Origin of the sequence: Nocardioides sp., assembly GCF_964229035.1 — a bacterium.
Classification (GTDB): Bacteria; Actinomycetota; Actinomycetes; order Propionibacteriales; family Nocardioidaceae; genus Nocardioides.
This window is the reverse complement of the sequence record NZ_CAXRAZ010000048.1, coordinates 1-56,542: the sequence shown is the minus strand read 5'-3', so window position 1 is coordinate 56,542 and position 56,542 is coordinate 1. Positions and strand designations below refer to the sequence as shown.

The window sequence follows — 56,542 nt, the reverse complement described above, 5'->3', positions numbered from 1 at the left end:
GGTACGTCAACCCCGACGGTGTCGAGGTGTTCCAGAAGTACGCCGAGGAGTGCAGCACGGAGCGCTACGACCTCGCGGTGCAGCAGCTGCCGACCTCCGCCACCGACCAGCGCACCCAGCTCGCGCGTCGCCTGGCGGCGAAGGACTCCACTACCGACCTGATGAACCTCGACCCCGTCTTCGTGGCGGAGTTCGCCAACGCGAAGTGGCTGCGCAAGGTCGACGGCGACCTCGCCGAGTCGATCGCCGCCAGCGCCTCGGGCCAGGGCGACGGCGACTACCTCAAGGGCGCCGCCGAGACCGTCACCTGGGACGACGCCGTCTACGCGATCCCGCTGTGGGCCAACACCCAGGTGCTCTGGTACCGCAAGTCGCTCGCGGAGGCGGCCGGGCTCGACATGACCAAGCCGGTCACGTGGGACCAGGTGATCGACGCCGCGGCCTCGCAGAAGGCCACCGTGGGCGTGCAGGCCAACAAGTACGAGGCGTACGTCGTGTGGATCAACGCCCTCATCCAAGGGGCCGGCGGCGACATCGTCTCCGACACCGAGGCCGGTCGTGACGCCGAGGTCGACCTTGACTCCGACGCCGGACGCAAGGCCGCGCAGGTCATCCAGCGCCTCGCCGACCGCGCGGCCCAGCCGGACCTCTCGGTCTCCAACGAGGGCACGAGCCTCGGACAGATGTTCCCGGCGAAGGGCCCCGGGGAGTTCATGACGAACTGGACCTTCGTCTACAAGAACTACGAGGGCCTGGTCGGGAAGTCAGGCGGTCCGACCAAGGACCAGCTCGCCGATCTCGGCTGGGCGCGCTACCCGCAGACCGTCGCCGGTGAGGCCTCCAAGCCTCCAGTGGGCGGCATCGACATCGGGGTGGGCGCTTACACCGAGCACCCCGACTGGGCGGCCGAGGCGGCTCGCTGCATCACCTCCGAGAAGGCGCAGGTCGACCTGGCGCTCGAGGCGGGCCTGATGCCCTCCACGAACGCCGCCTACGACGAGGTGGCCGCCAGCGGCGACTACCCCAAGGACCTCCTCGAGCTCTACCGCACCAGCGTGGACGAGGGCGGTCCGCGCCCGAAGAGCGCCTTCTACGCGCTGATCTCCAGCGCCGTCCAGGCCACCTGGCACTCGCCGCGCGCGGTCGACCCCGATCGCACGCCCGAGAAGTCCGCGCGCTACCTGCGCGACGTCCTCGAAGGGAAGTCGCTGCTGTGAGCACCACGACCGCACCGTCGCGAGCCACGCGCTCGCCCGCCAAGGACGACCGGCCCGAGGTCAGCGACCGCGCCCGCGCCGAGAACCGGCTCGGACGACGCCTGGTCGCGCCGGCCGTCGTCCTGATGCTCATCGTGACGGCCTTCCCGATGCTGCGCGCGATCTACCTCTCCACCTTCGACTACGCCCTCACTGCGCCGGAGGAGAAGGATTTCGTCGGGATCGGGAACTACGTCACGGCCCTCACCGACCCGCTCTTCTGGCAGACCACCGGAGTCACCGTGCTCTACATGGTTGTGACGGTGGCCGTCGAGTTGGTGATCGGCTTCGTGTTCGCGATGGTGATGCACCGGGTGGTCTTCGCGCGCGGCATCATCCGCACCTCGATCCTGATCCCCTACGGCATCATCACGGTGGTCTCAGGCTTCGCCTGGCAGTTCGCGTTCTCGTTCCAGAACGGCTTCGTCAACGACTGGCTGCCCTTCATCTCCAGCGACTTCAACTGGTTCGGCGACACCACCCCGGCGGTGATCGCGATCATGATCTCGGAGATCTGGAAGACCACGCCGTTCATGTCGCTGCTGCTCCTGGCCGGACTGGCCCAGGTGAGCGAGGACATGATCGAGGCGGCCAAGGTGGACGGCGCCACCTGGTGGCAGCGGCTCACCAAGGTGATCCTGCCGAACATGCGCGCGGCGATCATGGTCGCCGTCCTGTTCCGGGCGCTCGACGCCTACCGGATCTTCGACAACATCTTCGTGATGACGGCCGGGGCGGTGAAGACCGAGTCGATCAGCTTCCTGACCTACCGCCAGACCATCGAGCAGTTCCAGCTCGGCATGGGCTCGGCGCTGTCGGTGCTGCTGTTCGCCTCGGTGCTGCTGGTGGCCTTCATCATCGTCAAGCTCTTCCGCGTCGACCTGGCGCAGGCCCGGCAGGAGGCGTGATGGGAACCGAGCTGCGCAACCGCATCGGCACCGTCGTCGGGTGCCTGCTGATCCTCGTGTGGTGCCTGCTGCCCGTGGTGTGGATCGTCTCGCTGTCGTTCAAGTCCGAGGCCTCGATCACCAACGGCAACCCCGGGTTCTTCCCCGCCTCCGGCACCGGTGCGGGATGGGACAACTACCGGGCGGTGTGGGAGAACGAGCAGTTCCGTCGGGCGATCCTCAACTCCATCGGCATCTCGCTCATCGCGACGCTGCTGTCGGTCGTCTTCGCCACGCTCGCCGCCTACGCCATCGCGCGGCTGGAGTTCCGCGGCAAGAAGGCGGTGCTCACCATCGCGCTGGCGATCGCGATGTTCCCGGTGGTCTCCCTGGTCGGCCCGCTGTTCGACCTGTGGCGCGCGACCGGGCTCTACGACACCTGGCCCGGCCTGATCATCCCCTACATGTCGTTCACGCTGCCGCTGGCGATCTGGACCCTGTCGGCCTTCTTCCGCGAGATCCCATGGGAGATGGAGCAGGCGGCGCAGGTCGACGGCGCCACGTCGTGGCAGGCGTTCCGCAAGGTCATCGTGCCGCTGGCCGCGCCGGGCGTCTTCACCGCGGCGATCCTGACGTTCTTCTTCGCCTGGAACGACTTCGTCTTCGGTATCTCCCTGACCTCCACCGAGAACGCCCGGCCGATCCCGGCCTCCCTGTCGTTCTTCGTCGGCGCCGACCCGTTCAACCGGCCGGCGTCGCTGCTCGCGGCGGGAGCGGTCATCGCGACCATCCCGATCATCGTCATCGTGCTGATCTTCCAGCGCAAGATCGTCGCCGGCCTCACCTCCGGCGCAGTGAAGGGTTGAGTGAGTAGCCATGGCCGCCATCACCATGAAGAACATTGTCAAGAAGTACGGCGACGGCTTCCCGGCCGTCAACGACGTCTCGATCGAGGTCGCCGACGGGGAGTTCATGATCCTGGTCGGACCCTCGGGGTGCGGCAAATCGACCCTGCTGCGCATGATCGTGGGGCTGGAGGACATCACCTCCGGCGACATGGTCATCGGCGAGCGCCGGGTCAACGACCTCGCCCCTCGCGAGCGCAACCTGGCGATGGTCTTCCAGAACTACGCGCTCTACCCGCACCTCACCGTCTACGAGAACATCGCCTTCCCGCTGCGCCTGGCCAAGACGCCGGACGCCGAGGTCGACCGTCTCGTGCGGGAGGCCGCCGACACCCTGGAGCTCGCCGAGCACCTCGAGCGCAAGCCCGGCAACCTCTCGGGTGGTCAGCGCCAGCGCGTCGCGATGGGGCGCGCGATCGTGCGTCAGGCCGACGCCTTCCTCTTCGACGAGCCGCTGTCGAACCTCGACGCCAAGCTCCGCGGCCAGATGCGCACCGAGATCGCCCGGCTGCAGAAGCGCCTCGGCATCACCACGGTGTACGTGACCCACGACCAGACCGAGGCGATGACCCTCGGCGACCGGGTGGCAGTGCTCAAGCGCGGCGTGCTGCAGCAGCTCGCCACCCCCCGCGAGCTCTACGAGAACCCCGGCAACCTCTTCGTGGCCGGCTTCATCGGCTCGCCGCCGATGAACTTCCTGCCCGCCACCGTCGAGGGCACCACGCTGAAGCTGCCCTTCGGCGACGTCGAGATCCCCGCCGAGCGCGCGGAGCGCGCCAGCGGACGAGGCGTTCTCATCGCGGGCCTCCGCCCCGAGCACTTCGAGGACGCCTCGCTCGCCTCCGCCGAGGGTCGCTCCGGCTCCACGTTCACCGCCCCCGTGGACTTCGTGGAGTGGCTCGGCAACGAGACCTACGCCTACCTGCCCTTCGAGAGCACCCCCGAGGTCGCCGAGCAGCTGCAGCAGCTCGAGAAGGACCTCGACGGCGAGTCGCTGCGCAGCCAGCTCGTGGTCTCCCTCGACGGCGCCAGCCGCATCGCCGAGGGCCAGAGCGCCGAGATCTGGGTCGACGCGGCCAAGGTGCACCTCTTCGACCCCGCCACCGGCGAGAACCTCACCGTCGACCGCGAGCGTGCCGGGCGCATCGCCGGCACCGAGGCGCTCGCGGCCGGCTGAGGCCGGCGGCGAGGCTCAGCGGGCGGCGTCGTAGCGCGCCCATTCGATGGCGGCCTGGGTGGCGGCGAGGTCGCGGAACCAGGTGCGCGTCTCGGCCTCGCAGACGGCGACCTGCACCTCGGTGTCGTACTCGCCGCACTCGGCGATGCTCTCCGACATGGTCGGCGGGTAGAGCGACGTCCCGTCGTAGTGGCGGATCTCGAAACCGCTCTCGGCATCCCCGTCGACCCCCACGATCGTGTCGGGTGCGGGCTCCCACGCGGGCGCGGCCGTCGCCGTCGACGACGGTCGCGTCGGCGGCCCAGGCAGGTGCGGCGGTGCACCCGCGGTGGCGCTGCCAGCCGGCAGGAGGGCGGCCGCGACCAGCCCGGCGCAGGTGGCAGCCGAGGCGGCGCCGATCACGATGGCGGGGCGTCGGCGAGGTGGGTGGGGCGATCGCGTCATGGTGGGACTCCCGGGTCTCGAGCGCCGGAGGGTCCGACGCGGGAGGCCCGACGCTAGGCGCGGTTCCCATGCCCACCCCGGCCCGCCGCCCGCCCCTGTGGACGACGCCCGGCCGGACGTCGTCCTGGGGAGGGCGGACGCGCCGGAGTGGTGCCGGTGTGGCTCGTGGTGCGGCTGGCCGGCTCAGTGGGCGCGGTCGGCGTTCGCGCGGATCTCCTCGACGAACGTGGCGAAGAGCTCCTCGGGCAGGTCGTGCCCCCACCCCTCGATGAACACCGAGCGGGCGCCCGGCACGGCGGCGGCGGTGGCGCGCCCGCCCGAGACGTGCACCATCTTGTCGGCGAGGCCGTGCATGACGAGGGTGGGCACGTCGAGCCCGGTGAGAGCGTGCGTGCGGTCGGGCTGGGTGACGATCGCCTGCATCTGGCGCAGCACGCCGGCCTCGTCGATGCCGCGCTCCCACGTGTCGCGGGCCTTCGCCCGCAGCTCGTCCTCGTCGGTGGGGAAGCCCGGCGAGCCGATCAGCCGCCACACGCCGAGGCTGCGACGGGTGTAGGCCTCTACGCCGCCGGTGCGCGGCTGCAGCAGGAGGGGGAGGAGCGCTGGGCTCTGCCAGCCCACCTTGCGTCGTCCGGTGGTGGACATGATGCTCGCCATGCTCCGCACCCGCTCGGGTGCCTGCAGCGCCATCGTCTGCACGACCATGCCGCCCATGGAGATGCCCGCCAGGTGGGCCGAGGTGATGCCGAGGTGGTCGAGCAGCCCGAAGGCGTCAGCCGCGAGGTCGTCGAGCGAGTAGGGCGCCGGAGCACGTCCGCCGACGAAGCCGCGGACGAGGTGCGCGGTGCTCACGCGGCCGGTGGCCCGGGTCGAACGTCCCGTGTCGCGGTTGTCGAAGCGCAGGACGTAGAACCCGGCCGCGGCGAGATCGCGACACAGCTGCTCCGGCCACCAGGTCATCGGGCCGCCCAGGCCCATGACCAGCAACAACGGCTCCGCCTCGGGGTCGCCGAAGGTCTGGTAGCACAGCTCCATGCCGGTCGTCACCGGCGCGACCAGCTCATCGGAGGTAGTCACTTCGGGTGGTGTGGGCGGAGTCGGAGGGGTGGACATACCGCCAGTCTGCCGAACACCGTGTAGTGCACGTTTCAACTGGGTAACGTCTGTGACGTGAGCAACACACTGGCACCCTGGTTGCTGCCCGACGGCTACGCCGCACCGGCCCTGGCCGCCCTGCTGCGCGAGGGCAGCATCGTCACCGAGGCCGGCCGCTACGCGGCCCGCCGCGGGGTGCAGGGCGCGGCCCGTCGCCGCACGCCGTACGCCTCGCGTGCCGCCGTCGGCACCAACGAGCCCGTGCTGCTCATCCCCGGCTTCCTCGCCGGCGACTGGACCCTGCGGGCCATGGCCGCCGACCTCCGTGCCCGCGGCTTCCGCACCTACCGCTCCCACATCGCCGCCAACATCGGCTGCACGCTGGGGTCGGCCACCACCCTCGAGAACCGCATCGAGCAGCTCGTCGAGCGACGCGGCGAGCGAGTGCAGATCGTCGGCCACAGCCTCGGCGGCATGATCGCGCGGGGGCTGGCGGCGCGTCGTCCGGACCTCGTGGCGGGCATCGTCACCATGGGCAGCCCCATGCGCGCGCCCGCGGCCCACCACGCGGCGCTCACCCGCGGCGTGCGCGCCCTCACCCGCCTCGCGGACGTCGGCGTCCCGGGCGTCATGTCGGCCGACTGCGTGGCCGGCGAGTGCGCCCACCTCAGCTTCACCGAGTCGCAGGAGCCCCTGCGCCACGACGTCGCGATGACCAACATCTACTCGCGTCGCGACGGCATCGTCGACTGGCGCGCCTGCATCGACCCGGCCGGTCAGGCGATCGAGGTGCGCGCCTCGCACATCGGCATGGCCGTCGACCCCCGCGTCATCGAGCACGTCACCGCCGCGCTCGTCCGCCACCGCGCGGCCGACACCGCCCCGTCGCTCACGGTCGTCGAGTCCGCCTGACGGACCAGGTCACGTCCCCGCTGCGCTTACGGCACCTCGGGACGGCGCTGGCGCGCCTCCCCGGTGACCGAGGCGTTGGGGCTGCGCAGCGCGGTGAGTTGCGCACGCGGTGGACGGAGGACGCCGAGCGAGGAGGCGCAGGGAGCGGAGCGACCGGAGCCGACGAATCGGCGTCCGCAGTCGAGCGCCTGCGTCTGGCCGCCAGCGGTGCAGGACCACCGCGAAAGGCGACCGCGAGCGCGGCAGCGCGACCGAGCGTAGCGAGGGCGCGCTCGCGCCAACCAACTCAGTCGAAGTCGATGGCCGAGTAGCCGCGCAGCTTCGAGAGCTGGTGCTCGGAGGTGATGGTGCGGATCGTGCCGGAGCGCGAGCGCATCACCAGCGACTGGGTGATCGCGCCGCCGCCGCGGTAGCGCACGCCGCGCACGAGCTCGCCGTCGGTGATGCCGGTGGCGACGAAGAAGCAGTCGTCGCCGGTGACGAGGGTGTCGGTGTCGAGCACGTGGGCCGGGTCGAGGTTGTGGCCGGCGTCGAGGGCGCGCTGGCGCTCCTCGTCGTCCTTGGGCCACAGGCGGCCCTGGATGACGCCGCCCATGGCCTTCATCGCGCAGGCGGCGATGATGCCCTCGGGGGTGCCGCCGATGCCCATGAGCAGGTCGATGCCGGTGTCGGGGCGGGCGGCCATGATGGCGCCGGCCACGTCGCCGTCCGAGATGAACTTGATGCGGGCGCCGGTGGCGCGGATCTCCTCGGCCATCTTCTCGTGGCGGGGGCGGTCGAGCAGCACGACGGTGACGTCGGAGGGGTTCGAGCCCTTGGCCTTGGCCACGCGGCGCACGTTCTCGGCGGCGGGCAGGCGGATGTCGACGGCGCCGGCGGCTTCGGGGCCGGTGACGAGCTTCTCCATGTAGAACACCGCGGAGGGGTCGTACATGCTGCCGCGCGGGGCGACGGCGAGCACGGCGATCGCGTTGCTCATGCCCTTGGCGGTGAGGGTCGTGCCGTCGATGGGGTCGACGGCGACGTCGCACTCGGGGCCGGTGCCGTCGCCGACGCGCTCGCCGTTGAAGAGCATGGGGGCGTCGTCCTTCTCGCCCTCGCCGATCACGACCGTGCCGTCCATGCCGATGGTCGAGATCATCACCCGCATGGCCTGCACGGCCACGCCGTCGGCGCCGTTCTTGTCGCCTCGCCCGACCCAGCGGCCCGCGGCCATGGCGGCGGCCTCGGTGACGCGCACGAGCTCGAGCGCCAGGTTGCGGTCGGGAGCGGAGGGTTCAACGGCGAGGACGTCGTTCATGGCCGCACCCTATCCGTCGTCGGCGCCTCGGGGCGGCGTCGGCGAGCGCGTGGGACCCAGATCACCGCGGGTGGACGACGACCTCGCTCGCCTTCACCACGAAGATCACCTCGGTGCCGGGTGTGAGGCCGACGTCGGCGACCGCTGCCGCGGTGACGTCGGCGGCCAGGCCGCCCCCGCGCACGCGCACCAGGTCGCCGACAGGCTCGAGCTCCTCGATCGTCACGGGCAGCGCGTTGCGGGGGCTGCCGCCCGGCGGATCGCGGTGCACGGCCACGGCGGAGGGCCGGAAGACCGCGACCGCTGCGCTCCCGACGCGTGCCGATGCCGCCCGCCCGCCCGCGATGCCGTGGACGACGCCACCGGTCTCGGTGCGCAGCGCCAGGCCGTCGTCCACGATCGCCTCGACACTTCCCGCGAGGAGGTTGAGGCCGGCGAAGCGGGCCGCGAACGCGCTGCGCGGGCGGGCGAGCACGTCGGCGGTCGGCCCCTGCTCGACCACGCGACCCGCCTCGAGCACCACGACCTCGTCGGCGAGCAGCAGGGCGTCGAGCACGTGGTGCGTGACCAGCACCGTGGTGCGCTCGGCGAGCACGCGACGTAGCAGCTGGCGCAGCGCGGGGGCGACCGCGACGTCGAGGGAGGCCATCGGCTCGTCGAGCAGCAGCAACCGGGGCTCGGCCGCGAGCGCGCGGGCCACCGCCACCCGCTGCGCCTGACCGCCCGAGAGCGCGGCGGGGCGGCGGTCGGCGAGGTCGGCGGCGTCGACCTCGCCGAGCCAGTGCCGGGCGGTGGCCGTGGACGACGCCCGCCCCGCCCCGCGCGACCGCGGGCCGAACGCCACGTTCGCAAGCACGTCCAGGTGCGGGAACAGCAGCGGCTCCTGCGCCAGGAGCGCGGTGCGGCGCGCGTGCGGAGGCACCCAGCGCTCGTCGTCGGTGAGCGGCTCGTCGTCCAGGATCACGCGGGCGCGGTCGGGGCGCAGCAGGCCGGCGAGCACGGCGAGGGTCGTGGACTTGCCGGCGCCGTTGGGTCCGAGCAGGGCCACGGTGGTGCCGGTGGCGACGCGGAAGGAGACGTCGACGTCGCGCTCGGCGATCGCGAAGGAGACCTCGAGGCTCATAGCGCGCCCCGCGGCCGGACGAGGCCGATGACGGCGATGGCGACCACGACCAGCAGCAGCGACACGGCCACGGCGGCCTCGGCGTCGACGGCGCGCAGGTTGTAGATCAGCAGCGGCAGGGTGCGGGTGGTGCCCTCGAGGCTGCCGGCGAAGGTGATGGTGGCGCCGAACTCGCCGAGGGAGCGGGCGAAGGCGAGCACGGCTCCGGAGGCGAGACCCGGCAGCACGAGCGGGAGGGTGACGCGCCGCAGCACCGTGGTGGGGCGCGCGCCGAGCGAGGCGGCGACCACGTCGTAGCGCTCGCCGGCCGTGCGCAGCGCCCCCTCGAGGCTGACCACGAGGAAGGGCAGGGACACGAAGGTCTGCGCCAGCACCACCGCCAGCGTCGAGAACGCGACGCGCACCCCGAGCGCCTCGAGCTCGCTGCCCAGCAGGCCCTGCCGGCCGAACGCGGCGAGGAGGGCGATGCCGCCGACCACCGGCGGCAGCACGAGGGGGAGCAGCACCAGTGAACGCACCGGGCCGAGCCACCGCGCGCTTCCCCGAGCCAGGACGACGGCCAGCGGCACCCCCAGCAGCAGGCACAGCACCGTGCTCGCCGCCGATGTGCGCAGGCTCAGCTCGAGCGCCGAACGGGCTGCGGGGGAGGTGAGGAGGCTCGGCAGCTCGCTCCAGTCGACCCGCGTGGTGAGCGCTGCGACCGGCACCACCACGAAGAGCCCGGCCAGCACCGCCGGCACGTACAGCCATCCCGGCAGGCCGACCCGCCGCGTGCGCGGGCGGGCGGGGCGGGTGTGCGGGCGGGTCACGGGGCGATCATGCCCGGCGGCTCGTCGTCCACGGGTGGGGGTGGCCTCAGGACGCCGGCGGGCCGAACCCGGCGTCCTTCAGCACCTGCTGGCCCTCGGAGCCGGTGACGAGCTCGACCCACTTGGTGGCGAGCTCCGCGTGCTTCGAGCCCTTCACGGCCACGATCGGGTAGTCGTTGATGACCTTGTCGGACTCCGGCGGCGTGATCGTGTCGACGCCCACGTCGCCGGTGGCGTCGGTGATGTAGACGAGTCCGGCGTCCGCCTCGCCCGAGAGCACCTTGGCCAGGACGTCGGTGACCGACTGCTCCTCGCTTGCGGGCGTGAGCTTGACGCCGGCGAGATCGGCCAGCTTCAGCGCGGCCGCGCCGCACGGCACCTCGGGGGCGCACACGACCGTGGTCTTCTTCGGGTCGCCGAAGTCGGCGAGGCCCGAGATGCCGCCGGGGTTGCGCGGCAGGGTGACGATGGTCAGCTTGTTGGTGGCGAACTGCGCGGGGGTGCCCTCGGCGAGGTCGGCGGTCACGAGCTTGTCCATGTTCTTGGTGTCGGCGGAGGCGAACACGTCGGCCTCGGCGCCCTCGGTGATCTGCGCGACCAGGTCGGAGGACCCGCCGAACGACAGCTTCACGTCGACGCCGGGGTTCTCCTCCTCGAAGGTCTTCTCCAGCGTCGTGAAGGTCTTGGTGAGCGAGGCCGCCGCGAACACGGTGAGCGTGCGCTGCTCGGCGCCTCCGCCGGCGGATGCGCTGCTGCTGCCGCCGTCATCGCTGCCGCAGGCTGCCAGGGGCAGGGCGAGCAGCAGGGCGGGGGCGATGCGCAGTGCTCGACGCAGGGCGCCGGGGCGCTCGGTCGGGAGGGGCCGACGGATGGAGCGGATGTGGGGCACGGGGTGTCCTCTCGGCGGGTGGGTGGCGCGAGTGCGGGTGGTGCGAGTGGTGCGGGTGGTGCGGGTGCGGGTGGTGCGGGTGCGGGTGGTTCCGATTCAGGTGGTGCGGTGGCCGGGCGCGGGCCGCTCGACGACGACGTTGGTCGACTTCACCGAGGCGATCGCCCTCACCCCGGGGGCCAGACCGAGCTCGTCGGCGGCCTCGGCACTCATCAGCGACACCACCCGGTAGGGCCCGCACACCATCTCGACCTGCGCCATGACGGTGTCGCTGACCACGCGCGTGACGATCCCGCTCATCCGGTTGCGCGCGCTCACCGCGCCGGCGCGTACGCGGTCGCGGTCGGCGTCGTCCACGAGGGAGGCGGCGAGCGCGGCCAGATCGGTGCCGGCGATCGTCGTCCTGTTGCCGGGGTGGGCGGGCAGACGGCCGGCGTCGATCCAGCGGCGGACGGTGTCGTCACTGACCCCGAGGATCTCGGCGGCTTCGCTGACGCGATACGCGGGTGCGGTCATACTCACGCTCACACTATGCCGCATGGTCGGGCTGATCTGCGATATCGGTCCGCATCAGCGGCATCGACGTCCGGCGCCTGGGCGTGCTGGGAGCGAAGGGCAGTTTCACCGGCCGGCCGGTGAATCTGCCCCTACCTGGACGACGTTTCTGGCGCTTGGACGAGGGAACTCCGTCGTCCAAGTGCCAGTTTCACCGGCCGGCCGGTGAATCCGCCCGAGGCCCCCGCCCCTGGGGCGGGCTGAGACACTGGAGGGGTGAGCAGCACGCAGCAGCAACGTCCGACGGGCAAGCCGGGGCGTTACCAGCGCTCGGCGGTGAGCCTGGTGACGTCGCTGGTGGTGACGATCCTGGCGGTGGGGGCGGTGCTGACCTTCATGGGCGCGTTCCGCAACGACTACGAGCGGCGCCCCGACAGGGTCGACTACCTCGACACGGTGCGCACGCTCCAGCAGGCGCAGCAGCGGCCGGTCTATCCCGCCTCGCTGCCGCAGGGGTGGACGGCGACCGGCGTCGACGTGCCCACGCCCGACGACCCCGGCACGATGATCCGGCTGCTCACCGACTCCGGCCGTTTCATCGGGGTGCGCCAGGAGGACGCCAGCCCGCTCTCGCTGACGCGCAAATGGGTCGACGAGGACCCCGAGACCGTCGAGGGCTACACCGTGCCTGCCTCCGTCGCCACGCCCGTGGCGCGGGAGTGGAAGGGGTGGGCCGACAGTGGCGGCGACTCGGCCTACACCGCCGAGATCGGCGGCACGAGCGTGATCGTGTTCGGCTCGGCGTCCCGTGCCGACCTGCGCGAGGTCGTGGACTCCCTCACCACCGCGCCGCTCGGCTGACACGCCGAGCTCTCAGGCGTCGTCGACCTCGGCCTCGAGGACGGCGTCCAGCCGCTCGCGCGCGCCGTCGATCCACCGCTGGCAGGTGGTTGCCAGCCGCTCGCCGCGCTCCCACAGCGCGAGCGACTCCTCGAGCGTGGTGCCGCCCGTCTCGAGCAGGCGCACGACCTCGACGAGCTCGGCGCGGGCCTCCTCGTAGCTGAGCTCGGGCTCCTGCGCGGCCTCCGGCCCCGAGCCGGCCACGCTGTCAGTCTTCTTCGCCACGGTTCTCCTCGGTGGTGGGGGTGAGGGCCTCGACCCGCTCGGTGAGCACGTGCACGCGCCCGTCGGCCACGCGCACCGTGAGCGGTGCGCCCGCATCGACGCCGGCGACCGAGGTGAGGGCCCGCCCGTCGGCGTCCTGGACGACGGCGTAGCCGCGCTGCAGCGTCGCCAGCGGCGAGAGGGCCCGCACGCGGGCGCGGCGGTGGTCGATGTCGTCGGCGGCTCGGTCGAGCTGGCGCTCCAGCTGGCGCCGCAGGCGCGAGCGCTGGTCGGCGAGCTCGCCCAGGCGGGCGTCGAGCAGGCTGTGCGGGGCGGCGAGGGCCGGGCGCGAGCGGAGGGCGTCGAGCCCCGCCTGCTCGCGCACCAGCCACGAGCGCAGCAGGTGGCGCATCCGCGCGCGGGCGTCGTCGATGCCGCGGCGCTCGTCGTCCACGTCGGGCACCACGAGCTTCGCAGCGTCGGTGGGGGTGGAGGCGCGCACGTCGGCGACGAGGTCGAGCAGGGGGGTGTCGGGCTCGTGCCCGATGGCGGAGACGACCGGTGTGCGCACGGCGGCCACCGCCCGGATCAGCCCCTCGTCGCTGAACGGCAGGAGGTCCTCGACCGAGCCTCCGCCGCGCGCCACGATGATCACGTCGACGGCCGGGTCGGCCTCCAGGCGACGCACCGCCTCGATCACCTCGCCGGCCGAGCGGGGGCCCTGCATGGTGGCGTGCGCGACCTCGAAGGCCACCGCGGGCCAGCGCCGGCGGGCGTTCTCGAGGACGTCGCGCTCGGCCGCGGACGACGGTGCGGTGACGAGCCCGACCCGCTGCGGCAGGAACGGCAGCGGGCGCTTGCGCTCGCGGGCGAACAGCCCTTCGGCGGCGAGCAGCTGGCGCCGCTGCTCCAGGCGGGCGAGCAGCTCGCCCAGCCCGACCATCCGGATGTCGCGCGCCTGCAGCGAGAGCGTGCCGCGGTTGGCGTAGTACGACGGCTTGGCGTGCACCACGATGCTCGCGCCCTCGGTGACGGGTGCGGCCAGGGAGTCGAAGAGCACCCGCGAGCAGGTGACCGGCACGGAGATGTCGGCGACCGAGTCGCGCAGGGTCAAGAAGACCGTGGCCAGGCCTGGACGACGGTTGACCTGGGTGACCTGGCCCTCGACCCAGATCGGGCCGAGCCGATCGATCCAGCCCGAGATCGCGTTGGCGACCGCCCGCACGGGTGCGGGCTTCTCCACCGACGTCTCCAGGGCCACCCGCGAAGTCTAGGGAGCACCTCCGACGGTTCACCGCGCGCGTCGCGGCCCCACTAGCCTGAGCCGGTGCGCCTGCGGATCGACCTCGCCTACGACGGCACCGACTTCCGCGGCTGGGCGGCCCAGCCGGGCCTGCGCACGGTGCAGGGCGAGCTCACCGCGGCGCTGGCCACCGTCCTCCGCGTGCCGGCGGACGACGTGGCGGTGACGTGCGCGGGACGCACCGACTCCGGCGTCCACGCGCGCGGCCAGGTGGCGCACGTCGACCTCGCGCCGGCCCTCGCCGAGCAGCACGCGGAGCGCCTCGACCTGCTCGCCCGGCGCCTCAACGGCGTGCTCGAGCGCGACGTCCGGGTGCGGGCCGTCACGCCCGCGCCCGACGGCTTCGACGCCCGCTTCGCCGCGCTGTGGCGCCGCTACGCCTACCGCATCGTCGACGACCCCGCCCGCGTCGACCCGCTGACCCGCCACCACGTGCTGGCCTGGCCCCGGCGCCTCGACGAGACCGCCATGGCCCACGCCGCCGCCACGCTGATCGGGCTGCACGACTTCGCCGCCTTCTGCAAGCAGCGCGAGGGAGCCACGACCGTGCGCACCCTGCTCGACTTCGACTGGATCCGCGGCGACGACGGCGTGCTCGTGGGGCACGTGCAGGCCGATGCGTTCTGCCACTCCATGGTGCGTGCGCTCGTCGGCTGCATGATCGCCATCGGCGAGGGTCGGCTGCCCGTGGAGTGGGCCGCCCAGGTGCTCACCGCGCGCGAGCGCGACCCGCGGGTGGTCGTCGTCCCGGCCCACGGGTTGACGCTCGAGGAGGTCGCCTACCCCGAGGACGACGAGCTGGCCGCCCGCGTGGAGCAGACCTCGGCCCGCCGCGCACCGCTCCCGACCGAGCCGCAGGAGGGCCCGTGAGCGACGAGCACTACTTCACCGCCGACCCCACGGTCGTCTTCGAGCGCGCGGCCGTCAGCTGCGAGGTGTGGGGTCACGAGCTGCGCCTCACGAGCGGCTCGGGCGTGTTCGCCAAGGGGCGCCTGGACGTCGGCACGGCCGTGCTGTTCCGCGAGACCGAGCCGCCGACCGGCGGGCGCATCCTCGACCTCGGGTGCGGCTACGGCGTCATCGGGCTCGCCTGCGCCGTGGCGGCGCCGGAGGCCCGGGTGACCGCCGTCGACGTCAACCAGCGGGCACTGCTGCTCGCCGGTGAGAACGCCGAGGCGCTCGGCGTCGCCGACCGGTTCCGGCCCGTGGAGCCGCAGCACGTCGACCCCGCCGAGCAGTACGACGAGATCTGGTCGAACCCACCGATCCGTATCGGCAAGGCTGCGCTGCACGAGCTGCTGCTCACCTGGCTGCCGCGCCTCGCACCCGACGGCCGCGCCGTGCTGGTGGTCGGCAAGAACCTCGGTGCCGACTCCCTGCAGCGGTGGCTGGTCGAGCAGGGGTTCTCGGCCGAGCGCCGTGCCAGCGCCAAGGGCTTCCGCGTGCTCGAGGTCCGACCCGGCTCCTAGCCCCCCGCTCCTATGCTCCGCTCCTATGCTCCGCTCCTAGGCTGGCCCCATGAGCGATCAGCCCGCCACGCAGGTCGAGCTCGTCGTGCGCGGCGCGGCCACCCGCCGCCACCCGGCCGAGGTCGGCACGGTCACCGGGGCCGTGGAGGCCGCGGACGCCGACCCGCGCACCGCGATCGACCGCGTCCGGGTCGGCATCGGCGCACTGGCCGACAGCCTCGCCGACCAGCAAGCGTCCGGCGTCGTGCGGTGGAGCACCGGCGAGCTGCGCACCTGGGTCGAGCAGCCGTGGAGCGCCGACGGCACGCCGCAGGCCGTCGTCCACCACGCCTCGTGCGGGTTCAGCGCGGCCTTCGAGGTCACCGACGCGCCGGGGGTGTGGCTCGGCGAGCGGCTCGGGCACGGCGACGGACTCGTCGTCCACCAGGTGGCGTGGGAGCTGGCGCCCGCCACCCGCTCCGAGCTCGAGCACGCGGTGCGCCGCGACGCCGTGCAGGACGCGGCGTCCCGCGCGCAGGACTACGCCGACGCCCTGGGCCTGGAGTCGGTGCGGCCCGTCGCCGTCGCCGACGCCGGGCTGCTGCACGGCGCGGGCACGGGCGGCGGCGCCGGTGGTGACCAGGCGATGTTCCGCCTCGCCGCCTCAGCGGACGGCGCAGGGGTCCCGCTGGATCCCGCCCAGGTGGAGATCTCCTGCAGCATCGATGCTCGCTTCGTGGCCGGATGAGCAGCGACGGGGGAGCGGAGCACTCGGACCTGCCCACCACCGCCGAGCGTCTCGCCGCTGTGGCCCGCGAGCTCGACCGCCGCGACGAGCTCACGTCCGAGCGGGCGATCGTGCTGCAGCAGGCCGCCGACCCGCGCCGCACCGAGCGCTACAAGTGCGTCCACCCCGAGATCGCCGGGGCCGGCTGGTCGCACCCGTGGCCCGACCAGCCGATGGTGCCGCACGCGTGCTGCCGCCAGCACGAGCACTGCCCGGCCGAGTGGGTGCGCTGAGCAGTCATCGGGCTGAGCGCATATCGGATGGCCTGGTCGTGGTCGCGGATGTGAGGATGGCGCGCTGTGGGTCATGTCGAGGTCTCCGGGGTCCGTTTCGAGCTGCCCGACGGGCGGGTGCTGCTGGATGAGGTGTCGTTCCGCGTCGGTGACGGCGCCAAGGTCGCGCTCATCGGTGCCAACGGCGCGGGCAAGACCACTTTGCTGCGCATCGTCACCGGCGAGCTGACGCCCCACGCCGGCAGCGTCGTCCGCTCGGGCGGGCTCGGGGTGATGCGGCAGATGGTCGGTCGCGATCTCGGGGACGACGCCACGGTCGCCGACCTGCTCCGCTCCCTCGCCCCCGCGCCGGTGCGGGCGGCCGCGGCCGAGGTCGACCGCCTCGAGCTCGCCCTGATGGACGTCGACGACGAGGCCACCCAGATGGCCTACGCCACCGCGCTCGGCGCCTACACCGACGCCGGCGGCTACGACATCGAGGTCGCCTGGGACGTGTGCACGGTCAAGGCCCTCGGCGTGCCGTTCGAGCGCGCGAAGTACCGCGAGCTGCGCACCCTGTCGGGCGGCGAGCAGAAGCGGGTGGTGCTGGAGTACCTGCTGGCCGGCCCGGAGGAGGTGCTGCTGCTCGACGAGCCCGACAACTTCCTCGACGTTCCCGGCAAGGAGTGGCTCGAGCAGCGCATCGCCTCCTCGGCGAAGACGATCCTCTTCGTCAGCCACGACCGCGAGCTGCTCGCCCGCGCCGCCACCCAGGTGGTCACCGTCGAGCTGGGCGCCGGGGGCGGGGGCAACTCGGTGTGGACCCACGCCGGCGACTTCGCCTCCTACCACGCCGCGCGCCGCGACCGGTTCGCTCGCTTCGCCGAGCTGCGCCGCCGCTGGGACGAGGAGCACGCCAAGCTCGAGGCGCTCGTGCTGCGCATGCGGATCAAGGCCGAGTACAACGACGGCATGTCGTCGCAGTACCGCGCCGCGCAGACGCGCCTGCGCAAGTTCGAGGAGGCCGGCCCGCCGACCGAGCAACCGCGCGAGCAGCAGGTCACGATGCGGCTCAAGGGCGGTCGCACCGGCAAGCGCGCGGTGGTGTGCGAGCAGCTCGAGCTCACCGGCCTGATGCGCCCCTTCGACCTCGAGGTGTGGTTCGGCGAACGAGTCGCGGTGCTCGGCTCGAACGGCTCCGGCAAGTCGCACTTCCTGCGGCTGCTGGCCGGCGGCGGCAGCGATCCGGACGTCGAGCACCGCCCGGTCGGCGAGGTCGAGGTGGCGCCGGTGGCCCACAGCGGGCGCGCCCGTCTCGGCGCCCGGGTGCGCCCGGGCTGGTTCGTGCAGACCCATGAGCACCCGGAGCTGGTGGGACGCACCCTCCTGGAGATCCTCCACCGCGGCGACGGGTCGTCGTCCGGACTGGGGCGGCAGGGGATGGGGCGCGAGCAGGCGAGCCGGGTGCTCGACCGCTACGAGTTGGCGGGCGCCGCCGAGCAGCGCTTCGAGTCGCTCTCGGGCGGCCAGCAGGCGCGCTTCCAGGTGCTGCTGCTCGAGCTCTCCGGAGCCACGCTCCTGCTGCTCGACGAGCCCACCGACAACCTCGACCTCGAGTCGGCCGAGGCGCTGGAGGAGGGGCTGGAGGCCTTCGAGGGCACGGTGGTGGCGGTCACCCACGACCGCTGGTTCGCGCGCGGCTTCGACCGCTTCGTCGTGTTCGGCTCCGACGGCGAGGTTTCGACCTCGCCCGAGCCGGTCTGGCACGAGGGACGCGTCGAGCGGGCCCGCTGACCTCGCTACTCCCGTCGAGGTGGTGCGGGCCCGCTCGCGCTGCTCCCGGCGGCCGGCGGATCCTCCAGTATCCGCAGGTCCACCGGGAGCCGGGCTCCCGCGGGGCCGGGGCGGCGGCGTCCGCGCTCCCGTGCATCGGCCGCCTGCACCGCCGACGGTGCCGGGTGCTGTGGCGGCACCCGGCCCGTCGCGGCCCCGCGGGGCCTACCCGTCCGAACCCAGCTTGAGTTCGGCCGTGTTCTCCTGCCCGCCGCGGGTGTAGGTGATCGTCACCGTGTCGCCGGGGCGGTAGGCGCGCACCGTCGCGATGAGGCTCTCGGAGTCGTCGATGCGGATGTCGTCGATGCGGGTGATCACGTCGCCCGTGCGGAGACCGGCGTCGGCGGCCGCCGACCCGCTCTCGATCTGGTCGACCCGGGCGCCGGTGATGGTCGGGTCGCTCGAACTGGCGCGACCCTGCGCGTCGGTGATCTGGATGCCGAGGCGGGCGTGGGTGGGCTTGTCGCCGTCCTTGAGCTGCTCGATGATCGGGAGCACCTCGTCGATCGGGATGGCGAAGCCGAGGCCGATCGAGCCGGACTCGGCGCCCTGGCCGCTGCCGGTGGAGCGGATCGAGGCGTTGATGCCGACGAGCTGACCGTCCATGTTGACCAGCGGGCCGCCGCTGTTGCCGGGGTTGATCGCCGCATCGGTCTGGATGGCCGGGTAGGCGGTGACGTTGCCCTGCTGGTCGCGGGCGACCTCCACGGGGCGGTTCAGCGCGCTGACGATGCCGCTGGTGACGGTGGCGTCGAGGCCGAACGGCGAACCGACCGCGACGACCTGCTCGCCGACGTCGAGGTTGTCGGACTTGCCCAGCGTGATCGGGCGCAGGTTGTCGACGCCGTCGACCTTCACCAGCGCGGTGTCGGTGAGGGGGTCGACGCCGACGACCGTGGCGCGGGCGCGTCGTCCGTCGTTGAAGGAGGCCGTGACCTCGGCCTGCCGGGCGTCTATCTCGCCGCCGAGCGTGACGACGTGGTCGTTGGTGAGGATGAGCCCGTCGGAGTCGAGGACGACGCCCGACCCGCTGCCGCCGTTGCCGCCGCCGCTCACCTCGAGCGCCACCACCGAGGGCAGCACGGTGGAGGCCACCGACTCCACGCTCCCGTTGGGCGCGGGCCGGTCCTTGGAGTCGACCTGGGTGAGCGTCGTGACGCCGCCCCCGCCCGCTCCGCCGTTCGCCGCGTCGTAGACCGCGGCTCCGGCGAGGCCGGCACCGCCGCCGGCGATGAGGGCCCCGGCCAGCAGCAGCGCCGGCACCGCCGAGCGACGCGAGCGTGCGGGCCGGGCCGGCGGACCACTGAAGAACGGCCCACCCGGGCCGGCCGGGCCGAAGCCGCCCGGCGGTGCGGGCGGGGGCGGCGCGGCTCCGTACGTCGGAGCGCCGCTGGGCGGCGGGTAGAGCGGGGACGTCGGCACCGCGCCGTACCCCGCCGGCGGGCCCGTCGGCGCGCCGCCCTGCGCCGGGAGGTCCTGCGCGGTCGGGGTGGGGTCCTGCTGGGGGCGGGGGTCGCGGGCCGGCTCGGGAGCCTGGTCCGGTGAGGGAACCTGGGTCATGCCTCCACTGTGCTCAGCATGCCTGTGAGGCGACTGAGACGGCCGTGAGGAGGCGGTAGGAGTTCACGGGGCGCCTCGACGCGCCGTTCCTGCCCCGCCGGCGCACCAGGGGTGCCCCCTCGGCGTCAGACCTGGCGGGCGCGGTCGTCCCAGTAGGGGGCGCGCAGGTCGCGCTTGAGGACCTTGCCGGTGGGGTTGCGGGGCAGGGCGGGCACGACGTCGACGCCGCGCGGGGCCTTGAAGTGGGCGAGGCGCTCGCGGCACCACTCGATGAGCTCGCGCTCGCTGGCGTCCGAGCCCTCCTTGAGCGCCACCACCGCCTTGACCGACTCACCCCACTGCTCGTCCGGCACACCGATCACGGCGACCTCCAGCACGCCCGGGTGCTCGGAGAGCACCCGCTCAACCTCGGGGGAGTACACGTTCTCGCCGCCGGTGATGATCATGTCCTTGAGACGGTCGGAGACGAAGACGTAGCCGTCGGCGTCGACGTGGCCCATGTCGCCGGTGCGGAACCACCCGTCGTCCACGATCACCTCGGCCGTGGCGTCAGGCTTGTTGAGGTAGCCGGCGGTGAGCTGCGGGGTGCGCAGCCAGATCTCGCCATGCTCGCCGGTGGCGGCCTCGCGCAGGGTGGCGGGGTCGACGATGCGCACCTCGCACGAGGGCACCGGCCGGCCGGCCGAGAGCAGCCGCTCGGGGTGGCCCGCGGCCTCGGCGGTCCGGTGGTCCTCGGCGCTCAGCTGCGTGGCCACGCCCGCCACCTCGGTGAGGCCGTAGACCTGGATGAAGTCGGTGTCGGGCCAGGCCGCCATGGCCGCGCGCAGCAGCGGCGGCGGCATCGGGGCGGCGCCGTAGGTGTAGGTCTTGAGCGCGCTGAACAGCTTCACCGCGTCGGCGCCCGACTGCAGCACCTGCGCGAGCACCGCCGGCACGAGGAAGGTGCGGTTGGCGCCCGCGAGGATGGCGCCGGCCAGCGAGGCGCCGTCGGGGTCGCGGGTCATGATGCTCGGCACGCCGTCGTGGATGCCGAAGAGCACGTAGGACGAGCCGCCCACGTGGAACAGCGGCATCGCGACCATCGACTTGTCGCCCGGCTCGAAGCTCCAGCCGTCGTGGGCGTTCAGCGTGTGCTGCACCATGTTGCGATGCGTCAGCATGACGCCCTTCGGCCGGCCGGTCGTGCCCGAGGAGTACATCACCAGGCACACGTCGTCGGGCTCCACGCCGGCCTCGGCGGGCGGCGTCGTCCACGGCTCGGAGGCGGCGAGCCACTGCTCATAGGGGTCCTCGGGGCCGCCCTCCGGAGTGATCTCGATGATCTGCTCCACCGCGTCGAGGCGGCCGTGGATGGAGGTGACCACGGGCATCAGCTCGCTGCCCACGATGAGCACCCGCGCGCCGGAGTCGTTGACCGCGTAGTCGACCTCGTCGCCGGCCGAGCGCCAGTTGATGATCGCGTTGGCGGCGCCGAGCATGCCGGCGGCGAGGCTGATCTCGACGCACGCGGGGTGGTTCTTGTCGAGGAAGGACACGACGTCGCCGCGGCCGATGCCGAGGTCGCGCAGGCCGCCGGCGGCCCGCTGCACCCGCTCGAACCATTGCGCCCAGGTCCAGGTGCGGCCGAGGTACGTCATCGCCTCCCCGTCGGGGGTGGCGGCGGCCCAGTGGGCCAGGCGGTCGACGGTGTACACGGGCGCCGGAGCGGTGGAGGGGCTCGCGGGCGCGGTCTCGGTGGTCGCACTCATCGCCCGATTGTGTCGCAGGTCACAGGCTGGCACAACGGGGCTCCGGGCGTCGCGCACCGACCGTTCACCTGCGTCGGATTGGATCATCGGGTGAGTGCCCCGTCCCCGCTGCTGCGCGCTGCCGAGGCCCCGCCCGTCCGCACCCTCGTCGACGTCCTTCGCGCGACGGTCGCCGACCACCCCGAGGCCACCGCGCTCGACGGCGGCAACGACACCGTCACCTACGCCGAGCTGCTCGAGGCGGCCGGTGCGCTGGCCGACGACCTCGCCGAGCGCGGTCTCGGCCCCGGTCACCGGGTGGGGGTGCGGGTGCCGTCGGGCACGACCGACCTCTACGTGGCCATCGTGGGCGTCCTCCTCGCCGGCTGCGCCTACGTGCCGGTCGACGCCGACGACCCCGAGGAGCGGGCCACGTTGGTCTTCGGCGAGGCGGGGGTGGGCGCGATCATCGGCGCCGGCCTCGCCATCGACCTGCGTCTGCCGGTCGCCGAGCGCACGCCGCGGGAGCGCCGCGACCCCACGCCCGACGATGACTGCTGGATCATCTTCACCTCGGGCTCCACCGGCACCCCCAAGGGCGTGGCGGTCACCCACCGCAGCGCCGCCGCCTTCGTGGACGCCGAGGCGCAGCTCTTCCTGCCGGATGCGCCCATCGCCCCGCGCGATCGCGTGATGGCCGGCCTCAGCGTCGCCTTCGACGCCAGCTGCGAGGAGATGTGGCTGGCCTGGCGCAACGGCGCCTGCCTGGTGCCGGCGCCCCGCGCGCTGGTGCGCAGCGGCGTCGACGTCGGACCGTGGCTGGTGGCCAACCGCATCACGATCGTCTCGACCGTGCCCACGCTGGTGAGCCTGTGGCCCGACGAGGCGCTGGCCGGTGTCCGCATGGTCATCCTCGGCGGGGAGGCGCTGCCCCCCGAGCTCGCCGCGCGCCTGGTGGCCGACGGTCGCGAGGTCTGGAACACCTACGGGCCCACCGAGGCCACGGTCGTGGCGTGCGCCGCGCAGGTCGACGGCGTCGGCCCCGTGCGCATCGGACTGCCCCTGGCCGGCTGGGACCTCGCCGTGGTCGACGAGCAGGGCGAGCCGGTGGGCCTCGGCGAGCGCGGCGAGCTGATCATCGGCGGCGTCGGCCTGGCCCGCTACCTCGACCCCGAGAAGGATCGCGAGAAGTACGCCCCCTCGCCCTCGCTGGGCTGGGACCGGGCGTACCGCAGCGGCGACATCGTCGTCAACGATCCCGAGGGCCTCCTGTTCGGCGGTCGCGCCGACGACCAGGTCAAGCTCGGTGGACGACGTATCGAGCTCGGCGAGGTCGACTCGGCCCTGCTGGCGCTGTCGGGCGTGGCGGCGGCGGCCGCGGCGGTGCGCCGTTCGGCGGCCGGCAACCAGCTGCTCGTGGGCTACCTGACCACCACCGGCGACGGCACCTTCGCCGCAGCCGCCGCCACCGCGCACCTGCGGGCCACCCAGCCAGCGGCCCTCGTGCCGCGCCTCGTCGTGGTCGACGACATCCCGACCCGCATCTCCGGCAAGGTCGACCGCGACGCCCTGCCCTGGCCTCCTCCGGCGGCCCCGGGCGTGGAGTTCACCGGCAGCGCCGCAGCGGTGGCGCAGGCCTGGCAGGAGGTGCTCGGTGCCGCGCCGGACGCACCCGACTCCGACTTCTTCGCCCACGGCGGCGGCAGCCTCGCGGCCGCGCAGGTCGTCACCCTGCTGCGCGCCACCCATCCCGAGCTCACCGTCGCCGACCTCTACCAGCGCCCGACCGTCGCGGTGCTGGCCGCCTACCTCGACGAGCTGGCCGCGGCAGCCCGCAACGGAGGCGGCGGGGTGGCCCGCGAGAACGCCGCGCGCGACCCGATCCCGCGCAAGACCCAGGTCGGGCAGGTGATCGCGGTGCCGCTGCTGCGCGCCCTCGCGGCCCCCCGCTGGGCCACGGTCACGTTCGTCGTCGCCCGCCTGCTCCACGACCTCGCCGACCTCACCTGGCTGCCCTCGCTCTCGTGGTGGCTGCTCCTGCCCGCGCTGGCCGTGTTCGTCAGCCCGCCCGGGCGACTCGTGCTCGCGGCGGGGTTGGCGCGCGTCGTCCTGCGAGGGGTGAGCGTGGGCGAGCACCCGCGCGGCGGCAAGGTGCACCTGCGCATCTGGCTGGCCGAGCGCGGCGTCGACGAGCTCGGCGCCACCCGCCTGTCGTCGGCGCCCTTCATCGCCTGGTACGCCCGGCTGCTGGGGGCCGACGTCGACCGCGGCGCCGACCTCCACTCGCTCCCGCCGGTCACCGGCCACCTGCGGGTGGGGCCGGGCGCATCGGTGGAGCCCGAGGTCGACCTCACCGGCTACTGGGTCGACGGCGACACGCTGCACGTGGGTGCGATCTCGATCGGCGCCCGCGCCCGCGTGGGCACGCGCTCGATGCTGTGCCCCGGCGCGAGCCTGGGCGTGGACGCCGAGGTGGCTCCCGGCTCGGCGGTGTTCGGCGAGGTGCCCACCGGCGAGTTCTGGTCGGGGGCCCCGGCCACCCGCGCCGCCGAGGAGGCCCGCGGCCCCTGGGACGACCGTCCGCCCGCCACCGTCGGCGAGCTGCGCCGCTGGGCGATCGCCTACACCGCCACCGGGGTGGGCCTCGCGGCCCTGCCGGCGGTGGCGGCGGCCCTCGTCGGCCTCCCTCTCGTGCTGCTCGTCGGGCTCGGTGCCGCAGACGGCGTCGACGGCGCCGGCGAGGCCCTTGCGCGGCTGCTCCCGTGGCTGCTGCCCGGTGTGCTCGCCGGCCAGGTCGTGCTCGCGCTGCTCGTGCTCGGGGCTGTGCGGCTGCTGGCGCGCGGCGTCGAGCCGGGCGTGCACCCGCTGCCGAGTCGTGCCGCGCTCAGCGTGTGGGCCACCATGCGCGTGCTCGACGAGGCCCGCACCTGGCTCTTCCCGCTCTACAGCAGCCAGCTCACGCCGCGCTGGCTGCGCCTGCTCGGTGCCCGCATCGGCGACGACGTCGAGGCCTCCACCGTGCTGATGGTGCCCTCGCTCACCACCGTGGGCGACCTCGCGTTCCTCGCCGACGACACCCTCATCGGCGGCTACGAGCTCGGTGGCGGGTGGCTGCGCGTCGAGCGGGTGAAGGTGGGCAAGAGGGCCTTCGTCGGCAACTCCGCGATGGCCGCACCCGGGCGCAAGGTTCCCAAGCGCTCGCTGGTCGCGGTGCTCTCGGCCGCCCCGGCGCGGCACACCGTGCGGGCGGGGGAGTCGTGGCTGGGCAGCCCGCCGGCGCCGCTGCCGCGCCAGGTGGCCGGTGCCGAGGGCTCGCGCACCTACGCCCCGCCGACCCGCCTCAAGGTGGCGCGCGCCTGCTGGGAGGTCGCCCGACTGGTGCCCGCCTCGTTGGCGATCGGGCTGCAGGTGACGGTGGCGGCCGTCGTCCTCGGTGCGAGTGCGGGTGCGGCGGGGGCGTTCGACCCGCCGATGCCCGGCGGCGCACTCTCGGTGTGGGCCTCGCTCGGCGCGGCGGTGGTCGGCGTCCTCGTGGCCGCCGTGGCCCTGTGGACGGCGGGCCTGCTCGCCGCCGGCACCACGGTGCTCGCCAAGTGGCTGCTCGTCGGCCGCGCCCGCGCCACCGACCACCCGCTGTGGAGCTCGTTCGTGTGGCGCAACGAACTCGCCGACACCTTCGTCGAGGTGCTCGCCGCACCGTGGTTCGCCGGCCTGGCCACCGGGTCCCCGCTGCTGAACCTGTGGTTCCGCGCGATGGGCGCCCGCGTGGGGCGCGGCGTGTGGTGCGAGACCTACTGGCTGCCCGAGCCGGACCTCGTGGTGCTCGGCGACGGCGCCACCGTCAACCAGGGAAGCGTGGTGCAGACGCACCTCTTCCACGACCGCGTGCTCGCCACCGACACGGTGGTGCTCCAGCGCGGCGCGACGCTGGGGCCGAACTCGGTGGCGCTGCCTGCCTCCGTGCTCGGCCGGCACGCTACTGTCGGCCCGGTGTCACTGGTCATGAGAGGCGAGAGCGTGCCCGACAAGACCCGGTGGATCGGCAACCCGATCGGGCCGTGGCTGGAGCCGGGCGAGCAGGTCGAGACCGCCCCGTGAGCTCCCTCCCCACCGCCGACCCCTACCTCGCCGACCACGGCGACCGCACCTACGGCGTGCGCCACTACGACCTCGACCTCGCCTACGTGCTCGACGGCAACCGGCTGCGCGGCACCGCCCGGCTGGAGGTCGAGGTGCTCGAGGCCACCGACCGGCTCGTGCTCGACCTGGCGCACCTCAAGGTCGACAAGCTGCGTGCGGTCGGCGTCGGGGTGAGGCGCTGGAGCACGCGCGGTGCGCGGGTCGTGCTGCAGCTCGACCGTCGCCTCACCGTCGGCGACCGGGTCGAGCTCACCCTGGGCTACAGCGGGCGCCCCCGGCCCCTCGTCGTCCGCGAGCACGGGGACGCGGGGTGGGAGGAGCTCGAGGACGGCGTCATCGTGGCCGGGCAGCCCCACGGCGCGCCCACCTGGTTCCCGTGCAACGACCGCCCCGACGACAAGGCCACCTACCGCATCGCGGTGAGCGTGCCCACCGGCTACACCGTGGTGTCGAACGGCGAGCTGATCGAGCGGCGTCGCGCCGCCGGCGGCGAGCAGTTCGTGCACGCGATGGACCGCCCGATGGCCACCTACCTGGCCACGCTGCAGATCGGCCGCTACAGCGTCACCGAGCACGGCGGCACCCCGCCGGTGCGCACCATCGGCCCCGCCGACGCTGACCTCGAGGGCTCCTTCGACGCCCAGCCGGCGATGATGGCGTTCTTCAGCGAGGTGTTCGGGCCCTACCCGTTCGACTCCTACGCGGCCGTCATCACCGACGACGAGCTGGAGATCCCGCTCGAGAGCCAGGGCTTGTCGACCTTCGGGCGCAACTTCTGCTCCCCCGACTGGTCGCAGGTGCGCCTGGTGGCCCACGAGCTGGCCCACCAGTGGTTCGGCAACGCCGTCACGCTCGCCCGCTGGAGCGACATCTGGCTGCACGAGGGCTTCGCCTGCTACGCCGAGTGGCTGTGGTCGGAGGCCTCCGACGGCCCGCGCACCTGCGAGGAGTGGGCGCAGCACCACCACGAGCGCCTCAGCGAGCTGGACCAGGACCTCGTGCTCGTCGACCCCGGCCCCGAGGACATGTTCGACGACCGCGTCTACAAGCGCGGCGCCCTCGCCCTGCACGCCCTGCGCCGCCACCTCGGCGACGACGCCTTCTTCGACCTGCTGCGCCGCTGGGTGGCCGACCACAGCGGCACCTCGGTGGTCACCGACGACTTCCGCGCGGCGGTCACCGCCGCCGGCGGCGCCGAGGCGCTCGCCGTCCTCGAGCCGTGGCTGGACGACGAGGCGCTCCCGCCGCTGCCCTGAGGCAGCGCCACCGCCGGCCGGCGGCTCAGAGCAGGTCGTCGAGGCGGCCGGCGGCGCCGTCGGGGCTGTAGGCCTGGGCGATCTCGCCGGTGCCGATGACGCGCAGCTCGCCGTCGTTGTCGTCGGCGTAGGCGGCGTCGCCGCGGCGCAGGTGGAGCATCTCGTCGCGACGGTTGAGCAGGGCGAGCTCGCCGCCGGTGCACACCAGCAGGCGCTGGCCCCGCGCCGGCAGGACGACGCCCGCCGGCTCTGCCTGCGAGCTCTGCGTGAGCGAGAGGGCGAACTCGCGGGCCGGGCTGAACACGTCGGTGGAGGTGCCGAAGAGCTGGGGGGTCACGCGGGCCACGCGCGACATGCCCTCCTCGAGGCACTGCACCAGGCCCACGGGGTCGACGTGCTTGCTGGTGAGGCCGGCGCGCAGCACGTTGTCGGAGGACACCATGACCTCCAGGCACATCCCCTTGAGGTGCGCGTGGATGATGCCCGAGTCGAGGTAGGCGGCCTCGCCGGGCTGCAGGGTGAGGCGGTTGAGCAGCAGGGAGACCACAACGCCGACGTCGCCGGGGTGGAACTCCTCGATCTCCACCGCGGTGGCGTAGGCGCGCTTGATGTCGATGCCCTCACCGACCGCGCGGCGGCACTCCTCGACGATCTCCTTGACGACCTCGGCCGACGGCGGCTCGTGCAGCAGCGACTCGAGCATCTTCACGATGCCCGCGAAACCCGGGTTGCCGCGCAGGTTCTTGGCCATCGAGTCGGTGAGCGGGTGCTGCAGCGGCATCAGCACGCGCAGGATCTCGGCCGTCGGCCGGAAGCCGACGAGGGTGTCGAAGGTCGAGAGCGCGTAGACCATCTCGGGCTTCGGCTGGGGGTCCTTGAACACCCGCTCGGGGGCGGTGACGTCGATGCCGGCGGCCTCCTCGGCCTCGAAGCCGGCACGCGCCCGGGCGGCGGTGGGGTGCACCTGGATCGACAGCGGCCGGGTAGCGGCGAGGATCTTGAGCATCATGTCGAGCTCGCCCGCGACCTCGGTGAGGGGCCGCTCGCCGCCCTGCCCGTCGTCCACCATGGCGGTGCCGAGGGGGTGGGTGCCGACCCACACCTCGGCCACCGGCTTGCCGTCGCCGGAGCGGCGCTGGAAGCCGGGGATGTCGTCGGTGGAGCCCCAGTCGTAGGCCTGGGTGGGGCAGGTGAGGGGGAGCATGGGGGGCCTCCGGGGGTCGGGCGGGGTGACGCTGCGGGGGTGGTGGTGCGGTGCCGCCGGCTCAGACGTCGACGGGCTGGGGCCGGTGGTCGACGTCGGTGTCGACGTCGCTGTCCAGGTCGGCGAGGTAGGTGGCCAGGGCGGTGTCGGCGTCGGTGCCGGTGTAGCCGGTGGCGGTGATCTTGTCGAGGTTGAGGGTGCTGTGCAGGGGGCGGGGTGCCACGGGGCTGGTGCTGGGTCTGGCCGCAGAGTAGTCGGCGGTGGTGGTGTCGGTGATGCGTTCGGGGTCGTGGCCGAGGTGGGTGAACACGGCGCGGGCGTAGTCGGCCCAGGAGCGGGGGGTGCCGGTGTTGGTGAGGTGGTAGGTGCCGTGGGGGGCGTCGGTGGTGGTGAGGTGGTGGGTGGCGCGGGCGAGCTCGTCGGTGAAGGTGAGGCGGCCGATCTGGTCGGCGACGACGACCGGGTCGATGCCGTCGTGGGCGAGGCGGGCCATGGTGCGCACGAAGTTGTGTCCGTCGCCGACGACCCAGGAGGTGCGCAGGATGTAGTGGCGCGGGGTGGTGGTGACGGCGATGTCGCCGGCGGCCTTGGTCTGGGCGTAGACGCCGAGGGGGGCGAGGGGTTCGTCCTCGGTGTGGCCGGCGTCGGTGGCGTGGGTGGGGTCGCCGTCGTAGACGTAGTCGGTGGAGTAGTGCACGAGGGTGAGGTGGTGCTCGGTGGCGATGCGGGCGAGTGCTGCGGGGGCGTGGGCGTTGACGGCCCAGGCGAGGGGGCGGCCTTCGGGGGTCTCGGCGGCGTCGACGGCGGTGTAGGCGGCGGCGTTGAGGATGAGGCGGTAGTCGCGCCAGGGCCAGGCGGCCAGCGCGGCGGGGTCGGTGAGGTCGAGCTCGTCGACGTCGACCAGGTCGGCGTCGGGGAAGGCGCGGGCCAGCTCGCGGCCGAGCTGTCCGTTCGCGCCGGTGATGAGCACCTTCTTGGCGCTCATCGGCTCGACCTCGTCGAGCAGCGGGTTCTCGTGGTCCTTCTCGGAGATCTCGACGTCGGGGGAGTCGAGGGGGATGGGCCAGGGGATCGCGACGGTGGGGTCGGCGAGGTGGAGGGCGGGGTAGGTGCGGCCCTCCACGTAGTGGTCGTTGACGAGGTAGGAGTAGACCGTGCCGTCGACCAGGGACTGGTAGGAGTTGCCGACGCCGCGGGGCACGAAGACGGCCGTGTCCTCGTCGATCTCGGTCCAGTAGGTGGCGCCGAAGGTGGGGCCCTCGCGCATGTCGACCCAGGCGGCGAAGACGCGACCGACGGCGACGGAGACGAACTTGTCCCAGGGCTCGGTGTGGATGCCGCGGGTGGCGCCGCGGGTGGCGTTGAAGCTCATGTTGTTCTGTACCGGCCCGAAGTCGGGCAGGCCGAGCGCGACCATCTTCTCGCGCTGCCAGTTCTCCTTGAACCAGCCGCGGTCGTCGCGCTGCACGGGCATGTGGACGACGAGCAGCCCCGGGATCGGGGTCCGCTCGACGCTCAGCTCGGTGACGACGACCATCCGCGTCACTGGCCCTTCGCGGCGTAGGCGGCTTCGGTGGCGTGCTTGGCGGGTGCCCACCAGTCGCGGTGTTGGGTGTACCACTCGACGGTCTGGGCCAGGCCGGCGGCGAAGTCGGCGTAGGCGGGCCTCCAGCCGAGCTCGGTGCGCAGCTTGGTGGAGTCGATGGCGTAGCGCAGGTCGTGCCCGGCGCGGTCGGTGACGTGCTCGAAGTCGCCCGCGTCGCGGCCGGTGAGCTCGAGGATCATGCGCACGACCTCGAGGTTGTTCTTCTCCCCGTCGGCGCCGATGAGGTAGGTCTCGCCGATGCGGCCGCGCTCGATGATCGCGAGCACGGCGGAGGAGTGGTCCTCGGTGTGGATCCAGTCGCGCACGTTCTCGCCCTTGCCGTACAGCCGGGGGCGGCGTCCTTCGAGGATCTCGGTGATCTGGCGGGGGATGAACTTCTCCACGTGCTGCCAGGGGCCGTAGTTGTTGGAGCAGTTCGACAGCGTGGCCTGCACGCCGAAGGAACGCACCCAGGCCCGCACGAGGTGGTCGGAGCCGGCCTTGGTGGCCGAGTAGGGGGAGGAGGGCCGGTAGGGGGTGTGCTCGTGGAAGCGCTCGGGGTCGTCGAGCTCGAGGTCGCCGTAGACCTCGTCGGTGGAGACGTGGTGGAAGCGGACCCCGGCCTTGCGCACGGCCTCGAGGAGGGTGAAGGTGCCCACGATGTTGGTGTGCACGAACGGTGAGGGGTCGGCCAGGGAGTTGTCGTTGTGCGACTCGGCGGCGTAGTGCACGACCGTGTCGTGCTCGGCGACGAGGGGTTCGACGAGGGCGGCGTCGGCGATGTCGCCGACCACCAGGCGCACGCGGTCCTCGGGCAGGCCCGCCAGCGAGGCCCGGGAAGCGGCGTAGGTGAGCTTGTCGAGCACCGTGACCTGGGCGTCGGTGTGGCGCACCAGGTGGTGCACGAAGTTGGAGCCGATGAAGCCGGCTCCGCCGGTCACGATCACACGCTGCACGGGCAGCAGTGTATGAAGGTCCCTGACCGCGGGCGGCATCCGCGCGCGGGGCCGGACAGCGAGCGCACGTCGTCCGGGTGCCGTTGAAGCCCGAACCCCCCGAGAGGCGGCCCATCGAATGCGCGGGATCATCCTGGCCGGTGGCACCGGCAGCCGGCTGCACCCGATCACCCATGCGATCAGCAAGCAGCTGATGCCGATCTACGACAAGCCGATGATCTACTACCCGCTCTCGACGCTGATGCTGGCCGGGATCCGCGAGGTGCTGGTCATCACCACGCCCCACGACGCCGAGCAGTTCCGCCGCCTGCTGGGCGACGGCTCGCAGTTCGGCATCGACATCAGCTACGCGATCCAGCCCTCGCCCGACGGGCTCGCGCAGGCGTTCCTCATCGGCGAGGACCACCTCGACGGCGGCGGTGCGGGTCTGGTGCTGGGCGACAACATCTTCTACGGCTCCGGCCTGGGCACCCGCCTGCGCCGCTTCGAGTCCCTTCAGGGGGCAGCGGTGTTCGGCTACCGGGTCGCCGACCCCAGCGCCTACGGCGTGGTGGAGTTCGACGAGGCCGGTCGCGCGCTGTCGCTGGAGGAGAAGCCCGAGCAGCCGCGCAGCCGCTACGCCGTGCCGGGGCTGTACTTCTACGGCCCCGACGTGGTCGAGAAGGCCAAGTCGCTCACGCCCTCGCCGCGCGGGGAGCTGGAGATCACCGACCTCAACCGGCTCTACCTTGAGGAGGGCAGCCTGCAGGTCGAGATCCTGCCCCGCGGCTCGGCCTGGCTCGACACCGGCACCTTCGAGGACCTCAACGACGCCAGCAACTTCGTGCGCGCCCTCGAGGCCCGCCAGGGCACCAAGGTCGGCGCCCCCGAGGAGGTCGCCTGGCGCATGGGCTGGATCACCGACACCCGTCTCGAGGAACTCGCCACCCCCCTGCTCAAGAGCGGCTACGGTCGCTACCTGCTCGACCTGCTGGCGGAGAAGGAGGGACGTCCGTGAAGGTGCTCGTGACCGGCGGGGCCGGCTACCTCGGCTCCGTGACGGCCCGCGCGCTCGAGCAGGCCGGGCACGTGCCCGTCGTCCTCGACTCGCTGCTGAGCGGCCCGCGCCGGTACGTGGGCGACCGGATCTTCTACGAGGGCGACATCGCCGACCGGGTGCTGCTGCGCCGGATCGCGGCCGAGCACCCCGACCTCGACGCCACGATCCACATGGCTGCGCGGATCGTGGTGCCGGAGTCGGTGCGCGAGCCCTACCTCTACTACCGCGACAACGTGGCCAAGTCGCTGGAGATGTTCGACGAGCTCACCGCGCTCGGCCTCACGCGAGTGATCTTCTCCTCCACCGCCTCGCTCTATGCGCTCAAGCCCGACTTCGAGGTGAGCGAGACCGACGCGGTGGAGCCGACCTCGCCCTACGCGCGCACCAAGCGGATGATCGAGCAGGTGATGGAGGACCTCTCGGCCGCCACCGCGATGCGCTCGATCATCCTGCGCTACTTCCACCCGATCGGCGCCGACCCCGACCTCGTCACGGGCTACCACCTGCGCGACGCCACGCACGTGGTGCCGCTGATGGCGCAGGCGGCGCTCGGTCAGCGTGCGGAGTTCACCCTCACCGGCACCGAGCACCCCACGCGCGACGGCACCGGCATCCGCGACTACATCCACGTGTGGGACCTCGCCCGCGCCCACGTGCGTGCGGTGGAGGCCTTCGACGACGTGCTCGCCGCCGAGAGGGCCACCACGAGCTACCTCAACCTCGGCGCCGGCGACGGTGTGACCGTGCGCGAGCTGCTGGCCGCGGTCGAGCGGGTGGTCGGTCGCCCGGTGCCGGTGGTCGAGGCGCCCGCCCGCCCCGGCGATGCGGCCGGTGCCTTCGCCAACGCCGACAAGGCCGCCCGCCTGCTGGGCTGGCGCACCGAGCTCAGCCTGGACGAGGCCATCGCCTCCGCGCTCGCGTGGGGTGCCAAGCGCCAGGAGATCCTGGGCTACCCGTGATGCGTCTGCGCCTGCTGGTCTGTGCGGCGGCGCTCCTCGCTGCCGCGTCAGCCTCGGTGCCCACCGGCGGAGCCGCACCGGTGCGCGAGGGGGCCGGCCGTGCGACCCCGGTGGTCGAGCGGGCCGGCGCGCCGACCCCGGTGGTCGAGGCAGCCGGCCACGGCCGTGCCGACACCTCCGTGCGCGGCGCGGTGCCGACCGTCGTCCTCGACCCCGGCCACCAGCTGGGCAACCGCCGCCACGGCGCGCAGATCCGCCGCCCCGTGGACGCCGGCGGCTTCACCAAGCCCTGCAACACCACCGGCACCGCCACGAACGCCGGGGTGCCGGAGTCGACGATCGTCTGGGGGATCACCCAGCGGGTGGCCCGGGTGCTGCGGGCACGCGGCGTGCGCGTCGTCCTCACCCGCTCGGCCGACAGCGACCGGTTGTGGGGGCCGTGCGTCGACGTGCGCGGGCGGCTGGCCAATCCCGGCACCTCGGCGTCGCCGGCCGACCTGCGCGTCAGCATCCACGCCGACGGGTCGCTGCGACGTGGAGCGCGGGGCTTCCACGTGATCGCGCCGAGCACCGGTGCCGGACGCGGCGTGGTGCCGGTGCAGGGCTCGGTGCGGCTGGCCCGTTCGCTGCGTGACGCGCTCGTGCAGCGGGGCCTGGTCACCTCCACCTACACGGGACGCGCGGGCCTGGTGCAGCGCAGCGACATCGCCACCCTCAACCTCTCCGCCGTGCCTGCGGCGATGATCGAGACCGGCAACCTGCGCGATCCGTCCGACGCGCGCCGCCTGACCTCCGCCAGCGGGCAGCAGCGGGTCGCGGACGCCGTGGCGCGCGGCATCCTCGCGGTGCTGGCAGACCGCTCCCGCCCCTGAACCGCCCCACGACCTGTCGACCTCAGGTGTCGGCTGACCGGCCCTCGCGGCCGGCGGGGTCGGGGCTGGTGCTGCCGGGGGGCTCGGCCTGCGCGTTGCGGCGCTCCAGCCAGGCGGCGGTCACGCCGGCGTTCGGACGCGCCGGGGTGGGGCGCGCGACGCCCGTGGCGGGGGTGGACGACGCCGTGGTGCGCGGCGGCGTCGGATCGCCCGGGCGGTGCGAGCGCTCCGCCGGCCGCGCCGGGGCGAGCGGCGGCTGTGGTGGCCGCGCGAGCGCGGCGCGCAGGGCGTCGTCCTCGAGGCGCGGGCGCGGGCGCGGCGCGGGCTCCGGACGTCGGCGGCGCTTGCTGAGGCCGCGGGGGTCGTGGCGCTCGATGTGGGGGCACCCCCACCGGCCGTACTTGATGCGGCAGCGGAGGGTACGCCGGATGCGGCCCAACGACATGGCACGACTCCTCGGGGGGGTCAGGAGCGGGGGGGATGCGAGCTGATGGGGTGGATCGCCGACGACGCTAGCAGCGCGCGGGCCCCCCACGGGCAGAGCGAGATCGGGTTCACACCGCCCCGGTAGGTTGGCGGTCATGGAGATCCGCGCCAGCCGCTGGGACGACTGGACCCTTCCGGACCTCCTGGCGGCCAAGTCGCGCGGCGGGCAGCGGGTCAGCCTCGTGGTTCCGGCGCGCAACGAGGCGGCCACGGTGGGTGCCGTGGTCACCCGGGTGCGCGAGGCCCTGATGGAGACCGTCGAGCTCGTCGACGAGATCGTCGTCATCGATTCGGACTCCGTCGACGACACCTTCGACGTCGCCACCTCGGCCGGCGCCACGGTGCACCGGGCCGCCGAGATCCGCCCCGACCTCGGCTCGCACCGCGGCAAGGGCGAGGCGATGTGGAAGTCGCTGTTCGTCACCACCGGCGACCTCGTCGTCTTCATGGACGCCGACCTGCTCGACTGGGACACCCACTTCGTGCCCGGGCTGCTGGGCCCGCTCCTCGACGACGAGCAGGTGCAGCTGGTCAAGGGCTTCTACGACCGGCCCGGTGCCGAGGGGCCGCTCGAGGGCGGCCGGGTCACCGAGCTCGTCGCGCGCCCCCTGATCGCGCTGCTGCACCCCGAGCTCGCGCCCCTCGTGCAGCCGCTGGCCGGCGAGTGGGCGGTGCGGCGCGACTGGTTCGCCTCCCTCGCGGTGCCCACGGGCTACGCCGTCGAGCTCGCCTCCCTCATCGACACGGTGCGCCGCGGTGGTCCCAGCGCGCTCGCGCAGGTCGACCTCGGCGTCCGCGCCCACCGCCACCAGGCCCTGCGCGACCTCGGCGGCATGGCCACGCAGATCCTCGCCGCCGCCCTCGAGCGCGCCGGGCTCCCGACCGGCCACAAGGACGCCGTCCTCAGCCAGTACCTGCGGGGCCTCGCGCCCGTCGAGCAGGTCGTCGCCATCCACGAACGCCCACCCGCGGAGACCTACCTGTGACGCTCAAGCTCGGCCGCCAGGCCTTCGGTGACGACGAGGCCCTGATGATGGCCATCGTCAACCGCACTCCCGACTCCTTCTTCGACAAGGGCGCCACGTGGGCCGAGGACGCCGCCTTCGAGCGCGTCGCCACCGTCGTGGAGCAGGGGGCGGAGATCGTCGACATCGGCGGCATCAAGGCCGCCCCCGGTGTCGAGATCGGCCCCGAGGAGGAGAAGGCCCGCGTCGTCGACTTCGTCGCCCGCGTGCGCGAGACCTACCCCGACCTGGTCATCTCCGTCGACACCTGGCGCGCCGAGGTCGGCGCGGCGGTGTGCGCGGCGGGCGCCGACGTCCTCAACGACGCGTGGGGCGGGGCCGACCCCGAGCTCGTCGACGTCGCCGCGCAGTACGACGCCGCGATCATCTGCACCCACACCGGCGGTGTCACGCCGCGCACGCGGCCCTACCGCCTGGAGTACGACGACGTGGTGGCCTCCACGATCCACGACACCCTCGCCTACGCGGAGCGGGCCCTGGCCGCGGGGGTCTCGCGCGAGTCGATCGTCATTGACCCCGCCCACGACTTCGGCAAGAACACCTTCCAGAGCCTCGAGGTGACGCGGCGCATCGGCGAGATGGTCGCCACCGGCTGGCCGGTGCTCGTGAGCCTGTCGAACAAGGACTTCGTGGGCGAGACGCTCGGCCTCGAGGTCGGTGAGCGGCTGCTCGGAACCCTCGCCGCCACCTCGGTCTGCGCCCTCGCCGGCGCCCGCATCTACCGGGTGCACCAGGTGCCCGAGACCCGCCAGACCGTCGACATGGTGTGGACGATCGCGGGTCGTCGTCCGCCGCTGCGCGCGATCAGGGGGATCCAGTGAGCACCACCGTCTCGAACGCCGCCGTCTCGAACCTGCCGACGGCGCTGGTGCCCGGCGTCCTCGCGCTGCTGCCGCGCTACGCCTCGATCGAGGACCCCGTGGCTGACGTGCGGGCGGCCTGCCTGACGGCGGTGGCCGCGCTGGGCCCGCGGGTCCTGGTGCGCGCCTCGGGTGAGTCCGGTGCTCAGGTGGGACGGGCGCTGCTGGAGGCCGTGGGCGTCGACGAGACCCCCGACGCTGCGTCGGCCACGGGGGTGCTGGTGGTCGGCAACGGCACCGCCAAGCGCACCGAGAAGGCACCCGGCCACCTCGACGAGCGCGCCGAGGCGTTCGACGCCGCCGTGGCCGCCGACCCGTACGCGGTCGACGCCGCGCTGGCCGAGGAGCTGTGGGCCGACGTCGGCGCCTTCGACGCCCTCCCGGGTGCCATCGGCGAGGCCGAGGTGCTGCTGGACGCCGCGCCGTTCGGCGTCCAGTACTGGGTCGCGCTCTGGCGCTGATGTTTGCGCCGATGTTTGCGCCGATGTTTGCGCTGAGATCGGCGCGGACGACGCGGCGCGGCGCCCTACCCTCGGGCGGGTGAGCGACCGCGACCTGCTGATCGACCGTGACCGTCTGGCGCCCGGCGTCCTCGAGGTGACCTTCAACCGCCCCGAGCGACGCAACGCCTTCACGAAGGCGATGTACGCCGAGCTGCGCGAGGTGTGGGCCGGGCTGGCCGACGACGACTCGCTGGGGGTCGTCGTGCTGCGCGGCGCCGGCGGCAAGGCCTTCGCCGCGGGCAACGAGATCAGCGACTTCCTCGAGGCCGACGCCGTCGACTACGAGAACTGGATCCGCGAGATGCTCGACGGGCTGTGGTCGCTGCCGCAGGTCACGATCGCCGCGATCGACGGCGTGGCGGTGGGCGGCGGGCTCGCCGTGGCCACGCACTGCGACCTGCGGGTCGCCACGTCGTCCTCGCGCTTCGGCTACCCGATCGCGCGCACGCTCGGCAACGCGCTCTCGGGCACGGTGCTCTACCGCTGCCAGGCGATCTTCGGGGAGTCGCTGACGCGCGAGATGCTGCTCGCCTCCCGGCTCGTCGACGCCGCGCGCGCCCACGCCGTCGGCGCCCTCACCGCCGTGGCGGACGACGCCGCCGCCCTCGAGGCCGAGGTGGCCGCGCTCGCCGAGGGCATCGGCCAGGCCTCGCGCGTGACGATCCGCACGACCAAGCAGCAGCTCACCGAGCGCGCCCGGCTCGCCGAGGCCTCCCTGCCGGGCGAGGAGGAGCGGTTGCGCGCGGTCTACGGCGGCCCCGACTTCGCCGAGGGCGTGCGGGCGTTCCTGGCCAAGGAGAAGCCGCGCTTCGGGGCGGGTCGCTGATCGACCGGGCCCCCAGCCGGATCGCTGTGATCTGGCCCGCGGACGACGATCCGGCTGGGGGCCCCGACCTCAGGAGCGCCACCGGAGCCAGCGCGAGCGCTGCGCGGGCGTGAGCGCTCGCCGAGCGGCGACGCTCGAGGTGTCGACCCACCACGCCGGCCGGCGCGTCGTCCACCTGCTCTGAGCAGGACGACGGGCGGCACGCTCGTAGGCGGCGTGCAGCCGACGGGTGAACGCCTCGACGTCGTCCGGACGCCCCGAGTTGAGGCGGACGACCTCGAGTCCGAGGTCGCGCAGGTGATCCTCGGCGCCGTGGTCGCGCCGACGGACCTGCTCGGTGTCGTGGACCCGACCGTCGTACTCGCCCGCGACGCCGGCCGCGGGGTCGAGGAGGTCCGGCGTCGCGACGTGCCGACCCGCCTCGTCGAAGATCGGGACGTTCGTTCGCGGGCGGGGGAGGCCGGAGGATGCCCAGCGCAACCGGGCCAGGGTCTCCATCGGCGACCAGGTGTTCTCGTCGGCCGCTCGCAAGGCCGCCCGCAGCCGGACGATGCCCGGTCGTCCGCTCAGCCGTGTGGCGTAGTGCCACATCTCGTCGAGGCTCACGAGGTCGTCGACCGCGGCCATGTCGACCACCGTGACGGCCTCGAGAAGGCTCCGAGCCCGTCGCGCAGCCCAGCTGATGGAACGAGCGGCGGAGGTGATCGGCAACCCGTCGAGCTCCTTCGCGTCGTCGTCGAACAGCCAGTCGAACCCGATCTCCACCCCGGGGCGCCTGCTCAGGAAACGACGGTCGCCGACAGCGACAGGTACGGGCAGTTGTCGTGCAGCCTCGCGCCCTGACAGGTAGCGCGCCCCCTGCCAGTGCAGAGCGGCCCAGCCGGTCACCAGCGCCCCCGCGGGCAGCCCGGCGACCGCCTCGACGATGCGCTGCTCGGTGCTGTCGGCCGAGACATCCGTCGGTACGTAGAACCCCTTCGAGACCCGTCGCCAGCGCGGACCGCGCGCCTGGCCGTGGGTCGGACCCGGTCCTCCCGCAGCGCCTGCTGGCAGCGGGACCACGAGGCCGGGGCGGGCGATGATGAGGTCCACGCCGCCAGCATCGGCGGCTCCGCGGCGCGGTGCGGCCGTCGTCCACAGCCTTCGATGGGTGGTTGTGCAGGCCCCCAGCCGCATCGTCGCGATCGGTCCTCAGAAGTGCGATGCGGCTGGGGGTCCGGGAAACCGGCGGCCGACTTCACCGCCGCGCGACGGCACCCAGGCCAGCGACCACGCACAACGCCGCGGTGAGCAGGCAGGTCGTGGTGAAGGCCGCCCCGTCACCCCCGAGGACGTCGAGCAGGGCCACCGCCGCGGCCGAGCCGGTGGCGAAGCCGACGTAGCGCAGGAGCATGTTGAGCGACAGCGCGCTGCCGGTCTCGGCCACCGGCACGTGGGGCACGATCAGCGCCGGGAGCGAGGCGAACGAGAACCCGCTGCCCAGCCCGCCGAGCGCCATCGCGAGCAGCGCCTGCCAGAGCTGGTCGTGGGCGAGGGCGAGCAGCAGCAGCGACGAGCCGAAGACGAGACCGCCCACCGGCAGCACCACCTGGGGGCCGAAGCGTCGTGACGCGCGGATGGCCAGGCGGCTGCCCGACACGCTCAGCAGCGCGTAGGGCACCAGCACCGTGCCGGCCACCGCCACGCCCAGGTCGAGTCCCCAGCCGCGCGATCCGTCGGCGCGCACGAGCAGCACCACGAGCGTGAGCAGGGTGTACATCGCCACGCCGAGCGCCAGCGTCACCAGGTGGACGACGCGCAGCCGCGGCCGCAGGGCGAGGCGCAGGTCGACCAACGGCTGGCGCCCGGCGCGATCGAGGGCGACCGTGCGCCGCACCCAGGCGACCAGCAGGGCGATGCCGATCAGGGCGCCAGAGGTGACCGCCAGCGAGGTCCAGCCGCGCCGCTCGCCCTGGCTCACGGCCAGCAGCAGGCCCGTGACGCCCAGCCCCACGAGCAGCGCGCTCGGCACGTCGACCGGCTGCGGCACTCCGTCGGCGTCGCGGGGCAGGTGGCGCGCGGCCAGCAGCAGGGTGAGGGCGACGAGCGCGCCGCCGACGGCGTAGGCGCCCGAGACGCCGACCGTTCCGGCGAGGGCTCCGGTGAGCGGGTAGCCGAGCCCGGCGCCGGCGACCGTGGTGACCGAGAGCAGGGAGAGCCGGGCGACCAGCCGCTCGCCGTGCCACACGTCGCGCGCGACGGCGAGGGCCAGCGGCGTGACGCCCAGGCCGATGCCCTGCAGCGCGCGGCCGACGACGAGGCCCGTGAACCCGAACAGCGGATCGGCCAGCGCGGCCAGCGCCGTGCCGACGAGCACGGCTCCGAGGCTGGCCAGCACCACCGGACGACGCAGCCGCCCCGATCCCCACCGGCCGAGCGCGGGGGTCGCGGCGGCGGCGGTGACGAGCGTGGCGGTCAGGATCCACTGGGCGTCGGCCAGGCTGACGTGGTGGGTGCGGGCGATGCTCGGCACCAGCGGGGCGCCGAGGCTGCTGACCACGGCGGTGACGACGGTGATGGCGGCCAGGGTGGCGAGGAGCGGCCCGTCGCGGCGGGCGTCGTCCACCGGTGGTTGCACCGCCCCAGTGTGGGCCCCGCCCCCTCGAGGACGACGACGCGCCGCCGCCCGTGGACGGGCGACGGCGCGGCGGGGTGGTTCAGGGTGCGGGGCTCAGGCGTCGACGGAGGCCGGAACCTGGGTCCAGTTCGTGACGAACTCGGTGCCGCTGCGACGGAACAGCTGCGAGACGGGGCAGCGGCGGTCGACCTCGGACTCGAGCTGCGCGAACTGCTCGGGGGTGGCGTCGGTCTCGATCTCGGCCGTGACCTCGACGCGGTCGAAGTTGGCGTTACCGTCGGCCCCGCCCACGAGGACGGCGGTGTCGAGGTCGCCCTGCACGCGGAAGCTGAGCTTGCCGAGGGTGATGCCGAGGTCCTTGGCCACGAGCTGGGCGGTGACCTGGTTGCACGAGCTGAGCGAGCCGAGCGCGTAGAACAGCGGGCTCGGCGCGGCGTCCTGGCCGCCGAAGGCGGGGTAGGCGTCGGTCGAGAAGCGGTGCGGGGAGTCGGGGACGCGCAGGTCCTGCGCGACGCCGGTGCCCTCGGCCTCGATGATGAAGGGGACGACGGTCTCCTTGGGGCGAACGGTCATGGGAGCTCCTCCTGTGCTGGGTGCGCCGGCGGGTGCTGCCGGCGGTCGGTGCCGAGCGTGGGGGTGCCGCTCGCCTTGGCGATAATCTGTATCTAGAAAGTACACAATGCGCGCAAGCGGGAAACGCGCAGGGTGCGATCGGCTCAGTCCGCGAGACCGACGAGCAGGCTGGCCACGTGCGCCAGCTGCTCCACCGCGTCGGGGAGCGGCCTGGTCGGCGTGAGGCCGTGGCTCAGCGTGAGGCGCACGACGGGCTCGGCCCACTGCTCGACGCGTTCCTGGTCGAGCGTGGGGAGGTGGCGCCGCGCCCAGTCGCGCAGCACCTGCGTGGCCTCGCGCAGGATCCAGTCGCCGCGGGTGGTGAGCAGGGCGAGGAGGTCCTCGTCGCCCCCGCCCCCGATGACGATCTGCAGCAGCGGGTTCTGCTCCATGGCGCTCAGCGTGTAGGCGGCCGCCTCGCGGATCGCGGCGGGCGGGTCGTGGGGCGCCGACTCGAGGGCCGCGCTGATGCCGGCGAGCAGCTGGGCGATCTCGCGGTGGACGAGGTCGCTGGCGACCTGCGCCTTCGTGCCGAACTCGGCGTGGAGCGTCTGGCGGCTCACGCCGGCCTGGGCGGCCAGGGCTCCCATGCGCACCGACCGCCAGCCGCTGGCCAGTGCCACCTCGCGCGCGGCGTCGAGGACGGCGTCGCGCAGCTCCCCGCGCGTGCTCTCGGGCACTCGGGGGGCGGGCGTGGCGGCGGACACGCGCACACCCTACGGCGGTGGAGGCGGGGGATCACCGGGCCGGGGCGGCAGGAGGCCGGGAGGTCGGGAGGTCGTTGACATTTTTCGAAAAATGTCAGAGGTTGGCCCCACGCCGCCTGGCGACCGACCTCACCGTGGAGGACCTCATGACCGAACTCTCCGAGCGCCCCGCGCCGGCCCCCGCTCCCGCTCGAGCCGCACGCCCCTACGATCCGGCCGACCTCTCGTCGCTCGCGTTCTGGCGCTCCACCGCCGCCGAGCGCGAGCGCACCTTCGCCGAGCTGCGCGCCGAGCGGCCGATCTCGTGGCACCGTCCGGTCGAGGGCAGCCTCATCGAGGACCCCAACGACCAGGGCTTCTGGGCCGTCGTCCGCCATGCCGACCTGGTGGAGGTGACGCGTCGTCACGACGACTTCCTCTCCGGCGAGGGCATCGTGTTCGACTCCGTGCCGAAGGAGCTGCTCGACTCCGCGCAGGGCTTCATCGCCATGGACCCTCCCGACCACACCAAGATCCGGCGTCTGCTGGTGTCGGCGTTCACCCCGCGGCAGATGGCGCGGATCGAGGCCGACATCGAGGCCAACGCGCGCCGCATCGTCGATGCGATCGCCGAGAAGGGCGAGGTCGACTTCGTGCGCGAGGTGGCCATGCTCGTCCCGATGCACAACATCTTCGACATGATGGGCGTCGCCCAGGAGGACCGGCTCGTGCTGGCCGAGACCTCCGAGCTGATCGCCTCCTACCGCGACCTCCCCGGAGGTGACCCCGAGGAGGTGCTCGGCATCCTCTTCGGCTCGATGCTGCAGTTCAACGAGATCGCGGGGCGCATCATCGCCGAGCGGCGCGAGCACCCCGGCGACGACCTCGTCTCGGCGCTGGTGCAGGCCGAGGTCGACGGCCACCGGCTCACCGACGCCGAGATCTCTTCCTTCTTCGCGCTGCTCATGGTGGCCGGCAACGACACCACCCGGCAGAGCACGGCGCACGGCATGAAGGCGCTCACCGACTTCCCGGAGCAGCGCGCGTGGCTGATGAGCGACCTCGAGGCGCACCTGCCCTCGGCCGTCGAGGAGATCGTGCGCTGGGCCTCGCCGATCATGACGATGCGCCGCACCGCCGCGCGCGACTGCGAGCTGGGCGGTCGTCAGGTCACCGCCGGCGACAAGGTGGTGCTCTTCTACGCCGCCGCCAACTGGGACACCGACGTCTTCGACCGCCCGGAGCGGTTCGACCTGGCCCGCACGCCCAACAAGCACGTCTCCTTCGGCGGCGGCGGCATCCACCACTGCCTCGGCAACCAGCTCGCCCGCCGCCAGCTGGCCGCGACCTTCCGCGAGCTGCTCACGCGCCTGCCCGACATCGAGATCACCGGCGAGGTCGCGTACGGCGCCGGCACGTTCTTCCACGTGGTCTCCTCGATGACCGCGCGCTTCACCCCCGAGTCGCAGGTGCGCCGCTGATGGCCGGGTTCCGCATCGTCCTCGACGCCGACCGCTGCTGCTCGGCGGGCATGTGCGAGTCGTTCGCGCCCGACATCTTCGAGGTGGACGACGACGGCCTCCTCGTCATCCACGACGAGACGCCGCCGCCGAGCGCCGAGGCGAGCGTGCGCACCGCTGTCGCCTCCTGCCCCACCGCCGCGCTGTCCCTCGCGGAGGAGTGAGCGCGGTCGTCCTCGGCGGGCGGTCGTCGTCCTCGATGGGCGGTCGGCGTCCTCGATGGGCGGTCGGCGGCCGGCGTGCGGCCGGCGTGCGGCCGGCGGGGGATGTAACACGCCGTCCACCTGACCTGTCGCCGCTTCTCAGTCGTCTCGGTGCCCGATCGAGCATCGAAACGACTGAGAAGCGACAGGTAGTGCGGTGGACGGCGTGTTACAAGCCGCCCGGGCCGAGGCGGCGCTGGCGCTGCGCCAACGGCGGCGCCGACACGGCGGAACGAGCCGTCCGGCGTCAGCGCCCCGCGCCGGCGCCCAGGTGCTCGAGCGCGCCGAGCTCGGTGTCGGTGAGCGGCACGAAGGCGTCGTCGCGCAGCAGGTGCAGGGTGCCGTCGTCCACGCGCAGGAACAGGCCGACGAGGTCGACCTCGCGGTCGCCGAGCACGCGGCGCAGCCGCTCGAGGGTGATCGCGACGTTGACCTGGGCGAGCTGATCGGCCCCCGAGAGACCGGCGGCCGCAGCCGAGCGGGCCACCGGGTGGCCCTCGCGCCAGGCGGTGCGCGCGGTCTCGGCGTGACGCAGCCAGGCCTCGATGGGCGATCCGTCGCCCGGCCCGTCACCAGCCCCTTCACCAGCCCCGTCGACGGCGGCGGCCATGGCGCCGCAGCCGGAGTGACCGCAGACCACCACGGTGTCGATCCCGAGGGAGTCGACGCCGAAGAGCAGCGGCGCCGAGACCGACCCGTCGTCCTCGGGCCCCGGCTCGGGCGTCAGGTTGCCCATGGTGCGCACGGTGAACAGGTCGCCGGGGCCGCTGCTGGTGAGCAGGTTCGGCACGACCCGGGAGTCGACGCAGCACAGGAAGAGCGTGGTGGGCGACTGGCCGCCGGCCAGCTCGTCGTACACCGGTGCGAGCACCGAGGTGGAGCGGCGGTGGTACTCGCGGACGCCGACCGCGAGCGGGTGGGCGGGGGTCTCGACACCGAGCTCGGCGCCGCCGTTCTGCCAGCGGGTCCAGGGCAGCAGCGCCCTTCCCGACAGCGGCACCGCCTTGCGGGGGCGCTCCGCCGCGGCGTCCTCGCCGTCGGGCCCGGCGTGCTCGACCACCGCCTGCCCGCCGCGGGCGGTGTAGCGATCTGCCCACTCGACGACCTGGTCGCGCCCGGCAGGATCGAGGTAGTCGACCAGGAGGTCGATCTCCACGACCTGACCCTCGGGGATGCGGGCCAGCTTGGGCACGATGAGCGGGATCGCGAGGAACGACAGGCTGCCCCGCACCTCGGCGATCCACAGCTCGCGGCCGTCGGCGGCGTCGCCGCTGCGTCGCACGTCGACGTCCACCCGGGTGACTCGCCACAGCGTGAGGGCCAGTGCACCGAGCAGGCCGAGCAGCACGCCCTCGATCAGGTTCAGCGCCAGGACGCCGCCGATGGTGAGCGCCCAGATCCACAGCTCGCCGCGGTCGCGGGCCTGACGGATGTCGACCGGCTTGACCAGGTTGGTGCCCATCACGATGAGCAGACCGGCGAGTGCGGCGAGCGGGATCTGCTCGACGAGACCCACCAGCACGAGGGCGAAGACCAGCACCCACACGCCGTGCAGCACCGCCGAGGCGCGGGTGCGCGCGCCGGCCGCGACGTTGGCCGAGGAGCGCACGATCACCCCGGTGACCGGCAGGCCGCCCAGGGCTCCGGACGCCGTGTTGGCCACGCCCTGCCCGATGAGCTCGCGGTCGAGACGCGCCCGCGGGCCGTCGTGCAACCGGTCGATCGCCACAGCGGAGAGCAGCGACTCCACCGAGGCGATGAGCGCCATGGTGAGCACCGCGCCGGCGATGGCGAGCGAGGTGCCCTCGGGCATCGCGATCGACCCGATCTGGGCGAGCAGGTCGCCGCCGAGGTCGACGCGCTCCGCACCAGGCAGCCAGGCGGCCGCGAGCAGCGTGATGAGGACGACGGCCACCAGCTGCCCCGGCACGACCCGCACCCGCTGCGGCAGGCGTGGCCAGCTGAGCAGGATCGCGATGACCCCCGCCGCCGCCAGCACTGCGTGGACGTCCGGCGTGGTCATCGCCGAGGCGATGCCGGTGAGGTTCTCCCACGCCGAGGGCTGGGACGACGATCCGAGCGCCACGTTGAGCTGCCCGAGCACGATCGAGACGCCGATGCCGGCCAGCATCGCGGTGACCACCGTCGGGCTGATGGCCAGCGCGTAGCGGCCCAGCCGGGTCGCGCCCAGCAGCAACTGGACGACGCCCGCCATCGCCGTGATCGCGCAGGTGGCCTCCCACCCGAACTCGGCCACGGTCTCGGCCACCACCACGGTGAGCCCGGCCGCCGGACCGCTCACCTGCAGCGGTGCGCCGCCGAACAGGCCGGCCAGGATGCCACCGACCGCCGCGGCGATGAGCCCGGCGGTGACGGGTGCGTCGGAGGCCACGGCGATCCCGAGCGAGAGCGGCACGGCCACGAGGAACACGACCAGGGAGGCGGGCACGTCGAAGCGTGCGTCCTCCCTGATCCAGCGCCGGGCCGCATCGATGCGGCCGGTGGGCGAGGGGTCAGGGGTGGGGGAACCGGGGGCTCCGGGGGTCGCAGAAGCGACGTGGCGTTCGAGGATCACCGAGAATCTCCTTCGACGTCAGCAGGAGCCACCACGGTAGGCAGACGATGAGAATCGATCTCGACTCGGAGGGACGACCACTGCCCGACGATGCGATGAACGGTCGTCCGACCCTGCCGAGCGGTCGCTTTCTCAGCGGGATCCCAGGTCCCAGGCGGCGCGGGCGGGTCGGGCGCAGCGGCGGGGATGTAACACGCCGTCCACCCGACTCCTCGCCCATTCTCAGTCGATTTCCTTCTCGATCGGGCAGGAAGCGACTGAGAAGCGCCAGGTAGTCGGGTGGACGGCGTGTTACATGCCGGGCGGCAGGCCGGCCACGAGGGCCGCGATCCGCCGGGCGCGGGTGTCCGGGCGGGCGGCGTCGTCCACAGGGACGAGCAGTTGGCGGCGCTGCGAGGGGCGCAGCGCTTCGAACGCCTCCGAGCGACCGGCGTCGTCGAGAGCCGCCCGCACGTCGTCGGGCACGAGGACGACGTCGGGGTCGACGGGTGCGAGTCGGCACTCGACCACGTCGCCCGGTCGAGCCCCGAGACGCCGCTGGAGGCTCGCGCCCGCCCAGAGGAAGACGCCCTCGGTGACGTCGGCCTTGGTCAGGGCGAGGTTGACCTCGACGTCCTCGATCGTGCCGGCCACCCGCCGGGTGCCCTCGGCCCCGGCCGCGGCCACGAGCTCGGGCGGCACCCGAAGGATGGTGTACGTCGCCCGGCCCCACTCGAGGGGCTCGAGCGCGGCGCTGAACTCGTGCGGGCCCACCTCGGTCACCCGGTCATTGTCGCGCGCCCCCGCACGCACGACGTCCCCAGCCGATCTGCTGTGTTCCGGCCCGAAGGACGACAGATCGGCTGGGGACGTCGGGTGCTCGCCCGGAGGCGGGACCTACGTGTTGGCGTTACGCGCTCGGCTCGCTGCCTGCCCTCGCTTCGCTCGGGCGGCAGCTCGCCTCGCAGAAAGCCCCCAAGCAAACGGTCTACGCTCGTTCCTCGCTGCGACCGCTCACTTGTTGGCTTTACGCGCTCGGCTCGCTGCCTTCGCGCGGGTGTTGGCGTCGAGGTCGACCTTGCGGATGCGCACGGTCTCGGGGGTGATCTCGACGCACTCGTCCTCGCGGCAGAACTCCAGGCACTGCTCGAGGCTGAGCTTCTTCGGCGGGATGAGCTTCTCGAAGTTGTCGGAGGTGGCGGACCGGATGTTGGTCTGCTGCTTCTCCTTGGTGATGTTGACGTCCATGTCGTCGGCGCGGGAGTTCTCGCCGACGATCATGCCCTCGTAGACCTCGGTGCCGGGCTCGACGAACATCACGCCGCGCTCCTGCAGCGACGTCATCGCGTAGGCCGTGGCGGCGCCCGCGCGGTCGGCCACCAGCGAGCCCGAGGCGCGCGAGCGGATCTCGCCGGCCCACGGGAAGTAGCCCTCGGAGATGTGGTGGGCGATGCCCGTGCCGCGGGTCTCGGTGAGGAAGTCGGTGCGGAAGCCGATGAGACCGCGCGCGGGGACGACGAACTCCATGCGCACCCAGCCGGTGCCGTGGTTGGTCATGCCCTCCATGCGGCCCTTGCGGTTGGCCAGCAGCTCGGTGATGGTGCCGAGGAACTCCTCGGGCGCGTCGATGGTGAGGCGCTCGAAGGGCTCGTGCAGCTTGCCGTCGACGTGCTTGGTGACCACCTGCGGCTTGCCCACGGTGAGCTCGTAGCCCTCGCGGCGCATCTGCTCGACGAGGATGGCGAGTGCCAGCTCGCCGCGGCCCTGCACCTCCCAGGCGTCGGGGCGCTCGGTGGGCAGGACGCGCAGCGAGACGTTGCCGATGAGCTCGGAGTCGAGGCGGTCCTTCACCAGGCGCGCGGTGACCTTGTGGCCCTTGCCGCCCTTGCCCACCAGGGGCGAGGTGTTGGTGCCGATGGTCATCGAGATGGCGGGCTCGTCGACGTGGATGAGCGGCAGCGCCACCGGGTTCTCGGGGTCGGCCAGCGTCTCGCCGATGGTGATGTCCGGGATGCCCGCCACCGCGACGATGTCGCCGGGGCCAGCCGACTCGCCCGGCTTGCGCTCGAGACCCTCGGTGATGAGCAGCTCGGAGATCTTGACGTTCTTGATGCCGCCGTCGCGCTGCATCCACGCGACCTGCTGGCCCTTCTTCAGCGTGCCCTGCTTGATGCGGAGCAGCGCCAGACGGCCGAGGAACGGCGAGGAGTCGAGGTTGGTGACGTGGGCCTGCAGCGGCGCGTCCTCCTCGTACTCCGGCGCGGGGATGGTCTCGAGGATCGTGCGGAACAGCGGCTCGAGGTTGTCGCCCTCGGGCAGCGTCGCGTTCTCGGGCTTGGTGAGCGAGGCGATGCCGGCCTTGCCGGAGGCGAAGACGACCGGGAAGTCCAGGGCGTCCTGGCTGTGGCTGTCGTCGAGGAGGTCCATGAACAGCTCGTAGGTCTCGTCCACGACCTCGTCGATGCGGGCGTCGCCACGGTCGGTCTTGTTGACCACGAGGATGACGGGCATGTCGGCGTTGAGCGCCTTGCGCAGCACGAAGCGGGTCTGCGGCAGCGGGCCCTCGGAGGCGTCGACCAGCAGCACGATGCCGTCGACCATCGACAGGCCGCGCTCGACCTCGCCGCCGAAGTCGGCGTGGCCGGGGGTGTCGATGATGTTGATGGTCATCGGGCCGCCGGCGATGTCCTGCGCCGCCGGACCGGCGTAGCGCACGGCGGTGTTCTTGGCGAGGATCGTGATGCCCTTCTCGCGCTCGAGGTCGCCGGAGTCCATGACGCGCTCGGCCACACCCTCGGCCTGGTGGGCGCTGAAGGCGCCGGCCTGGTGCAGCATCGCGTCGACGAGAGTGGTCTTGCCGTGGTCGACGTGGGCCACGATGGCCACGTTGCGCAGGTCGTTGCGGATGCTGGGCATGGCGGCGATGTTCAACTTTCACGATGCGGTGGCGCGAGCACCGGCACGACGTGCCCGCCGCCCGCGCGGGACGCGGAGGAGTTTAGTGGCGACGCAGGGTGCGGCCCGCATCCGCGCGCTCGGGGTGCTCCCCGTCACGTGTCGGTGCGCGTCGTCCACCGCTCCGGGTCACGGGTCGCGCCGTCGGTCCGGGCGATCAGCCAGCGAGTCGCCTGGTCGGCATCTCCACCGGTAGGGGAGACTCCTCCCCATGCAGACCATCGGCCTCGTCGGCGGCATGTCCTGGGAGAGCAGCGCGTCCTACTACGAGGCGCTCAACCGCGGTGTCGAGCAGCGTCTCGGCGGCCTCCACTCGGCCCGCACGATCATGGCGTCGGTCGACTTCGCCGAGGTCACCGCACTGCAGGAGGCCGAGCAGTGGGACGGCGTCGCCGACATCCTGCGCGAGGCCGCGATCTCGGTGGAGCGCGGCGGAGCCGACTTCCTCATGCTCTGCACCACCACCTTCCACCGCGTGGCCGAGCAGGTGGCCGACGCCGTCGAGATCCCGCTGCTGCACCTGGGTGACGTCGTTGCCGAGGCCTGCACCGCGCAGGGCGTCGAGTCGGTGGCGCTGCTCGGCACCCGCTTCGCGATGTCGCGCACCTTCTTCACCGACCGCATCGCCTCCCACGGCCTCGACGTCCTGGTGCCGGACGCTCGGCACCACGACGAGCTCAACCGGATCATCTACGACGAGCTCGTGCACGGGAAGGTCGTCGACTCCTCGCGGCGCACGGTCGTGGAGATGATCGGCGAGCTCTGGGACGCCGGCGCGGGCGGCGTCATCCTCGGCTGCTCCGAGCTCGAGCTGCTCGTGCGCCAGGCCGACTCCGAGCTTCCGGTCTTCGGCTGCACGTCGCTGCACGTCAGCCGCGCCCTCGACCGCGCGCTGGCCTGAGCGCTGGCCTGAGTGCTGCCCCGCTCCTCCGAGAGTGGCGCGGCGACGGCCCGAGCCGCCTCAGACCCGGTGCACCTTGTGCTGGGCGGCCTGCGCCCGCGGCTTGATGACGAGCTCGTCGATGTTGACGTGCGGGGGCCGCGTGGCCACCCAGGCGATGGCGTCGGCGACGTCGTCGGCCACGAGCGGGTCGGGCACGCCCGCGTAGACCGCGTCGGCCTTCGACTGGTCGCCCTCGAAGCGGACGAGGGAGAACTCCTCGGTGTGCACCATGCCCGGCGCCACCTCGCAGATGCGCACCGGCTGGTCGAACAGCTCCAGGCGCAGGGTCTGCGTGACCACCTTCGTGCCGTGCTTGGCCGCGGTGTAGCCGCCGCCGCCCTCGTAGGCCACGCGACCGGCCGTCGAGCCGACGTTGACGATCACGCCGGCGCCGGAGACGACGAGCGCCGGAAGCAGCGCGCGGGTCACGCGCACGAGGCCGAGTACGTTGACGTCGTAGGTGCGCCGCCACACCTCGACCTCCGCCTCCGCCACCGGGCTGAGGTCGAAGGCCCCGCCGGCGTTGTTGACGAGGACGTCGACGCGCGGCCCCGCAGCCTCGGCGAGCGCGGCGACCGAGGCGTCGTCCGTGACGTCGCAGACCACCGCGCGCCCGCCGATCTCGGCGGCCAGTTCCTCGATGCGCTCCGCGCGCCGCGCGGCGCACACGACCTCGAAGCCGGCGCGCGCGAGGTGACGGGCGGTCGCCGCGCCGATCCCGCTCGAGGCGCCGGTGACGACGGCGAGGGGACGCCGATCGGGCTCGGCCGACGGTGCGCCGGTGCGCTCGGGGGCGGTGGGATGCTCGCTCACCCGACCATCCTGGCGCACGCGGCGTGACGGGGGTCGCCCGCCGTGTGACGAGCACGGTCTTGGGTGCCTAGGAATGTTCGGCACACTGGGAGGGTTGACCGATCAGCCCGGCCCGGCGGCCGAGCACGTCCGGCCCGCCGCCGCGGGCCCACGCAGGAGGTGGCAGTGGGGCACAGCGAGCCGTCGTCGACCTTCTCCGGGTTCCCCGAGGACTCCCGCCGCCCGGTGCGGCGGGTGGCGATGATCAGCCTCCACACCTCGCCGCTCGACCAGCCGGGCACCGGCGACGCCGGCGGCCTCAACGTCTACGTGGTCGAGGTCGCGCGCCGCCTCGCTGCGCGCGGCATCGACGTCGACGTCTTCACCCGTGCCACCAGCTCGCGACTCGACCCGATGGTCACCCTGGACCCCCTGCCGGCGCTGCCCGGGGCGCCCGTGGACGACGCCCGCGTGCGCGTGCACCACGTGCACGCCGGTCCGTTCGAGGGCCTCACGAAGGACCAGCTGCCCGCCCAGCTCTGCGTGTTCGCGCGCGACGTCCTGCGACTGGAGGCGGCCATGCCGCCGGGGCAGTTCGACGTCGTCCACTCGCACTACTGGCTCTCGGGGCAGGTGGGCGCGCTGGCGCGCGATCGGTGGGGCGTCCCGCTGGTGCACTCGATGCACACGATGGCGAAGGTCAAGAACGAGTCGCTGGCCGCGGGCGACACCCCCGAGCCCGCTGCGCGGGTGATCGGCGAGGAGCAGGTGGTCGAGGCCGCCGACGTGCTCGTCGCCAACACCGACATCGAGGCCAAGCAGCTGATCAACCTCTACGACGCCGACCCCGGCCGCGTCGAGGTCGTCCACCCCGGCGTGGACCTCGACGTCTTCCGGCCCGGCTCGCAGGCCGCCGCCCGCGCCGCGCTCGGCCTGCCGCCCGACGCGCAGGTCGTGCTGTTCGCCGGCCGCATCCAGCCGCTGAAGGCGCCCGACGTGCTGCTGCGCGCGATCGCCGTGCTGCTCGAGCGCCAGCCCGCGCTGCGCTCGCGGCTGGTGGTCCCGGTCGTCGGCGGCCCCTCCGGGTCGGGCCTGGACCACCCGGAGTCGCTCGCCGAGCTCGCGGTCACCCTCGGGCTCGACGACGTCGTGCGGTTCGTCCCGCCCGTGGCCCAGTCGCAGCTGGCGCAGTGGTACGCCGCCGCGACACTGGTCGCCGTGCCGAGCTACAACGAGTCGTTCGGGCTCGTCGCGGCGGAGGCGGGGGCGTGCGGTACGCCAGTGGTGGCTGCGGCCGTGGGCGGGCTGCCCACCGTCGTACGCCATGAGCGCAGCGGGCTGCTCGTCGACACCCACGACGACACCGACTGGGCGCGCGCGCTCGGGCGGGTGCTGACCGAGCCGGGCCTGCACGACCGGCTGGCGGCGGGCGCGGCGGCGCAGGCACGGGAGTTCAGCTGGGACGCGACGGCCGGCGCGATGCTGGAGACCTACGAGCGGGCCCGGCAGCTGATGAGGGCGGAGGTCACGGCGTGATCGAGCAGGAGCTGGACCCGAAGCGGGACGAGGGCCGCGACCAGGTCATCGAGGTCGTGCGCGGCTACCTCGCCGACAACGAGCTGGAGGCCGACGAGGTCGCCGACGGGGTCTTCTCCTTCGCGCTGCCCGGCGAGAAGAAGCTGCAGACCCCCGTGCGACTCGACGTCGGCCCGCACGCCCTGGGCATCCACGCCTTCGTGTGCCGCCGCCCGGATGAGAACCACGAGCGCGTGTGGCGCTGGCTGCTCGAGCGCAACCTGAAGATGTACGCCGTCGCGTTCGCCTGCGACCACCACGGCGACATCTACCTCGATGCCCGGCTGCCGCTGGCCGTCGCCACCCCCGACGAGCTCGACCGGCTGCTCGGGTCGGTGCTGAGCTACGCCGACGAGTCGTTCAACGCGATCCTCGAGCTCGGCTTCGCCTCCTCGATCCGCAAGGAGTGGGAGTGGCGCAAGCTGCGCGGGGAGTCCACCCGCAACCTCGAGGCGTTCCGGGGCTGGCTGGAGGCCGAGGACGCCGCCGGCGGGGCTGGTGGGGCTGGCGGGGCTGGCGGGGCCGGCGGGGCCGGCGACGCGGCCGAGGGCTGAGTCCCAGGGGTCACTCGGGTCCCGTCGACGGGATACTCCGCACGAGTTCTCACCCTCGACTCGAGCTGGGGGTGAGAACTTGTGCGGACTAACCCGCTTCCCGTCAGCCCACCCGACCCGTCGCACCGGAGCCCCCACCGAGGCTCAGCTCGTGGGCGGGGACGGGGCGCCCGAGGTGGTAGCCCTGGACCAGGCGGACCGAGAGGGTCCGCAGGATCGCGGCCTGGGCCTCGTTCTCGACCCCCTCGACGACGACCTCGACCGGGGCGGTCTCGAGCAGCCCGAGCACCGCGCGCAGCAGGTCGAGGTCGGCGGGGGAGTGGTCGATGCGGGCGACCAGCGAGCGGTCGACCTTGACGGTGTCCACGGGCAGGTCGAGCAGCTGGCCGATCGAGGACCAGCCGGCGCCGAAGTCGTCGATGCCGAGCCGCACGCCCAGCGCCCGCAGGTCGTCCAGGGTTCGGCGCACCTCGCGGTCGCCGATCATCAGGTCGGTCTCGGTCAGCTCGAGCAGGAGCGCGGTCGGCGGGAGGTCGTGGAGGCTGAGCGCCCGCGCCACCGCGGCGGCGTACGCCGATGAGCGCAGCTCCACAGGGCTGACGTTCACGTGGACCGTCACGTAGCGGTGCGACCGCCACCAGGCCGAGGCCTGCCGCAGGGCTCGGTCGAGCACCCACTGGCCCAGCGGGTGGATCAGTCCCGACGCCTCGGCGACGGCGATCGCGTCCGTCGGCGCGACCGGGCCGTGGACCGGGTGCCGCCACCGAAGGAGGGCCTCCACGGCGGTGATCCGCCCGGTGCGCAGGTCCCGCACGGGCTGGTAGGCCAGGGACAGCTGCTCGTCGGGACGGCCGAGGGTCTCGGCCAGGTCGCCGGTGAGGCTCAGGGCCCGGGCCGCCGGGTGCTCGGCGCCCTCGGGGTCGAACCACCGCACCCCGCCCGGCGAGCGGCGGTCGGTGTCGAACACCGTCCGGCGGGCCTCCTCCAGCGCCCGCTCGGGGGCCTGTCCGTCCAGGCCGCGCAGGCCGACGGTGACCACGGGCCAGACGCGGGCGTGGGTGGTCGTGACGAAGCCCGCGCAGACCTCCTGCACGGCGTCACCGAGCGTCGCCCGGTCGGCGCGGTCGCAGACGATGGCTGCCAGCGCGCCACCCAAGGGTGAGACCGCGAGCAGGTGCACCTCGTGCGCGAGCCCGAGCATCCGCTGGGCCAGGACCGAGGTGACCGTGCCGAGGACCTCGGCGCCGAGGACGTCGGCGATCTCGGTCGCGTTGCCCACCGACATCGCCACCAGCACCGAGGTGCGGTTGTGCCGGACGGCCTCCTCCTGCACGCGGCGTACCTGACGCAGCAGCGTGCGGCCGTGCCCGGGCACGGTGACGGCCCCGTCGTGCGGGCGGGGCAGCGGCACGACCGGAGCGACGGCGGGGGCAGGGGCGGGGACAGCGGCGGTGGAGGGCGGGGCAGGCTGCGCGGGCGCGGCACGGTGCGCGCGGTTCGCCTCCATCTGGTGCCCCCATGCATCGACGTGTGGCATGACGGTCTCCCGAACGACCGGCGAGGGACACAGTGATGGACCCTCGGCGCCTAGTCAGCACTCGTCTAGACCGGGGTGAGGGATGTTTCAGGCGTGACGGGTGTGACGGACGTGAAAGATTTTGCTTAGACGTCCTGTCAGTTCCGGACCGCGCCGGACCCGAGCTCCGGGGTCGCGCCGGTCGGTCGGAGGGGCGGGTCAGGAGAGGCCGGTCAGGGAGAGGTACGCCGACGCGATCGGCTCGCCCGCGAAGACCCCCACCGCCGCGCCGAGCAGCATGAACGGCCCGTGCGGGAGGCGCTCCCCGCGCCGCAGCCGACCGGTCGAGAGCAGCAGGACGCCGACCAGCGCACCGAGCACGAAGCCGGCCATCAGGCCGACCAGCGCCGGGCCGAGCCCCAGCGCGCCGAGGGCCAGTCCGAGCACCGGGGCCAGCACGACGTCGCCCAGGCCCATGCCGCGGCCACCGGTGACCAGCCAGGTGCCGGCGTACACCCCCACCCACGCCGCCAGCCCGGCCAGCAGCTGCCACAGCGGCGCAGCGGGGGACGAGCCGAGCTGGTCGGCGACGACACCGGGGAGGGCCAGGACGAGCGCGACGCCCGAGATCGCGAACGGCAGCCGCTGGTGCTCCAGGTCGATCAGCGCCAGCGCCACGCCGGCGGCGGCCACCGGCAGCACGGCCAGGACGAGCGCGACGTCCTGCAGGTGCAGGGCCACCGCGACCAGGAGCGCGGCGGTGCCTGCCTCGACGAGCGGGTAGCGCACCGGGATCGGGGTCCGGCAGTCGCGACAGCGGCCACGCAGCAGCAGCCACGACAGCACCGGCACGTTGTCGCGCCCGCGCACCGGCTGCCGGCACTGTGGGCACGCCGACGGCGGGTGCACGACCGAGAGCCCCAGCGGGACCCGGTGCACCACCACGTTGAGGAACGACCCGATCGCCAGCCCCAGCGGGGCCACCAGCCCGACCACCAGCGGCCAGGGGAGTGCCGCGGTCACCGCGCCGTCACCCGACCAGCCCGGAGGGGGCCGGTCCGGCAGGGGCTGCTCCGGCAGGGGCCAGTCCGGAAGCAGCCAGTCGCTCGCGCTGGTCGGCGGGCAGCATGTCCAGCAGCGGGCCCGGCAGCGTGGTGGGGGCCCCCACGCGGCCCACGCCGCCGCCGAGGTCGCCCAGGTCGGCCAGGTGGTCCAGCGGCGCCAGCAGCGCCCGCACGGAGCCCGCCGTGCGCACCAGGCCGAGCGCGGCCTCGCGGCAGGCGCGCAGGGCGGCCACCGGCTCGTCGTGCCGTACGCCGGAGACGGCTCGCGCCAGCTCCGCACCATGGGCCCCCAGGGCCGGTCGGAGCACCTGCAGGTCGGCGGCCCACTGGGCCAGCACCGCGCCCGCGGGGTCGCCCGTGGCCGCGAGCTCGCGGGACAGCGCGACGTAGGCCGTGGAGGGGCCCGTCGGGGGCGCGGGCCAGCCGGTCGGGGCGGGCGGCGCGGAGGGGGCAGTCAGGGTGGCCTGCTCCACCGGCTCGCCGGACGCGTCGCCCGGGACCGGCCGGTCAGACGAGGCCGACGGCGCGGACGGGTCGAGCCGCACCGAGGGGTCGACGTCGAGGGGGTGGGCCTGCTCGGGCCCGCGCGGCGCGGGGACACGCTGCTCGCTGTCCCACTCCGCCAGGGTCCGGGTCAGCACGTCGACCTGGCGCTTGAGCACCCGCACGTCGCGGTCCTCGGCCTGCACCGGCAGGTCGTCGACGTCCTCGAGATCGGCGACCTCCGCGAGCCGACGCCGGCGCACGGACAGCACGAGGTAGGTCGAGAGCAGCAGCGCGAGCACGCCCAGGCTGCTGGGGACCACCCAGGGGGCGAGCTCGGGGGTGAGGGGCAGGGTCACGACCGGGGTATCGGTCCAGCCGGAGGAGGTCTTGAGGGGCGGGTCTCGAGGGGGTGCGAGGCGTCAGCGCCCCAGCAGGCGGGACCCCTCGCGGTGCCACGCGCCGGCCCAGCCGGCCACTTCGTCCAGCGGCACGGGCTCGCCGAGGAGGTAGCCCTGGAAGGCGCCGCACCCCAGGCCGCGCAGTCGGTGCACGGTCTCGGTGGTCTCGACGCCCTCGGCCACCACGCGCACGTCCAGGCCGCGGGCGGCGCTGATCATCGCCCGGCACAGCCGCTCGGCGTCGGGGTCGTCGGCGACGGCCTGCACCAGGTGCGGGTCGATCTTGATCTCCCGGACCGCGGGCAGCTGCCACAGTGCGGTCAGCGAGGTCTGCGCGGAGCCGAACCCGTGCACGCTGACCCCGCAGCCCAGCGCCCGCAGGCCCTCCAGGAGCCCGGTGACCTCGGCAGTGGCGCGCGGGGCGGGCTCGGTGATCTCCAGGACCAGGTCGTGGGCGTGGACGCGGGACTCCTCCAGCAGCCGTCCGAGGTCCCCGAGGAGGCGGGTGCCCATCATGGAGCGGGCCGAGACGTTGACCGCGACGGTCGCGCCGGGCGCGGAGACCTGCAGCGTGGGCAGGTCGGCGAGGGCGCGTCCGAGCACCCACCGGGTCAGGTCGGCGATGACCGCGCTGCGCTCGGCGCGCGGCAGGAACAGGTCAGGGAGCAGCAGCCCGCGCTCGGGGTGCTGCCAGCGCACCAGCGCCTCGAACCCGGTCACGGCGCCGGTCCATCCGTCGACCTGCGGCTGGTAGTGCACCACCAGCTGGTCGCGGCGCAGCGCCTCGGCCAGCTCCTCGGGGCCGGTCCCGTCCGAGGCCGCCCGGTCGCCGCCCGGTCGCCGCCAGCGCTGGGGGGAGGACTTGGCGTCGTACATCGCGGAGTCGGCGGCCTGCACCAGCTCGCCGATCGTGCGGCCGTCGTCGGGGTGGACGGCCAGGCCGATGGAGGGGGTGATGCTCCAGCTGACCTCGTCGAGCCGGATCGGCTGGGAGAGCTCGGTGAGCAGGTCCTCGGTGCGCTGCTCGAGGGCGCACGCGTCCGGGCCGGCGATGAGCAGGGCGAACTCGTCGCCGCCCAGCCGCACCGCC

52 protein-coding genes (1 of these 52 cut by a window edge) are annotated in these 56,542 nt (G+C 73.5%); 25 read left to right on the top strand and 27 right to left on the bottom strand.

All coding sequences use genetic code 11. The features are described 5' to 3' along the window. The 4 genes in view from ACERUN_RS15060 to ACERUN_RS15045 are tightly spaced (at most 10 nt apart) and all read left to right on the top strand, a layout consistent with a single transcriptional unit that may run on beyond the window. Window positions 1–1,217 carry the 3' portion of an extracellular solute-binding protein gene (locus ACERUN_RS15060; protein WP_370290846.1) on the top strand. The gene continues 145 nt to the left of window position 1, outside the view, so 1,217 of the gene's 1,362 nt are visible here — the last part of the coding sequence; its start codon lies off the left edge, out of view; the stop codon is at window positions 1,215–1,217. After that, window positions 1,214–2,164 carry a carbohydrate ABC transporter permease gene (locus ACERUN_RS15055; protein ID WP_370290845.1) on the top strand — a complete coding sequence of 317 codons (951 nt, stop codon included), beginning with the start codon at window positions 1,214–1,216 and terminating at the stop codon, window positions 2,162–2,164. The genes ACERUN_RS15060 and ACERUN_RS15055 overlap by 4 nt, the downstream gene beginning before the upstream one ends. After that, window positions 2,164–3,009 carry a carbohydrate ABC transporter permease gene (locus ACERUN_RS15050; RefSeq protein WP_370290844.1) on the top strand — a complete coding sequence of 282 codons (846 nt, stop codon included), beginning with the start codon at window positions 2,164–2,166 and terminating at the stop codon, window positions 3,007–3,009. Before ACERUN_RS15055 ends, ACERUN_RS15050 begins: the two co-directional genes overlap by 1 nt. A 10-nt stretch (window positions 3,010–3,019) precedes the next feature. Then, window positions 3,020–4,225, top strand: coding sequence for an ABC transporter ATP-binding protein (locus tag ACERUN_RS15045; RefSeq protein ID WP_370290843.1), 1,206 nt, complete (start codon window positions 3,020–3,022; stop codon window positions 4,223–4,225). Between the two features lie 15 nt (window positions 4,226–4,240). On the opposite strand, the gene ACERUN_RS15040 is transcribed toward ACERUN_RS15045, so the two are convergent. Both ACERUN_RS15040 and ACERUN_RS15035 read right to left on the bottom strand, forming a co-directional pair. Beyond that, window positions 4,241–4,669 (bottom strand): hypothetical protein, encoded by a 429-nt coding sequence (locus ACERUN_RS15040; protein WP_370290842.1) that lies wholly within the window; start codon window positions 4,667–4,669, stop codon window positions 4,241–4,243. A gap of 183 nt (window positions 4,670–4,852) precedes the next feature. Continuing rightward, complete coding sequence (locus ACERUN_RS15035; RefSeq protein ID WP_370290841.1) at window positions 4,853–5,746, bottom strand: alpha/beta fold hydrolase; 894 nt, start codon at window positions 5,744–5,746, stop codon at window positions 4,853–4,855. A gap of 93 nt (window positions 5,747–5,839) precedes the next feature. On the opposite strand from ACERUN_RS15035, the gene ACERUN_RS15030 reads away from it, so the two are divergent. Next, on the top strand, window positions 5,840–6,676 hold the full coding sequence (locus ACERUN_RS15030; protein WP_370290840.1) for an esterase/lipase family protein: 837 nt from the start codon (window positions 5,840–5,842) through the stop codon (window positions 6,674–6,676). Between the two features lie 286 nt (window positions 6,677–6,962). Here ACERUN_RS15030 and glpX read toward each other — a convergent pair whose 3' ends face one another. From glpX to ACERUN_RS15005, 5 genes are all read right to left on the bottom strand, one after another. Further along, window positions 6,963–7,976 carry a class II fructose-bisphosphatase gene (gene glpX / locus ACERUN_RS15025; RefSeq protein WP_370290839.1) on the bottom strand — a complete coding sequence of 338 codons (1,014 nt, stop codon included), beginning with the start codon at window positions 7,974–7,976 and terminating at the stop codon, window positions 6,963–6,965. 61 nt (window positions 7,977–8,037) lie between these two features. Continuing rightward, window positions 8,038–9,099 carry a sulfate/molybdate ABC transporter ATP-binding protein gene (locus ACERUN_RS15020; protein ID WP_370290838.1) on the bottom strand — a complete coding sequence of 354 codons (1,062 nt, stop codon included), beginning with the start codon at window positions 9,097–9,099 and terminating at the stop codon, window positions 8,038–8,040. After that, window positions 9,096–9,908 (bottom strand): ABC transporter permease, encoded by an 813-nt coding sequence (locus ACERUN_RS15015; RefSeq protein WP_370290837.1) that lies wholly within the window; start codon window positions 9,906–9,908, stop codon window positions 9,096–9,098. Before ACERUN_RS15015 ends, ACERUN_RS15020 begins: the two co-directional genes overlap by 4 nt. A 46-nt stretch (window positions 9,909–9,954) precedes the next feature. After that, entirely contained in the window at window positions 9,955–10,797 is an 843-nt protein-coding gene (modA, locus tag ACERUN_RS15010) for a molybdate ABC transporter substrate-binding protein (RefSeq protein ID WP_370290836.1), read from the bottom strand. Between the two features lie 96 nt (window positions 10,798–10,893). Then, entirely contained in the window at window positions 10,894–11,313 is a 420-nt protein-coding gene (locus tag ACERUN_RS15005) for a molybdopterin-binding protein (RefSeq protein ID WP_370290874.1), read from the bottom strand. 255 nt (window positions 11,314–11,568) lie between these two features. Between ACERUN_RS15005 and ACERUN_RS15000 the strand changes: the two genes are divergently transcribed. Beyond that, window positions 11,569–12,153, top strand: a complete 585-nt coding sequence (locus ACERUN_RS15000) for a DUF4245 family protein (RefSeq protein WP_370290835.1) — start codon at window positions 11,569–11,571, stop codon at window positions 12,151–12,153. A 12-nt stretch (window positions 12,154–12,165) separates the two neighbouring features. Here ACERUN_RS15000 and ACERUN_RS14995 read toward each other — a convergent pair whose 3' ends face one another. Both ACERUN_RS14995 and xseA read right to left on the bottom strand, forming a co-directional pair. Next, entirely contained in the window at window positions 12,166–12,417 is a 252-nt protein-coding gene (locus ACERUN_RS14995; protein WP_370290834.1) for an exodeoxyribonuclease VII small subunit, read from the bottom strand. Then, window positions 12,401–13,657, bottom strand: coding sequence for an exodeoxyribonuclease VII large subunit (xseA, locus tag ACERUN_RS14990; protein ID WP_370290833.1), 1,257 nt, complete (start codon window positions 13,655–13,657; stop codon window positions 12,401–12,403). The genes ACERUN_RS14995 and xseA overlap by 17 nt, the downstream gene beginning before the upstream one ends. 66 nt (window positions 13,658–13,723) lie before the next feature. Between xseA and truA the strand changes: the two genes are divergently transcribed. From truA to ACERUN_RS14965, 5 genes are all read left to right on the top strand, one after another. Beyond that, entirely contained in the window at window positions 13,724–14,569 is an 846-nt protein-coding gene (gene truA, locus ACERUN_RS14985; protein ID WP_370290832.1) for a tRNA pseudouridine(38-40) synthase TruA, read from the top strand. Next, window positions 14,566–15,168: a class I SAM-dependent methyltransferase gene (locus ACERUN_RS14980; RefSeq protein ID WP_370290831.1), complete on the top strand. Its 603-nt coding sequence runs from the start codon at window positions 14,566–14,568 to the stop codon at window positions 15,166–15,168. Before truA ends, ACERUN_RS14980 begins: the two co-directional genes overlap by 4 nt. A 49-nt stretch (window positions 15,169–15,217) precedes the next feature. Continuing rightward, window positions 15,218–15,895 (top strand): SIMPL domain-containing protein, encoded by a 678-nt coding sequence (locus ACERUN_RS14975; RefSeq protein WP_370290830.1) that lies wholly within the window; start codon window positions 15,218–15,220, stop codon window positions 15,893–15,895. Beyond that, window positions 15,892–16,167, top strand: a complete 276-nt coding sequence (locus tag ACERUN_RS14970; RefSeq protein WP_370290829.1) for a hypothetical protein — start codon at window positions 15,892–15,894, stop codon at window positions 16,165–16,167. The genes ACERUN_RS14975 and ACERUN_RS14970 overlap by 4 nt, the downstream gene beginning before the upstream one ends. A gap of 66 nt (window positions 16,168–16,233) precedes the next feature. Then, window positions 16,234–17,940 (top strand): ABC-F family ATP-binding cassette domain-containing protein, encoded by a 1,707-nt coding sequence (locus ACERUN_RS14965; RefSeq protein ID WP_370290828.1) that lies wholly within the window; start codon window positions 16,234–16,236, stop codon window positions 17,938–17,940. A gap of 204 nt (window positions 17,941–18,144) precedes the next feature. Here the strand turns inward: ACERUN_RS14965 and ACERUN_RS14960 are convergent, their stop codons facing one another. Both ACERUN_RS14960 and ACERUN_RS14955 read right to left on the bottom strand, forming a co-directional pair. Further along, window positions 18,145–19,539: a trypsin-like peptidase domain-containing protein gene (locus tag ACERUN_RS14960; RefSeq protein WP_370290827.1), complete on the bottom strand. Its 1,395-nt coding sequence runs from the start codon at window positions 19,537–19,539 to the stop codon at window positions 18,145–18,147. A 125-nt stretch (window positions 19,540–19,664) separates the two neighbouring features. Beyond that, on the bottom strand, window positions 19,665–21,287 hold the full coding sequence (locus tag ACERUN_RS14955; RefSeq protein WP_370290826.1) for a long-chain-fatty-acid--CoA ligase: 1,623 nt from the start codon (window positions 21,285–21,287) through the stop codon (window positions 19,665–19,667). A gap of 90 nt (window positions 21,288–21,377) precedes the next feature. Here ACERUN_RS14955 and ACERUN_RS14950 point away from each other — a divergent pair, with 90 nt between their 5' ends. Together ACERUN_RS14950 and ACERUN_RS14945 are read left to right on the top strand one after the other, a co-directional pair. Beyond that, window positions 21,378–25,364, top strand: a complete 3,987-nt coding sequence (locus tag ACERUN_RS14950; RefSeq protein WP_370290825.1) for a Pls/PosA family non-ribosomal peptide synthetase — start codon at window positions 21,378–21,380, stop codon at window positions 25,362–25,364. Then, window positions 25,361–26,662, top strand: a complete 1,302-nt coding sequence (locus ACERUN_RS14945; protein ID WP_370290824.1) for a M1 family metallopeptidase — start codon at window positions 25,361–25,363, stop codon at window positions 26,660–26,662. Before ACERUN_RS14950 ends, ACERUN_RS14945 begins: the two co-directional genes overlap by 4 nt. A 25-nt stretch (window positions 26,663–26,687) precedes the next feature. Here the strand turns inward: ACERUN_RS14945 and manA are convergent, their stop codons facing one another. From manA to rfbB, 3 genes are all read right to left on the bottom strand, one after another. Next, entirely contained in the window at window positions 26,688–27,866 is a 1,179-nt protein-coding gene (gene manA, locus ACERUN_RS14940) for a mannose-6-phosphate isomerase, class I (protein ID WP_370290823.1), read from the bottom strand. A gap of 61 nt (window positions 27,867–27,927) precedes the next feature. Beyond that, complete coding sequence (locus ACERUN_RS14935; protein ID WP_370290822.1) at window positions 27,928–29,403, bottom strand: sugar nucleotide-binding protein; 1,476 nt, start codon at window positions 29,401–29,403, stop codon at window positions 27,928–27,930. A 5-nt stretch (window positions 29,404–29,408) separates the two neighbouring features. Further along, the gene (gene rfbB / locus ACERUN_RS14930; RefSeq protein ID WP_370290821.1) at window positions 29,409–30,446 is read right to left on the bottom strand and encodes a dTDP-glucose 4,6-dehydratase; all 1,038 of its coding nucleotides are present in this window, start codon (window positions 30,444–30,446) and stop codon (window positions 29,409–29,411) included. Between the two features lie 79 nt (window positions 30,447–30,525). Between rfbB and rfbA the strand changes: the two genes are divergently transcribed. From rfbA to ACERUN_RS14915, 3 genes are read left to right on the top strand one after another with little or no spacing between them, the layout of a single operon-like run. Beyond that, complete coding sequence (gene rfbA, locus ACERUN_RS14925; protein WP_370290820.1) at window positions 30,526–31,404, top strand: glucose-1-phosphate thymidylyltransferase RfbA; 879 nt, start codon at window positions 30,526–30,528, stop codon at window positions 31,402–31,404. After that, entirely contained in the window at window positions 31,401–32,405 is a 1,005-nt protein-coding gene (gene galE, locus ACERUN_RS14920) for a UDP-glucose 4-epimerase GalE (protein ID WP_370290819.1), read from the top strand. Before rfbA ends, galE begins: the two co-directional genes overlap by 4 nt. Continuing rightward, on the top strand, window positions 32,405–33,277 hold the full coding sequence (locus ACERUN_RS14915; RefSeq protein ID WP_370290818.1) for an N-acetylmuramoyl-L-alanine amidase: 873 nt from the start codon (window positions 32,405–32,407) through the stop codon (window positions 33,275–33,277). Before galE ends, ACERUN_RS14915 begins: the two co-directional genes overlap by 1 nt. Window positions 33,278–33,299: 22 nt before the next feature. Here the strand turns inward: ACERUN_RS14915 and ACERUN_RS14910 are convergent, their stop codons facing one another. Further along, window positions 33,300–33,722, bottom strand: coding sequence for a hypothetical protein (locus ACERUN_RS14910; protein WP_370290817.1), 423 nt, complete (start codon window positions 33,720–33,722; stop codon window positions 33,300–33,302). Between the two features lie 136 nt (window positions 33,723–33,858). Between ACERUN_RS14910 and ACERUN_RS14905 the strand changes: the two genes are divergently transcribed. The 4 genes from ACERUN_RS14905 (at window position 33,859) to ACERUN_RS14890 (ending at window position 36,977) form a co-directional block, all read left to right on the top strand. Beyond that, window positions 33,859–34,749, top strand: coding sequence for a glucosyl-3-phosphoglycerate synthase (locus tag ACERUN_RS14905; protein WP_370290816.1), 891 nt, complete (start codon window positions 33,859–33,861; stop codon window positions 34,747–34,749). Further along, window positions 34,746–35,609, top strand: coding sequence for a dihydropteroate synthase (gene folP / locus ACERUN_RS14900; RefSeq protein WP_370290815.1), 864 nt, complete (start codon window positions 34,746–34,748; stop codon window positions 35,607–35,609). The genes ACERUN_RS14905 and folP overlap by 4 nt, the downstream gene beginning before the upstream one ends. After that, a complete protein-coding gene (locus tag ACERUN_RS14895; RefSeq protein WP_370290814.1) occupies window positions 35,606–36,109 on the top strand; it encodes a hypothetical protein in 504 nt (167 codons plus the stop codon). Before folP ends, ACERUN_RS14895 begins: the two co-directional genes overlap by 4 nt. A 79-nt stretch (window positions 36,110–36,188) precedes the next feature. Continuing rightward, window positions 36,189–36,977 (top strand): enoyl-CoA hydratase-related protein, encoded by a 789-nt coding sequence (locus ACERUN_RS14890; RefSeq protein WP_370290813.1) that lies wholly within the window; start codon window positions 36,189–36,191, stop codon window positions 36,975–36,977. A 69-nt stretch (window positions 36,978–37,046) separates the two neighbouring features. Here ACERUN_RS14890 and ACERUN_RS14885 read toward each other — a convergent pair whose 3' ends face one another. The 4 genes from ACERUN_RS14885 to ACERUN_RS14870 form a co-directional block, all read right to left on the bottom strand. Continuing rightward, window positions 37,047–38,069 carry a hypothetical protein gene (locus tag ACERUN_RS14885; protein ID WP_370290812.1) on the bottom strand — a complete coding sequence of 341 codons (1,023 nt, stop codon included), beginning with the start codon at window positions 38,067–38,069 and terminating at the stop codon, window positions 37,047–37,049. A gap of 145 nt (window positions 38,070–38,214) precedes the next feature. Next, entirely contained in the window at window positions 38,215–39,594 is a 1,380-nt protein-coding gene (locus ACERUN_RS14880) for an MFS transporter (protein ID WP_370290811.1), read from the bottom strand. A gap of 93 nt (window positions 39,595–39,687) precedes the next feature. After that, the gene (locus ACERUN_RS14875) at window positions 39,688–40,167 is read right to left on the bottom strand and encodes an OsmC family protein (RefSeq protein ID WP_370290810.1); all 480 of its coding nucleotides are present in this window, start codon (window positions 40,165–40,167) and stop codon (window positions 39,688–39,690) included. A 143-nt stretch (window positions 40,168–40,310) separates the two neighbouring features. Continuing rightward, on the bottom strand, window positions 40,311–40,913 hold the full coding sequence (locus ACERUN_RS14870) for a TetR family transcriptional regulator (RefSeq protein WP_370290809.1): 603 nt from the start codon (window positions 40,911–40,913) through the stop codon (window positions 40,311–40,313). 146 nt (window positions 40,914–41,059) lie between these two features. Between ACERUN_RS14870 and ACERUN_RS14865 the strand changes: the two genes are divergently transcribed. Both ACERUN_RS14865 and ACERUN_RS14860 read left to right on the top strand, forming a co-directional pair. Beyond that, a complete protein-coding gene (locus ACERUN_RS14865) occupies window positions 41,060–42,373 on the top strand; it encodes a cytochrome P450 (RefSeq protein WP_370290808.1) in 1,314 nt (437 codons plus the stop codon). Beyond that, window positions 42,373–42,576, top strand: coding sequence for a ferredoxin (locus ACERUN_RS14860; RefSeq protein WP_370290807.1), 204 nt, complete (start codon window positions 42,373–42,375; stop codon window positions 42,574–42,576). The genes ACERUN_RS14865 and ACERUN_RS14860 overlap by 1 nt, the downstream gene beginning before the upstream one ends. A 286-nt stretch (window positions 42,577–42,862) precedes the next feature. On the opposite strand, the gene ACERUN_RS14855 is transcribed toward ACERUN_RS14860, so the two are convergent. From ACERUN_RS14855 to typA, 3 genes are all read right to left on the bottom strand, one after another. After that, window positions 42,863–45,190, bottom strand: coding sequence for a SulP family inorganic anion transporter (locus ACERUN_RS14855; RefSeq protein WP_370290806.1), 2,328 nt, complete (start codon window positions 45,188–45,190; stop codon window positions 42,863–42,865). Window positions 45,191–45,481: 291 nt separating this feature from the next. Beyond that, a complete protein-coding gene (locus ACERUN_RS14850; RefSeq protein WP_370290805.1) occupies window positions 45,482–45,952 on the bottom strand; it encodes a YdeI/OmpD-associated family protein in 471 nt (156 codons plus the stop codon). A gap of 231 nt (window positions 45,953–46,183) precedes the next feature. Continuing rightward, entirely contained in the window at window positions 46,184–48,085 is a 1,902-nt protein-coding gene (gene typA, locus ACERUN_RS14845) for a translational GTPase TypA (protein WP_370290804.1), read from the bottom strand. 250 nt (window positions 48,086–48,335) lie between these two features. On the opposite strand from typA, the gene ACERUN_RS14840 reads away from it, so the two are divergent. Next, window positions 48,336–49,025: an aspartate/glutamate racemase family protein gene (locus ACERUN_RS14840; RefSeq protein ID WP_370290803.1), complete on the top strand. Its 690-nt coding sequence runs from the start codon at window positions 48,336–48,338 to the stop codon at window positions 49,023–49,025. Window positions 49,026–49,085: 60 nt separating this feature from the next. Here ACERUN_RS14840 and ACERUN_RS14835 read toward each other — a convergent pair whose 3' ends face one another. Continuing rightward, the gene (locus ACERUN_RS14835; protein WP_370290802.1) at window positions 49,086–49,880 is read right to left on the bottom strand and encodes an SDR family NAD(P)-dependent oxidoreductase; all 795 of its coding nucleotides are present in this window, start codon (window positions 49,878–49,880) and stop codon (window positions 49,086–49,088) included. 240 nt (window positions 49,881–50,120) lie between these two features. Between ACERUN_RS14835 and mshA the strand changes: the two genes are divergently transcribed. Together mshA and ACERUN_RS14825 are read left to right on the top strand one after the other, a co-directional pair. After that, window positions 50,121–51,395, top strand: coding sequence for a D-inositol-3-phosphate glycosyltransferase (gene mshA / locus ACERUN_RS14830; protein ID WP_370290873.1), 1,275 nt, complete (start codon window positions 50,121–50,123; stop codon window positions 51,393–51,395). Continuing rightward, window positions 51,392–51,988: a YbjN domain-containing protein gene (locus tag ACERUN_RS14825; protein ID WP_370038406.1), complete on the top strand. Its 597-nt coding sequence runs from the start codon at window positions 51,392–51,394 to the stop codon at window positions 51,986–51,988. The genes mshA and ACERUN_RS14825 overlap by 4 nt, the downstream gene beginning before the upstream one ends. Window positions 51,989–52,091: 103 nt before the next feature. Here ACERUN_RS14825 and ACERUN_RS14820 read toward each other — a convergent pair whose 3' ends face one another. The 4 genes from ACERUN_RS14820 to ACERUN_RS14805 form a co-directional block, all read right to left on the bottom strand. Then, window positions 52,092–53,525, bottom strand: a complete 1,434-nt coding sequence (locus ACERUN_RS14820; protein WP_370290801.1) for an EAL domain-containing protein — start codon at window positions 53,523–53,525, stop codon at window positions 52,092–52,094. A 198-nt stretch (window positions 53,526–53,723) separates the two neighbouring features. Continuing rightward, on the bottom strand, window positions 53,724–54,527 hold the full coding sequence (locus tag ACERUN_RS14815; protein WP_370038404.1) for an A24 family peptidase: 804 nt from the start codon (window positions 54,525–54,527) through the stop codon (window positions 53,724–53,726). A 7-nt stretch (window positions 54,528–54,534) separates the two neighbouring features. Beyond that, window positions 54,535–55,410: a hypothetical protein gene (locus ACERUN_RS14810; protein WP_370290800.1), complete on the bottom strand. Its 876-nt coding sequence runs from the start codon at window positions 55,408–55,410 to the stop codon at window positions 54,535–54,537. Window positions 55,411–55,473: 63 nt separating this feature from the next. Further along, on the bottom strand, window positions 55,474–56,542 hold a 1,069-nt coding region (locus ACERUN_RS14805), incomplete at its 5' end, for a putative bifunctional diguanylate cyclase/phosphodiesterase (RefSeq protein WP_370290799.1).

What these genes read in the sequence shown, in the direction of transcription:
- ACERUN_RS15005 (WP_370290874.1), bottom strand. Translation starts at nt 11,313, where the DNA reads ATGACCGCACCCGCGTATCGCGTCAGCGAAGCCGCCGAGATCCTCGGG.
- ACERUN_RS14970 (WP_370290829.1), top strand. Translation starts at nt 15,892, where the DNA reads ATGAGCAGCGACGGGGGAGCGGAGCACTCGGACCTGCCCACCACCGCC.
- ACERUN_RS14915 (WP_370290818.1), top strand. Translation starts at nt 32,405, where the DNA reads ATGCGTCTGCGCCTGCTGGTCTGTGCGGCGGCGCTCCTCGCTGCCGCG.
- ACERUN_RS15045 (WP_370290843.1), top strand. Translation starts at nt 3,020, where the DNA reads ATGGCCGCCATCACCATGAAGAACATTGTCAAGAAGTACGGCGACGGC.
- ACERUN_RS14935 (WP_370290822.1), bottom strand. Translation starts at nt 29,403, where the DNA reads ATGGTCGTCGTCACCGAGCTGAGCGTCGAGCGGACCCCGATCCCGGGG.
- ACERUN_RS14955 (WP_370290826.1), bottom strand. Translation starts at nt 21,287, where the DNA reads ATGAGTGCGACCACCGAGACCGCGCCCGCGAGCCCCTCCACCGCTCCG.
- typA (WP_370290804.1), bottom strand. Translation starts at nt 48,085, where the DNA reads ATGCCCAGCATCCGCAACGACCTGCGCAACGTGGCCATCGTGGCCCAC.
- ACERUN_RS14960 (WP_370290827.1), bottom strand. Translation starts at nt 19,539, where the DNA reads ATGACCCAGGTTCCCTCACCGGACCAGGCTCCCGAGCCGGCCCGCGAC.
- manA (WP_370290823.1), bottom strand. Translation starts at nt 27,866, where the DNA reads ATGCTCCCCCTCACCTGCCCCACCCAGGCCTACGACTGGGGCTCCACC.
- ACERUN_RS14865 (WP_370290808.1), top strand. Translation starts at nt 41,060, where the DNA reads ATGACCGAACTCTCCGAGCGCCCCGCGCCGGCCCCCGCTCCCGCTCGA.
- ACERUN_RS14910 (WP_370290817.1), bottom strand. Translation starts at nt 33,722, where the DNA reads ATGTCGTTGGGCCGCATCCGGCGTACCCTCCGCTGCCGCATCAAGTAC.
- ACERUN_RS15020 (WP_370290838.1), bottom strand. Translation starts at nt 9,099, where the DNA reads ATGAGCCTCGAGGTCTCCTTCGCGATCGCCGAGCGCGACGTCGACGTC.
- rfbB (WP_370290821.1), bottom strand. Translation starts at nt 30,446, where the DNA reads ATGCCGCCCGCGGTCAGGGACCTTCATACACTGCTGCCCGTGCAGCGT.
- ACERUN_RS15040 (WP_370290842.1), bottom strand. Translation starts at nt 4,669, where the DNA reads ATGACGCGATCGCCCCACCCACCTCGCCGACGCCCCGCCATCGTGATC.
- ACERUN_RS15050 (WP_370290844.1), top strand. Translation starts at nt 2,164, where the DNA reads ATGGGAACCGAGCTGCGCAACCGCATCGGCACCGTCGTCGGGTGCCTG.
- ACERUN_RS14860 (WP_370290807.1), top strand. Translation starts at nt 42,373, where the DNA reads ATGGCCGGGTTCCGCATCGTCCTCGACGCCGACCGCTGCTGCTCGGCG.
- ACERUN_RS14975 (WP_370290830.1), top strand. Translation starts at nt 15,218, where the DNA reads ATGAGCGATCAGCCCGCCACGCAGGTCGAGCTCGTCGTGCGCGGCGCG.
- glpX (WP_370290839.1), bottom strand. Translation starts at nt 7,976, where the DNA reads ATGAACGACGTCCTCGCCGTTGAACCCTCCGCTCCCGACCGCAACCTG.
- rfbA (WP_370290820.1), top strand. Translation starts at nt 30,526, where the DNA reads ATGCGCGGGATCATCCTGGCCGGTGGCACCGGCAGCCGGCTGCACCCG.
- ACERUN_RS14905 (WP_370290816.1), top strand. Translation starts at nt 33,859, where the DNA reads ATGGAGATCCGCGCCAGCCGCTGGGACGACTGGACCCTTCCGGACCTC.
- ACERUN_RS14820 (WP_370290801.1), bottom strand. Translation starts at nt 53,525, where the DNA reads ATGCCACACGTCGATGCATGGGGGCACCAGATGGAGGCGAACCGCGCG.
- ACERUN_RS14875 (WP_370290810.1), bottom strand. Translation starts at nt 40,167, where the DNA reads ATGACCGTTCGCCCCAAGGAGACCGTCGTCCCCTTCATCATCGAGGCC.
- ACERUN_RS14840 (WP_370290803.1), top strand. Translation starts at nt 48,336, where the DNA reads ATGCAGACCATCGGCCTCGTCGGCGGCATGTCCTGGGAGAGCAGCGCG.
- mshA (WP_370290873.1), top strand. Translation starts at nt 50,121, where the DNA reads ATGATCAGCCTCCACACCTCGCCGCTCGACCAGCCGGGCACCGGCGAC.